We start from the raw sequence: 56,460 nt of genomic DNA, 5'->3' as shown, positions 1-56,460 counted from the left end.
CGCGGTCATCCTGGCGGTCATCTACCTGCCGCTCGCTGTCGTCTTCATCAACTCCTTCAGCACCAGCCAGAGCCTGAGCTGGCCCCCGCCCGGCTTCACCTTGGAGTGGTGGGGCAAGGCATTTCAGAGTGCCGGCGCCCTTGAGGCCGTGCTGACGAGCGTGCAGGTGGCGCTTGTGGCCACGGTCGTCTCCCTCGCGCTCGGAACACTGATCTCGATCGCACTGCAGCGCTTCGAGTTCTTCGGGCGCGAGGCGGTCAGCCTGCTCGTGATCCTCCCCATCGCGCTGCCGGGCATCATCACCGGTATCGCGCTGAACAACTTCTTCCGCACGATCATGGGTGTGCCGCTCTCGATCTGGACGGTCGTCATCGCCCACGCCACCTTCTGCATCGTCACCGTCTTCAACAACGTGATCGCGCGCCTCCGCCGCCTCGGCACGAACTTCGAGGACGCATCGGCCGACCTCGGTGCCGGTCTCTGGACGACCTTCCGCCTGATCACATTCCCGCAGCTGCGGTCGGCCCTGTTCGCGGGGGGCCTGCTCGCCTTCGCACTCAGTTTCGACGAGATCATCGTGACGACATTCACCGTGGGCTCCGGCGTGACCACGCTGCCGATCTTCATCCTCAACAACATGTTCCGGCCGAACCAGGCCCCGATCGTCAGCGTCATCGCCGTGGTTCTCGTGCTGATCTCGATCGTTCCCATCTACATCGCCCAGCGGGTGGCAGGAGCGGAGAAGACGCTGCGCTGAGCGGGCAGCGAAAATGGGCGCTGAAACTCAGGTGCCGACCCCGCTGTCAGCGGTCGGCGTTACGCTCGAGAGGTGAGCAAGCAAGACGGGTCGACGCGGCAGGTGAGTGCACCCGGCGCCGACGACTCGCGCACCCCATTCCTGCACGTCGACCTCGACGCATTCTTCGCGTCGGTCGAGCTCCTTGACAATCCGGAGCTCGCGGGCAAACCAGTCGTCGTCGGAGGCCGTGGACCCCGTTCCGTGGTCTCTGCCGCCAACTACGAGGCCCGTCGCTACGGCGTGAACTCGGCGATGCCGATGGCGCTGGCGCTCCGGCGCTGCCCCAACGCCGTGGTCGTGCCGGTGCGGATGCACCGCTATGCCGAACTCTCGGCGCAGGTGATGGCCATCTTCGACGACATGACGCCGCTGGTGGAGCGCCTCGGTATCGACGAGGCCTTCCTCGACGTCTCCGGCGCAGCAAAGCTGCTCGGTTCACCGCGCGTCGTCGCAGAACTGCTGCGTGCCCGCGTCCTCGCGGAGACCGGGCTGACCTGCTCGGTCGGCGTCGCGTCGACGAAGTTCGTGGCCAAGCTCGCCTCCGGGCGCTCCAAACCGAACGGCCTGCTCGTCGTCCCGGCCGAGCAGACGCTGGCGTTCCTGCATCCGCTCCCGGTCAGCGCACTCTGGGGGGTCGGAGCCGCGACCGAGGCGCAGCTGAAGAAGCTCGGTCTGAACCGGGTTGCCGATGTCGCGGAGACACCGCTCGGCGTCTTGCAATCCACGCTGGGCCCCGCGCTCGGTCTGAAACTGCACAGCCTCGCCAACGGCCTCGACCCACGCGCGATCAGCACGGAGCGCGAAGAGAAGAGCATCGGTCACGAGACCACCTTCAGCTACGACATCACCGACATCCGAGAGATCAGGCGTGCGCTGCTGCGGCAATCGGATGACGTCGCCGCCCGTCTGCGGCGCGCGGAGCTCGTGGCGAGGACCGTGGTGCTGAAGCTGCGCTACAGCGATTTCAGCACCGTGACGAAGTCGCGCACGCTGGCCGAGCCGACCAACGTCGGCCGGCGCATCTACGAGGAGGCACTCGCCGCATTCGACGCGCTGGGCGCCGCCGGAACACGCGTTCGCCTCATCGGCGTCCGCGCAGAGCAACTCGGCGTCGGTGGCGGGAGCCTCGGCCTGTGGGACCCGGACGAGGAATGGCGGGAGGCGGAACTGGCCGTCGACGAGGTCACGGCACGGTTCGGCAAGGGCATGCTGAAGCCGGCGGCACTGGTCAGGTCGCCGCCCGAGGGGTAGCGTGTCGGCATGAGCAATATTGCTGTGCAGCTGGCCGATTCCGTCCGCGGTGGCGGAGCGTCGATGGTCTACGGGGACAAGGTCGAGATCGACGGGCAGTCGATGGTGCCCGTGGCTCTCGCCTGGTACGGCTTCGGCGGTGGTGGGGCGCCGGAGAAGGGTTCGTCAGAATCCGCGCTGGGAGGTGGCGGCGGTGGCGGCGCGGCCGTGCCGATCGGCGCCTATGTCAAACGCGACGGCGTGCTCCGCTTCGAGCCGAATGTCGTCTCGTTGTTGGCGGTCGCGACGCCATTCGTGTGCGTCGCCGGCTGGGCGCTGTCCCGCGTCATCCGCGCACTCAAGAGCTGACGCCAGCGCCCGACGCAAGCGCGGCCGCCGCGAGTCAGCGCGTGCGGTAGCGCGCACGCAGCGCGGCAAGGCGGTCGGACAACGCCATGCGAACCGGCAGGCCGGCCGCGATTCGCCGACGGCGGCGCACGGAGAGCGCGAGCAGCGCGATCATCAGCGCCGCCAACGGCAGCAAGATCACAATGCCCATGCTGCGATGCTAGCCGCTGTGTTGCGCAGCGCATGCCGAGCCGCCGCAGCGGGGCTATACTCGATGACGAACACGGGAGTCCGGTGAGCCGGGCTGAGAGGAAGCTGATCAAGCTTCGACCGTCGAACCTGATCTGGATCATGCCAGCGCAGGGAGGCAGAAACAATCTCATACCCGTGCCCTCTTTTCATCGAACGAAAGGGCACGAACAGTGCATGCAACAATCGCACCACACGATCACACCTCCGCAGCCGCTCCGGCACGCATCGGCAGCTGGCGGGTCGTCGACATCGTCGTCGCCAGCGTCCTCGGCGTTGCAGCCGGCGTCATCTTCTGGGCATGGGGGCTCGCCTGGGAGACGGTCAGCTCGCCGCTGAAGGTGGCGCTGCCTGGCATGCAGGCGGCCCTCGCGGCCGTCTGGCTCTTCGCCGGCGTGCTCGGCGGCCTCGTCATCCGCAAGCCGGGTGCCGCCGTCTACACCTCCACCCTGGCCGCCGTCGTCTCGGCGCTCGTCGGAACCCAGTGGGGTGGGTTCCTCACGATCGAGGCCGGTCTCGTGCAGGGCCTCGGCGCCGAGCTGGTGTTCCTGCTCTTCCTGTACCGCCGCTGGACCCTGCCCGTCGCGATCCTCGCCGGCGCGGGCGCCGGGCTCGGCATGGCCGTGAACGATCTGCTGCTCTGGTACCCGGGCGCCGCCACCGAGTTCATCGTGATCTACACGATCTCGGCCGTCGTCGGCGGTGCCGTCATCGCCGGTGCGCTCTCGTGGTTCGCCGTGCGCGGTCTCGCCGCCACCGGTGCCCTCAGCCGGTTCGCCTCGGGCCGGCAGGCCCGGATCACGGCCTGAGCCTGTGATGGTGCAGCAGGGCGCGGCGCGCGTCGACGTGCAGGGCTGGGGTTGGCGTCATGCCGGCCGCAGCGCCTGGGCGGTGAATGGCGTCGACTTCTCGATTTCTGCCGGGGAGCGGGTGCTGCTTCTCGGCGCGTCCGGCGCCGGCAAGTCGACCCTGCTGCACGGCCTCGCCGGTGTGCTCGGCGGCGAGGAGGAGGGCGAGCACAGTGGTGCCATGCTCATCGACCGGATGCCGGCCGCCGCAGCCCGGGGTCGGAGCGGCCTCGTGCTGCAGGATCCGGACTCCCAGGTGATCCTCTCCAGGGTCGGCGATGACGTGGCATTCGGCTGCGAGAACCTCGGACTCGCGCGCGAGGAGATTTGGCGCCGGGTGCGTGAGTCCCTCGACGCCGTCGGACTCGACGTCAGCCTGGAACGGAGCACCTCGGCGCTCTCAGGCGGGCAGAAGCAACGCCTGGCCCTGGCCGGCGCGCTGGCGATGCGCCCCGGTCTCCTGCTCCTCGACGAGCCGACGGCGAATCTCGACCCGGCCGGGGTGATCGAGGTGCAACAGGCTGTCGGCCGCGTGCTCGAGAACCGTTCGACGACGCTCGTCGTCGTCGAGCACCGGGTCGAGGTGTGGCTGCCGCTCGTCGACCGCGTGATCGTGCTCGGCGCCGATGGCGGCGTGCTGGCCGACGGCGAGCCGGAGCGTGTGTTGCGAGAGCAAGGCCAGAGCCTCGCGGCAGCCGGCGTGTGGGTTCCGGGTTTCGCGCCGGCCGCCCCTGAGCGCCGACGCGCAGCCGAGGCGACGCCGTTGCTCCAGACACGCTCCCTCGCGGTGAGCCGGGTGCCGCGGCATCCGGTGGCCGAAGGCATCGAGCTCGGCGTGCAGGCCGGCCGTGCGCTCGCGGTCACGGGCCCGAACGGCGCGGGCAAATCGACGCTCGCGCTCACCCTGGCCGGGCTGCTTCCGCCGGCCGGCGGTGAACTCATCGCCACGGACGCCCTTGCGCAGGGGGCCGGCCCATCGCCGATCCGCTGGAAGTCCCGCCAGCTGCTCACCCGCGTCGGAACGGTGTTCCAGGACCCGGAGCACCAGTTCCTCACCGCCAAGGTACGCGACGAGCTCGCCGTCGGTCCGAAGGCAGTCGGCGCGAGCGCTGCGGAGATCAGCGCCGTCATCGACGAGCTGCTCACGCGCCTGCGGCTCAGCCACCTCGCCGAGGCGAACCCCTTCACTCTCTCGGGCGGCGAGAAGCGCCGCCTCTCCGTGGCCACCGTGCTCGCGACACGGCCGCGCATGCTCGTGCTCGACGAACCGACGTTCGGCCAGGACTCACGCACGTGGCGCGAGTTGCTCGCGCTCCTGGCCGGGCTCGTCGACGAGGGTCACGCGCTCGTCGCCGTGACGCACGACGCCGCATTCGTGCACGCACTGGCCGACGAGGAGTACGTGCTCGGCGCGCACGCCGAACAGGAGCTTCGCCGATGAGCGTCTTGGCCCCGGTCGGCACCACGAGCCCGCTCGGCCGGCTGAACCCCGTCGCGAAGATCGCCGCCACCATCCCGATCACCCTCGCACTGGTGCTCACACTCGACTGGGTGTCTGCGACGGTCGCCATGCTGCTCGAGATCGCAGTGCTCTGCGCCGGCGGGCTCGGGAGGGTGATCTTCAGCGCCCGCTGTCTGCCGGTGTGGATCGCCGCACCGCTCACCGGCTTCAGCATGGTGCTCTACGGGCAGGCATCCGGCGAGACATACTTCGAGTTCTGGCTGGTGCACGTGACAGAGGGCTCGCTCGCGATCGGCGTCGCCACCTGCATGCGCGTGCTGGCGATCGCACTGCCGGCCGTCGTGCTGTTCATCACGATCGACCCGACCGAACTCGCCGACGGGCTCGCCCAGGTCGCGAAGCTGCCGAGCCGCTTCGTGCTCGGCGCGCTGGCCGCGCTGCGCCTGGTCGGCCTCTTCATCGACGACTGGCGATCGCTGCAGCTGGCCAGGCGTGCCCGTGGCGTCGCCGATCGGGGCCTGCTCCGACGCCTGCTCGGGCAGGCGTTCGCGCTGCTCGTGCTCTCGATCCGCCGCGGCAGCAAGTTGGCCACCGCCATGGAGGCCCGTGGTTTCGGCGGCGCCACCCGGCGCAGTTGGGCCCGTGAATCGGTCTTCGCGGCTCCGGAATGGTTCGCCATCGCCGTCGGCTTCGCGATCGCCGCTGCCGCCGTCACGGTGGCAGTCGCAACGGGGAGCTGGAACTTTGTGCTGCGCTGACGATGATGTCGAGCGCGGCGCTGGGGCGAGCGCCGAGACCGCCGGCGGCGACATCCGCCCGCTGCTCGCGATGATCGTGGCCGCGCCGCGCACCGCGGTGATCCTGATCGACGGCCCGAGCGGCGCCGGCAAGAGCACGCTGGCCGACCGCCTCATTGCGGCGTGGCCGACGGACGCCGCCCCGCAGCTCGTCCGCCTCGATGACGTGTACCCCGGCTGGGGCGGCCTCGTCGCGGGCGCAGAACAGATGCGCTCCGGCGTGCTGGCTGCGCGTGCGGCCGGGCAGCCGGCGGGTTGGCGGCGCTGGGACTGGGCAAGTCGCGCTCCGGCGGAGTGGCACACCGTCGACGCCGAGCGCCCCGTGATCATCGAGGGTTGCGGAGCGTTCATCGGTGACGCCGCCCGGTTCGCCGACATCACGGTGTGGGTCGGCGCGGAGGACACCGTGCGCAAGGACAGGGCACTCGCCCGCGACGCAGGCGGCTTCGACGCCCACTGGGACGAGTGGCAGCGGCAGTGGGCGGAGTACGAGGCGCGCGAGCAGCCGCGCGAGCGCGCGCTCCTGGTGTGCGAGGCCGGTCGGCCCTGCTGCGTCACGCCCGCTGCGTTACTCCCGCATTGAGGCGAGCAGCGTGCCGATCACGGGCACCGGGTTCGTCAGGCGCCAGAGTGCACCGGGGTCGGTGATCGCGCGATCCAGCTGCAACCGCGAGCGATGCTCACCGCCCGGGGTCGCCACCGTGACGCTGCCGACGATCGCGCCGGCCGAACCGGTGCTGAAGTCATCGAGCTGCACGTCGATGCTGGCATCGCGCGCTGCCCAGGCCCTGCGCTCCTGCGGCGTGATGGCGACGGCGGATGCTGTCGCGCCCCACGGCGTGCTGATCGCCGCGTACGCTGCACCCTTCTCGATCAGCGGAACGGTGCCGGCGCCCGCTGCGGCGCTGGCCATGAGCGCGCGCACATCGGCCTCGAGGGTGTCGTAGTCGGGCGAGCCGAGGTAGACCGCCGAGAACGTCAGCGGCTCCGTCTCCGCTGACCCCTCCGGGGCGGCGACGCTTGCCGTGAGGAGCAGACAGACGCCGGCCTCATCGGTGTAGCTGCGTGAGATTCCGGTGACGCCTTCGTCTTCCAGATACGCCGTGGTGTTCGTCACACCGCGATTGTTCACGAGCGCCGACGGCGGATTCGCCAGGATCTCGGCGATCGCCGGCTCCGCCTGCACGAGTGCGGCCAGGCGGGCCACGTCGGCTGCGGTGCCGCGGCTGTCGGGGGAGAGCCCGTTCGTGTCGGCGACGCTGATGCCGTCCAGGCCCTGCTCCGCGAGCCAGGAGGATGCCGCGGCGAGGTAGTCATCGACGCTGCCGAACGCCCAGCGGGCGAGCGTGTCGGCGTGGTTGTTGCTGGAGCCGAGCACGAGAGCCTGCAGCATCTCGCGCTGCGTCCACTTCTCGTTCGGGAACACCACAACCGTGCGGGCGCCGTCGCGACTGTAATCGATGTAATCCTGGTAGTCGTCCGTGCCGATGACGCGGGTCTCGCCGGCCGCGCCCGGCTCGATCGGCTTCGCATCGAGCACGACGAGCGCCGTGACGAGCTTCGTGATCGAGGCCATCGGCAGGGCGTCGGTCGAGCCGCCGAGGGCGAAAGGCACGGTGTCGCCGCTCAGAATGACGGCGCTGGCGCCGTTCTCGCCGAGCACGGGCCCGGCGGCATCCGATGCGGGGAGCGAGTCGGCCGCCGTCGCCGACGCCGCGGGCAACGGGCCGAGCAGAGTCGCCGGTGCGTAGACGCCGACGGCGAGAATCACCACCGCTCCAGCCAGAACGCCGAAGAATCGCCCAACCCGGAATGTCGCCATGGTTACAGGCTACGTGGGCGCGATCGGATGCCGCGCAGCGCGCGCCGTCTGCTCGTCAGCCGATGCCGGGCTGCAGGGAATCGGCATCGATCATGTGAGTGCGCAGCGTCGCCGTGAACGCCACCCAATCGCCAGTGCGCAGCTCGGCGATGAGCGACCTGTGCTCGGCCATCACCGCGTCCGAGCGTGCGAAGAAAGCCTCCCGGCGTTGAATCATCATCATCGCGTGCCTGGCGTTCAGGCGGTCGTAGAGTTCGAGCAGCGTCTCATTGCCTGCGGCCTCGACGAAGCCGCGGTGGAAGGCCAACATGAGTTCGATCAGCTCGGGCAGCGCGCGAGCCGCGATCGCCTTCTCCTGGGCGTCGAGCAGCGCGCTGAGTCTGTCGGCGAGGAGTGCGCGATCCGCCGGACGCGTCCGCTGAACACAGCTGCTCTCCAGCAGGTGCCTGGCGTCGGCGAAGTCGTAGGCCTCCTGTGCGCTGAGTTCGCGCACGAGTACTCCGCGCTTGGGGTAGACGATCACCCACTCTTCCTCTTGGAGCCGCGACAGTGCGGCGCGCACCGGCGTGCGGCTCACGCCGTGGGCCGCGGCGAGTTCGGCCTCGCTGAGCATGCTTCCCGGCGCGTAGAAGCCGCTCATGATCCCGGCGCGAATGGCCGTGTGCACGCGCTCGGCGGCGCTGGGGGAGTCGACCATTTCTCGCTTTCCTGTGCACGCGTCGCCCTGCACACTTTTCTGGGCATGGCTCTTGGATACATGTTGTACTCTACGTGGACCAGTCGGTCAAGGTCTTGGAGACACAACAGTTTTGGCATCACAATCGGTTCACAATCGACAGCGCTCCACCCGACTCTGGATCACCGGCATCCTGGCTGGCGTCGTCATCGTCATTGTCGCGATCATCGGCGTCATCGCCCAGAACCAGTCGGCGCCCGGCGCGGCCCCCGCGCCCACCGCATCGGCGCCCGCCACTGGCCAGGCCAGCGATGCGCCGCAGCTCTCCCAGCTCGCCCGGCGTGACCCGGCAGACACCGCGGCCAAGGGGTCCGTCGATGCGCCGGTCGTGCTCATCGAATACGCCGACTTCCGCTGCGCCTACTGTTCCGTCTTCGCCAACGAGGTGCTGCCGACGCTGATGACGGAGTACGTCGATGCCGGCCTCGTGCGCATCGAATGGCGCGACGCCCCCGTGTTGGGGGAGACCTCGCCCGATGCTGCGATCGCCGCACACGCAGCCGGCGCGCAGGGCATGTTCTGGGAGTATGCCGAAGCGCTCTACGCGACATCGCCGACCGGCAAGACCGAGTGGAACCGCGACGCGCTGCTCGGCATCGCCGCCGCCGTTCCGGGGCTCGACGTCGACGCCTTCACCGTCGCGCTCGACGACCCGGCGCACGCGCAGCGCGTCGTCCGCGAGGCGCAGGAGTCAACGGCGATCGGCGTGAGCAGCACGCCGACCTTCATCGTCGGCGACACCCCCGTGCGCGGCGCGCAGCCGCTCAGCGCGTTCCGCGACGTGATCGACCAGGAGCTCGCAGCGGCGGGTCACTGATGGACATCGGCTACCTCGGCGCACTCCTCGGCGGAGTGCTCAGCCTGCTCAGCCCCTGTTCGGTGATGCTGCTCCCCGCATTCTTCGCGTACGCGTTCAGCGATCCGGCCACGCTGGTCGCGCGCACCGGGCTCTTCTACCTCGGCCTCGTGACCACCCTCGTGCCGCTCGGCGTTCTCGCCGGGGCGGTCGGCGCCTTCCTGCTGGCCAACCAAGGGCTGCTCGTGACCATCGCCGCGCTCGTCGTGATCGCGCTCGGCATCGTGCAGATCCTCGGCATCCAGTTGCCGACCATCGGGCGGCGGGAGTCGAAGGATGCGGGCAGCAGCATCGCCGTCTACCTCCTCGGCGCCGCCTACGGCGTGGCCGGGGTCTGCACCGGCCCCATCCTCGGCTCGGTTTTGACGATCGCCGCGGTCGGGGCGAATCCCGTCTATGGCGGCATCCTGTTGGCCATCTACGCACTCGGGATGACGCTGCCGCTACTCGTGCTGGCGCTGGCCTGGAAGCGCATTCAGCGCGGTCGCACGGCCTGGCTGCGCCCGCGCCTCGTGCACATCGGGCGCTGGACGAACAGCTGGCACGCCATCGTCTCCGGAGCGCTCTCGCTCGGGCTCGGCATCTTCCTGCTCGTCATCGGCTCCGACGGCGTCGGCGCCGGGCTGCCGACGAGCACGCTCTTCGCCCTGGAGTCCTGGGTCGCCGAGGCCGGTGCCAGCGTGCCGAACCTCGTCGTCATGATCGCCGTGCTGGTTCTTGCCTGCGTCGCGGGCGGTGTCGCCGTGATCCGGCGGCGGCGTCAGGCCGCGCGCACCGCGATCGCACCGGGGGCAGAGGCGTCGGTTCCGAACACCAGGTAGCGGTTCGCGACCTTCTCACTGAAGAAGCGGTCGTGGCTGACGGTGACGATGGCGCCGGGGAAGTGCAGCAACGCGCGCTCCATCACCTGCGTGCTCGACATGTCCAGGTGGTTCGTCGGTTCGTCCAACAGCAGCACGGATGCGCCGGAGAGCAGGCACTGCGCCATGGCGACGCGCGCCCGCTGGCCGCCGGAGAGGTTGCCGATCTTCTGCTTGAGGTCGGCCTCTGAGAACTGGAACATCGCGAGGAACCGGTTGACCGACTTGCGGGTCGCCGAGAAGGCGAGGCTGCCCGGGAGGGCGTTGACGGCGTGGGTGACCGTGTCGTCGTCATCCAGCTCGTCAAGCATGTGGTTGTAAGAGACGACGCCGACGCCGCCGGCCCAGTTCACCTTCCCCGTGTCCGGGCGCTCCTCGCCGGTGAGGACCTTGAGGAGCGTCGACTTGCCGCTGCCGTTCGCGCCGAGCACCACGAAGCGATTGCCGCGGCGGATCTCGAAGCTGAGGTCGTCGAAGAGCTGCTTCTCGCCGTAGGCCTTGCCGATCGATTCCACGCGGCAGAGCACGTCTTTCACGTGCAGCGAACGGTAGATCTCGGTGATGATCTCGTCGACGGGGCGCGGCGCGCGGGACTTCTTGATCGTGGCCAGCTGGGTGCCGAGCTTGCGGTTGGCGGCCTTTGCAGCCTCGCGACGGTCGGCGATGCCCTCCGACTCGAAGGCGAGTAGCTCCGACTCGTGCACGAACTGGGCCTGCAGCGTCTTCAACCGGAACTGCTTCTGCACGATGTACTCGCCGAAGTTGCCCGGGTACTCGTGCAGGTGGAAGTTCTCGAGTTCGATGATGCGGGTCACGACGGAGTCAAGGAAGCGGCGGTCGTGCGAGACGATGATCGCGGCACCGCGGAAGTCGCGGAACCAGGCCTCGAGCCACTCGACACCCGCGACGTCGAGGTAGTTGGTCGGCTCGTCGAGCAGCAGCACGTCTGGACGCTCGAGCAGGAGCTTGGCCAGCGCCGCGCGGTTGCGCCAACCGCCGGAGAGCTGGTCGATCGGGCTGTTGCGATGTGCCTCGGAGAAGCCGAGCGTGCTGAGTGCCGTGTCGATGTGGCGGCTGTAGTCCCAACCGTCGATGTGGTCCATCTGTTCGAACAGTTCGGCCTGGCGGTGGATCAGCCGGTCCAGCTCCTCGGCGGACGGTCCGGCGGCGATGTCGGCGTCGATGCCGGCGAGTTCCGCTTCGACAAGCTTGACGTGTGCGAACAGCTCGTCGAGCACCTCGAGGATCGTCGAGCTTCCGTCGAGCTCGGAGAACTGCGAGAAGTACCCGATTCTGGTGCCTTGCTCGAGTGTGACGGTGCCGGAATCCGGGGTCACCTGTTCGAGGATCAGCTTGAGGATCGTTGACTTGCCCGAGCCGTTCTTGCCGATCAGCCCGATGCGGTCGCCGGCCTCGAGGCGGAGGAAGGCCTCGCGCAGAATCTGCGTGTTCTCGAAGCGGACCTCGACGTCGTGCAACCTGATCAGGCTCATTGTTCTCCTTCGCCCCTGCGCTCGTGCGTTCACGGGCCAACGGTGAATTCTACGGGAGGCTCCGGGGCGCAGGCCCCGCACGAGCTCCCGGCGCGGACCGCCGCTGATTGAGCCTGTCGAAATCGGCGCAGCTCTGCTCGCGACGCTGCGCGTCGCGCTACACGGCCAGCAAACTCACACAGCTGGTTGAGTAAGCCGCCCGCCGCGGCCGTATCGAGATCCAGGCCGACAACCCCGCTGGTCGAGTAGGCCGCCAGCTGGGCCGTATCGAGACCGAGGCCCGCGAAAACTGCACCAGCATCGCTTGCGGTTCCGGAGATTGCCTGAGGTTTGGCGGCCGCCTTTCACGCTGCGCGTCGCGCTACACGGCCAGCAAACTCACACAGCTGGTTGAGTAGGCCGCCCGCGGCCGTATCGAAACCGGCGTCGAGACGTCCCAGCATCGGTGGCGGTTCCTCAGCTCAACCAACGGAGTTTTGGGGTTCGACAAGCTCAACCAACGGAGTGTTCGGGGGTGTCAGGGCTTCGGTCGCTGGCGCTCCCTCGAGCCAGCGTGGGGAGAGAGGCGTGTCCGATGGGTGGGTTTCGACAGGCTCAACCAGCGGAGGAGGCTTCGGTCGCTGGCGCTCCCTCGAGCCAACGTGGGGAGGGAGGCGCGTCCGGCGGGTGGGTTTCGACAGGCTCAACCAGCGGAGCTGTTTCGACAGGCTCAACCAGTGGAGCTGTTGGACAGGCTCAACCAGCGGGCGCTACGGGGCGGTCGCCAGTGAGTAGTCGCCCTCCGCGCAGCCCGTCACGCTCCAACCGCCCGGCACAGCGACCGTCTCGACATCCGTGATGCCCGCCGTCTCCAGCTCGGGCTCGACGGTGCCGGGAATCCAGACCTCAAGCCCACACACGCGCTCCGGCGTCGTGCCGGCGAACTCCACACGCGCCCCGTCGGCGTCGAGCGAGGTGAGCACGCCGGGGGAGAAACGCGGGTAGGCGCGGCTCAGGATCTCCAGCAGGTCTGCCTTGGGCGGTGCGTCGCCGCCCGTCGCGCAGTCCTGCATCATCAGAGCGTTGCCGACAGGGCCGATGCCGTTCTGCGGGTCGCCGCAGGCCTGCTTCCACACCCAGTAGGCGCTGCCGAGAATGTGCGCGTCCTCTGCATCCGCATAGCGGTTGAGACGCTGGAGCACGTCGTCGTCCTCGCCCCAGTATCCGTACTCGCCAGACCAGAGCGGTGCTCCGTACTCCGCCGCGACGCGTTCCGCGAGCGTGAACTGGCGTTCCAGGCTGACGATCGGGGGGATGCCGAGGTCGCGGTCCATCGTGATCGACTCCGCGTACAGGTGCGGCGAGAACACGATGTTGCTGTCGTCGGTGAACCCCGGCGTCGGACCGGAGTCGAAGCCCAACCCAGACCAGAGGATGCTCGGCTCGAAGAAGACGATCTGGGGCGCGCCGGCGGCGCGGATCTCCTGGATCGCCCGATCGTAGAACCGCCCGAGCTGGTGAGAGGTCGTCACCGGTGCCGTCTGCCCGAAACCGGGCTCGTTCAGCAGATCGAATCCGGCGACCATCGGTTCGTCTGCGAAGATTCCGGCGAGCTCGCCCCAGCTGCGCGCGAGTGCGCTCTGGACTCCGTCGGTGTCGAAGTAGAAATGCTGGAACGCGCGGTTGCCGGCGGGGGAGATGTCGCGTCCCATGAACTGGCAGCGCGGCGCTCCGTCGGTGATCGTCGCCCACGCCGGCGCCCCGTCGTAGCCCCACATCGGGTCTGTCCCAGGCCTACACGCTGTTCCCTCCTCCGTCGGGCCGTTCCACCAGGAGTCCTGGTGCATGTCGAGTACGGTGTAGATCCCGTGCTGCTTGGCCCAGTCGACGGCATCCGTGATCTGCTCCACGTACGCGGGATCGAGCGTGCCGCGCTCGGGCTCAAGCGCCGACCACGACAGATTCAGGCGCACGACGTTGAAGCCCTGTTCCGCCATGTCGGCGTAGTCGTCCTCGGTCAGTGGCCGCGTCGCGGGGACATCGGGCTGAGGCTGGTAGAAGTCGACGAGCTGGTTGACGTTGACCCCGCGGAGCAACACCTGATTGCCCTTACCATCCGTGATGATCTCGCCGTCGGCGCGGAGGAATCCCGCCGGGGCCGCTGAGGATGCCGAGGCGGCGGACCCTGCACCGAAAGCGGGAACGAGCAGTGCGGCACCCAGCGCGACCACGGCGACCGAGGCGGCGACGAGCAACGGCGTGCGGGCGGAACTGCTCGCCAGCACTCGATCCGTGGCAAGCGCGCCGAGCCCGACGACCCATCCGACGCAGGCGCCGAAGGCGAGCCCGTCTGCGACCGCGACGTAGGCGACCATCAGCGGCCAGACGTCACCGCTCGGTCCACCGTCGACGACGAAGCCGACCGCAGCCTGCACGAGTCCGACGATTCCGCCGGCGATGAGTGCGGCCAGCCAGCCGCCCAGCACGCCAGGAACCCGTGTGCGCATCCAGCGCAGGCAGAGTGCGGTGGCGCCGGCGAGCAGCGCGACAGCCACGATCATGACGAGGGCACCGTGGTCGGCGCGCGCAACAGGGATGCCGGGTGCGTAAGCGGCCCCCGTCCACCAGAGCCCGGCGACGAGGGGTGCAATACCGGCGAAGAGCACGGCCGGGGGCCAGACCGACCCCGCACTGAATGTCGACCGCGCGCGGGCGCCGCCGAACCAGCGGGTGAACCCGGCGACGATGAGCGCGGCCGGAACGGCCTTCGCCGCCACGAATCCGGCGGCCCAGACGGCGGTTGCGACATCCCATGTCATCGCAAGGCAGGCCGCGGCCTGGGCGAGGAGCACGGCGAGGGTGAGACCGGCCGTATGCGTCCAGAAACGGTCACCGGCCCGGAGCGTCGCCCACCAGGTGACCCCGAGCAGCACCGGGACGAACACCACATATGGGGCGAGCGGCCAGAGGCCGAGGTCGACGCGGAGGGCGGCGCCCGGCCAGCCGACGAGGGCGAGCAGGCCGGTGGGGTCTGCGACCGCCTGGATCGCGACGAGGATCGCCATGGTGGACAGCGCTACAACGGGACGGCGAACCGATTTCATGACACTCCATCGTGACAATTGCGTGGGCGATGCTGCCAGCACAGCATGCGGCATCGCGCACGGCGTGTCAAACCCGAGTTCGACTCGGTTTATGGGTGGTGGTGGCCGGGTCCGCGGGCACCCGCTCAGGCCCTGTTCAGGCCGACGCCGAGATAATGGAGCTTCCACCGTGACGGGCGCCGCCATCGTCACATCCTGCACGCACCGACTACTGTCCGAATCCCCACGAGTGGAGAACGCCTCAACCATGTCCCTAGCTCGCCTGATGACAGCAGCGACCGACTCCACCGCCGGATACGACGGGTTCATCGGTTGGGTCCTGAGCCTCATGGAGACGCTCGGCGAGATCGGCGTGGGGTTGGCCGTGCTCATCGAGACATTCGTGCCGCCGATCCCGTCAGAGGCCGTCTTGCCCGGTGCAGGATTCCTTGCATTCGAGGGGCGGATGAACTTCTGGCTCGCATGGGCCGCGGCGACCGCTGGAGCTCTCATCGGAGCATGGGCGTGGTACTGGATCGGCGCGGCACTCGGCCGGGATCGCACCCGCCGCCTGGTCGGGCGGGTTCCGCTCATGGAGCACGAGGACTTCGACCGTGCAGAGGCCTTCTTCACCCGCTGGGGCGGGATGGCGGTGTTCTTCGGCCGCTGCGTTCCCCTCGTGCGGTCGTTCATCTCGATCCCGGCCGGTGTCGAGCGGATGCCGTTCTGGACATTCTCGGCATACACCGCAGCGGGCTCCGGCCTCTGGAACGGAGTCTGGATCGGCCTCGGTTTCGCATTCGGGCCGGCGATCAAGCCCGTCCTCGAGCAGTGGAGCGGAGTGCTCTCCGACATCGTCGTCGTCGCCATCCTCGCGCTGATGTTCTGGTTTGTTGTCGCGCGCCTCGTCAAGCGCGCCAGAGCCCGGCGCGTGCAGCCCGTCGAGCAGTAGCGAGCGGATGCCGCTCGGCCCTGCCGCGGTAGAAACAGCGCTATCGCGCCCGACGTGCCGACCGCGAAGCCGCAGCTCCTGCCGCGTGAGGCGCTGAGAAGCGCCGGGAGAGCGTTGCGTTTCTGATGTCCACTGTCTGGCACAGCGGCCTGCCCCGGTGCCATGATGTGAAAACGTGCAGTCTCATGGTCGGAGGATACGTGTGAACACAGATCGCTCAAGGATGATGGGGATCCTTGCAACTGCCGTGGTGCCGATCGCCATTGTCGCGGGGCTCGCCGGATGCGCCGAGGGCGCCGATAGCGTAGACCGGGCGAAGACGCAGGTCGCTGCGAAGGAGAAGGCTGTGGCGAGCGCTCAGGCCGAGCTGGACGCCGCATCCAAGGAGTTCTGCGGCGCGAGCCGCTTGTACATCGACGCACTCGATCGGTACGGCGACGTACTGAACGACACTGCACCGACCGTCGGTGACGTTCAAGCGGCTGGCGCCGATCTCGCCGATCCCCGTGACGACGCGTTCGACGGCGCAGAAGCCGCGGTCGCTGCGCAGCAGACTCTCGTGGTCGCCCAGCAGGATCTCGTCCAGGCCCAGACGGCACTGGCCGCGGCCGAGGCTGGGCCGTCCGGCACGCCCTCGATCGGTGATCCGACCGCGACCACAACAAGCACGCCGCTCGCGCCCGCCTCCTCCGTCGACCGGGTGAAACGGGCCGAGGCCGACTTCGATGACGCGCAGACAGCCGTCACGGCGCAGACGCCACTCGCCGAAGCATCCGAGCAGTTCAACAGCGCGGTCGTCGCGCTCGAGTTGGCGTGGCTCAGGCTCTTCGCCGATGCAGGATGCCTCACCGACGATCAGCACGTGCAGGCCGAGGCGGCCGTCAGCGAATATACACTCGCCCTCCAGCAGGACCTCGCCACGGCCGGGTACTACTCCGGCACCGTTGACGGCGTGTCCGGGCCGTTGACCGTGCAGGCGGTCGAGGACCTCCAGGCGGCCAACGCGTTGCCTGTCACGGGCACGGTCGACAAGGCGACGGCCGCAGCGCTTCAGGCCGAACTCGTGGCGCTCGGAGGCGCAGCCGCTCAGGAGTCGCTGGCATCGACGGCTGCCGTGCAGCAGACGTTGAAGCTCGTCGGTTTCTGGGATGGACCGGTCGACGGGGTGTGGACCGATACGCTCACCACGGCGCTGCAGGCGTTCCAGACCGAGCTCGGCGTCGAGCCGACTGGTACGGTCGACGCCGCGACGCTCGCCGCCTTCGAACACGCGATCGCCGGGCTCACCGCGCCGGACGCGCCGCTGGCCCCGTCAGCGACGCCGACGATTTCGCCGGAGGGCTCTTGAACCCGCCCCGCGGGTGGTCGCCTGCGGTCGTGGAGGTCTGGTGCCCCCGGCAGGATTCGAAGCTGCGACCAAGAGGTGAGAAGCACCGGGAGATTGTTTGTTCTGGTGCCCCCGGCAGGATTCGAACCTGCGACCAAGAGATTAGAAGGCTCCTGCTCTATCCCCTGAGCTACGGAGGCGCACTTATCAACGATACCGCAGCCGTTCGGGGACGAACGCATGCGCGGGGGCACGTCTGCGCGCCTCGGTAGACTGGGGCCATGACGAATGCGAGCGACCGTCTGGTCTGGATCGACTGTGAAATGACGGGCCTCGATCTCGAGGTCGATGAACTTGTGGAGATAGCGGTGGTGATCACCGACTATGACCTCAAGGCCGTTGACGAGGGTTTCAGCATCGTGATCAAACCCGACGACTCCGCCTTGGAGTCAATGAACGATTTCGTGCGCAACATGCACACGACGTCGGGCCTCATCGAAGAGATTCCCGGTGGTGTCAGCGTCGCCGATGCCGAGTACCAGGTGCTCGAGTACGTGCTCAAGCACGTCCCGACCGAGCAGAAGGCCCCGTTGGCCGGCAACACGATCGGCACCGACCGGGCGTTCCTGGCGAAGTTCATGCCCCGCCTGGATGCGCACCTGCACTACCGCAACGTCGACGTTTCCTCGATCAAGGAACTTTCGCGTCGCTGGTTCCCGCGTGTTTACTTCAACGCGCCCAAAAAAGACGGCGGACACCGCGCTCTGGCAGATATTTTGGAATCAATTCGGGAGCTGGAATATTACCGACGCGCCGTATTTGTCGCGGATCCCGGCCCTACAACCGAGCAGGTTCAGGCCGTCTCGGCCGACGTGGTGAACAACTTCGCCTCTCGGATGTAATACACTCTTCTAGTTGCCTTCTTCGAGTTCGCGAGAAGCAGGTGCATGGTGGGTATAGCTCAGCTGGTAGAGCGCCTGGTTGTGGTCCAGGAGGTCGCGGGTTCAAGCCCCGTTACTCACCCCAATAGATTCAAGAGGCGCGGCATGCCGATCGAGATGAGCGAAGAGGACTTCGAAGCCCTCGTCGCCGATGAGCTCGACGCTCTGCCCGACGAGATGATGGACGGCCTCGAGAACGTCCAGTTCTCGGTGGAGGATCGCCCGGAAGACGGGTCGCTCTCGCTGTTCGGCCTGTACCACGGCATCGCCCTGACGCACCGAGAGCAGTACGGCTTCGGGGAGCTGCCCGACCTGATCACGATCTACCGTGACCCGCACCTCGCGCACTGCGACGACGTCGATGAGCTGCGCGATCAGATCCATGTGACGCTGGTCCATGAGATCGGTCACTTCTACGGCATGGACGACGCCCAGCTCCACGAGCTCGGCTGGGGCTAGCCAGCGGATGCCGGACCTCACTCTGCGTGGCGGTGTCGGTGCCCGCATCGACACCGAGATCGAGATCAAACGGTCTCGATTCCTCTGCCGTCTCGTGCGGGTCGATGGCGAGGCAGAGGCACGATCCGTCGTCGACGCCGCGAGGCGTGAGGAGTGGAGCGCGCGGCACCACTGCTCCGCCTTCGTGATCGGCGCGGCATCCGCCCCCGACCAGCTCCGGCGCTCCAACGACGACGGCGAGCCGTCGGGAACCGCTGGCCGACCCATGCTCGAGGCCCTGTCTGGTCGTGAATTCATCGACAGCGTCGCGGTGGTCAGTCGCTACTTCGGAGGCGTTCTGCTGGGCGCAGGCGGCCTCGTGCGGGCGTATTCGGACTCCGTCCTCGCCACCATTGACGAGGCGCACGCCCGCGGCCGGGTCGTCGCGCGCGAGCGGCGCGATCTCTACACGCTGGCGCTTCCCCACGCCGACGCCGGGCGTATCGAGGCGGAGTTGCGGCACCGTGGCGTGAATATTCTCGGCACGGCATACGGCAGCCGTGCCGTCATCACGCTGAGCGGCCCCGAGCGCTCGGAGCTGCACGAGCTCATCGCCGCGGTCACGGCGGGCGGCGGTGTGCTCGAGGCGGCCGGCCACGAGCTGATCGATGTGGAGCCCTAGGCCTCGTCGACGGTGACGTCCTGGTCCGGCGGGCGGACCGCGTACTGCGGTGAGCGCTTGTGCAGCGCAAGGCCGAGCAGCGGGAACAGCAGCACGGAGAACATGCCCGCGGCAACGAGGGCCGCAGCGGTACCCGTGTCGAGAACGCCCTGGTCGACACCGATGGCCGTGACGGCGACGATGATCGGCAGCCCCGTCGCTCCGAACAGCAGCAGCGCGCCGCGATCGGCGAGGGCTGCCCCCGGGGGCGCAGCGAGCGTGCTCGGCAGTCCGCGGACCACGAGGAGCGCGACCACGAACAGCGGGAGCAGAAGCATCGCCTGCGGGTCGCTGACGAGGCCGTCGAGGTCGAAGGTGACGCCGGTGTTGATGAAGAAGATCGGCACGAGGAAGCCGAAGCCGATCGCCTCGATCTTGGCCTCGACGAGAACCGCGTCGGGCTCAGGCGCCCCGGCGAGAAGCACCCGGTACAGCACACCGGCGGCGAAGGCACCGAGCAGCATGTCGATGCCGAGTGCGACGCTCAGCCCGACCAGCGATACGAGAACCAGGATCACCAGGCGCACCGCGAATTGCCCGCTCGTGTGAATCGTCGAGGTGATCAGCGTGTGCAGCCTCTTGCCCGCGCCATTCGCCGCCAACCAGATGGCGCCGCCGGTGATGACCGCGAAGCCGATGAGCACGAGAGTCGCGTGCAGCGGCGTCGTGCCGGAGAGGAAGAGGGAGATCGCCAGCAGCGGGCCGAATTCGCCGACCGCGCCGACGGCCGTCGCCGAGACGCCGAACGGCGTGCGCAGCTCTCCGGCATCGCGCAGCACCGGCATGATCGTGCCGAGCGCCGTGGACGTGAGAGCGACGCCGATGAACACGCCGGCGCCCACGGTGGGGGAGAAGAGGATGCCGGCACCGACGCCGAGTGCCAGCGACACCAGCCAGCCCAGGCTGGCGCGCTGCATCGGTCGACCCTTGATCCTGGCGAAGTCGATCTCGTTGCCGGCGAGGAAGAACAGCATGGCGAGGCCGAAATCCGCCAGCATCTCGGTGAACTCGTTCGGCTGCACCCAACCGAGCAACGATGGCCCGAGGAGGATGCCGAGGATGATCTCGAAGACGACGAGTGGGATCTTGACGACACGTCCGACGGCGCGCCCGAGCAGCGGGGCGGCGGCGGCGATCGCGGCGATGACCACGAGTGAGGTGATCGGGCTGCTATCCACGGGGCTCCTTGCCTGCGCCGCTGTGCGGGCACGTTCTGTTCGTGATGATAGCGAAGGCTCGGCCCGTGAGGCGGTAGCGGCGGCATCCGCGCGATAGATTCGACTCATGCGCACGCTTCAGTCCCAGATCATGGCCGACCTCAACGTGACCCCGACGATCGACCCCGCCGTCGAGATTCGACGGCGCGTCGACTTCCTCATCGACTACCTCGGACGCACCGGGGCGAAGGGTCTAGTGCTCGGCATCAGCGGCGGTCAGGATTCCACCCTGGCCGGTCGACTGTGCCAGCTGGCCGTTGATGAGATCGCCGCGGTGCGCGCGGCTGAGGGCGGCGCCGCGCCAGTGTTCGTCGCCGTGCGCCTGCCATACGCCGTGCAGCGCGACGAAGACGATGCGCAGCTCGCCCTCGATTTCATCCGGCCGTCACAGACCGTGACGTTCAACATCGCGGCCGGGGTCGACGGCATCGCCGACGAGTTCCTGAACGCGACGGGTGAGGCCGTCACCGACTTCAACAAGGGCAACGTCAAGGCACGCGCCCGCATGATCGCCCAGTACGCGATCGCCGGTCAGTTCGGCTATCTGGTGGTCGGCACCGACCACGCCGCGGAGGCCGTGACCGGATTCTTCACGAAGTACGGCGACGGCGGCACCGATCTCCTGCCGCTCGGCGGTCTCACCAAGCGGCAGGGTCGTGCGATGCTCCAGCACCTGGGTGCGGCGGAGCGGCTCTACCTCAAGCCGCCGACGGCCGACCTCCTCGATGAGAACCCCGGTCAGACCGATGAAGCGAATCTGGGGCTCAGCTACACCGACATCGACGACTACCTCGAGGGCAAGGATGTGCCGGATGCCGTCGCCGCAGCCATCGAGAGCCGCTACCGCTCAACCGAGCACAAGCGCCGCACCCCGGCCTCGCCGTTCGACGCCTGGTGGCGCTGAAGATCAAGCGCTGAGGATCAGGCCGTTCGACGCCTGGTGGCGCTGAGGATCAAGCGCTGAGGATCAGGCGCTGAGGATCAAGCGCTGAGGATCGGGCCCTAGGACTCGCTGGAAGCAGGCGCGGCGCTCGGCTGGCGGAGCGCGTCCACATCGTCCAGGAGCTTCTGCGTGTCAACGGGCGCGGTGGGCGCTGCCACCGCCTGCGGCAGCAGCGGAGTCGTGTACTGCGCCTGGTGCTGCTGGGCGACCCACGCATCCTGTTCGGCGAGCAGGGTGCGCTCGTTCTCGCTCGAGGCGAGCTTCCAACGCTCGAGGTCGCTGGCGAACACCTTGCGGGTGCGCCCCGGCTTGTTCTGCCACTCGACCAGTCGGTCGCGGAACTCGGCGACGGCCGGGTCGAGCTGATAGCCGAACGTCGCGGATGCGCGCTTCAGCTCGTGCAGCTGGTGCGCGGCCCAATCGGCGGCGACAGCGGACCCGCGGATCGGGAGCATGCGGATCTGGATGTCGGCCTGGCCGACGGCGCGGTCCGAGAGAACCTGTTCCTGCGGCGTGAGCGAGTTCCACACCGACGCCTCCGTTGACGCGTCGACGAGCGCGATGATCGCGGCGGCCTTGATCTCGGCGTCACGCTGCGCGATCAGGCGATTGGTGGCGCCGCGGGCGATCCACGCGGCAAGCAGGCCGGAGACGATCATGGCGATTGCAATGACCGCGGCGGCGAAGACCACCGGCTGCGCACTCGAAGAAAAGAACCAGTCTGAGAAATCGTTCAACCACTGCATGAGGCGCACTCTACCCGCGGAGCAGGGCGGTGCCTGTGCCTGTGCCCGGCGCGCCTCAACTCGCGTCGCAACTCGCGCGGCCGGAGCCGTGACGCACTCCCTGAATCAGCGAAAGCACTCGGCCGCGGTCTGTGCATCGCCGAACTCACCGAGCTCGCTGTAGTGCACCCCGTCGGAGAGCAGCGCACGCGCGGTGAAGCGCTGGCCGCGTTCCGCACCCGACTCGCCCCGTTCGATGTGGCCGAGAATCGCTCCGGTGACGGTCGTGACCCGCCACAACCCGTCGCGGACGGGGAGAAAGCTCAGGCCGGGCGCGGTGATCCCCAGCGGGGTGGCCCGTGAGCGGATGAGGGTGCTTCCGTACGCCATGGTGCTCCTTCGTCGGGGACTTCTCTGTCACCGTAGAAGAGACCACCGACACGACTAATCGGCGGCACGGTCGGCGGGCAGCAGCGCGATGGCGGCCGGCTCCGGATCGGTGATCTTGCTGACCCTCGCTGTCTGGGCCAGCACGATACCTGCCGTCACGATGGCGACGCCGAGCAGCTGGGCGAGATCGAGCGCCTCGCCGAGCCAGAGCCAGGCCACGGCGAACGCGAAGAGCACCTCGGCGGATGACGTGATGCCGGCGGCCGTTGCCGTGAGGTGCTTGAGCGCGAGGAATGAGAACAGGAAGGGCGCGAATGTTCCCGCGATCGCGGTGACGGCGAGCGGGATCCACACGGGGAGCACGACGGCATCCAAGGCGCCGCCCAGCGAAACCTGCGATTGGAGCAGGGCGGGGTCAAGCTGCCACCAGCCGCTGAACAGCGCCCAGAACAGTGCGGCGAAGCCCATCGCCCAGAACGCGACGACGAGCGGCGAGCTGGCGCTGACCTGCCGTTCGCCGACGATGAAGTACACGGTGAGGCTCGCCGCGGCGCCGAGGGCGAAGAGCACCCCGATGAGCGACACGTCGCCGCGACCGATCTGGGCGACCAGGGCGAGCCCGACGAGCACCAGTGCGATGGCGAGCCACAGCCTGGGCTTCACCTGCTCCCTGAAGACGACCCTGGCGATCACGGCGACCGCAACCACTGCGAGATACTCCAGCAGCAGTGTCAGGCCGACCGGCAGCATCGTCAGCGCGACCGCATAGCTCCATTGCAGAAGGGCGATGCCGACGACACCGAGCACGGCCATGATGCCGAGCTGCCGCCATCCGATGCGGAACGCGGCCCGATCGGTGGCGAGCAGCCAGACGCCCGCGATCAGCGCCACGGTGAGTACGCGCACGAAGGTGAGCTGGGCCGGGGTGATCCCGGCCTCCAGCACGACCTTTGCGAGAGATCCGTTTGCTCCGAAGAGGATCGCCGCGATCAGCGCGTAAACGTATCCCAACTGATCAACGCAGGCCGGTGCCGTCCACCGCGAACGGTTCGATTGCGGCGATCTCCTCGTCGGTGAGCGGCGGGGCCTCCAGTGCAGCGACGTTCTGCTCGAGCTGGGTGACGCTGCTCGCACCGATGAGCGCGCTCGTGACGGTCGACTGGCGCAGCACCCAGCTGAGGGCGAGCTGGGCGAGCGACTGCCCGCGGTCGGCGGCGATCGCGTCGAGCGCGCGGGCGCGCTCGAGGTAAACGGGGCTGATCTGCTCCGGGTTCAGGAATCGGCTGGTGGCCGCGCGCGAACCGGCAGGGATGTCGCCGCCGAGGTAGCGGTTGGTGGCCAGCCCCTGTGCGAGCGGCGAGAACACGATGCAGCCGGCACCGAGCTCGTCGAGAACCGGAAGGAGCCCGGCCTCGACGTGGCGGTTGAACAGCGAGTAGCTCGGCTGGTGGATCAGCAGCGGGACCTTGTGCTCAGCCAGCACGGCGGCCGCTGCACGGGTCTGTTCCGGGCTGTAGTTGGAGAGGCCGACGTAGAGTGCCTTGCCCTGCTGCACGGCAGTCACGAGAGCGCCCATGGTCTCTTCAATGGGCGTGTTCGGGTCTGGCCGGTGCGAGTAGAAGATGTCGACGTAGTCGAGGCCGAGCCGGCCGAGGCTCGCATCTAGCGACGACAGCATGTACTTGCGGGATCCCCATTCGCCGTACGGTCCCGGCCACATGTCGTATCCGGCCTTGCTGGAGATGATCATCTCGTCGCGGTAGCCGCGGAAGTCCTCGGCGAAGATACGTCCGAAGTTCGTCTCGGCGGAGCCGGCGGGCGGGCCGTAGTTGTTGGCGAGGTCGAAATGCGTGACGCCGAGGTCGAATGCCCGGCGGAGCACGGCGCGCTGCGTGTCCATGGGGCGTTCGTGGCCGAAGTTGTGCCAGAGCCCGAGCGAGATCGCGGGCAGCTTCAACCCGCTCCGTCCCGTGCGGTTGTACGTCATCGTGTCATAGCGGTCTGCGGCAGCAACATAGCTCATTGCTCCACTCTAGGGGCGGCAACGGCCGGGCTTCGTACTGTGACACCGCGGCCACCTGTTGTGCACAGCGGGGTTGATGGTGCGAGAACTGCACAGCCAAAGCGTCGACCGGTGCGGATGCGGTACCGCGGCGCACACTCGGTACACGTGGTCGCGGCAGCGTCGGATGGGCACGAGCCGCGGTGCCGCGACCACGGACCGGCGCACGGGCGCCGGCCAGAGACGCGAGCCCCACGGGCACAGCAGCGACGAGAGGACGAAGCCATGCGTGATTCCAACGACATCATCACGGTGCTGGGTGTGATCGGCACCGATCCGGAGGCGAAGACGACACCGAGCGGCGTACCGCTCATCAAGTTCCGGATGGCATCGACCCAGCGCAAGTTCGACAAGAACAGCAACAGCTGGGTCGACGGCAGCACCAACTGGTACACGGTCACTGCGTTCAGGGGCCTCGCCGCGAATGCGATCCAGACGTTGCACAAGGGCGACCCGGTGATTGTGACCGGGCGCCTGCACCTGCGGGCATGGGACACGGGGGAGCGCCAGGGCACCTCCGTCGACCTCGAGGCCGATGTGATCGGCCTCGACCTGCAATGGGGCACGGCCAGCTACACGCGGGCGACGCGCAGCGCACCGCTCGAAGCCGCGCAGCCCGTCGCCGCTGGGTCGGGCGAACCGTCGCCAGCAGACACCGGCGACGCGGTGCCTCACGAGCACTGGGCGACACCGGGGCAGCCCGCCGCACTCGAGCCGACACCGTTCTAGTTGGGCGCCCCCATAGACTCGTCAGATGTCGATTCACAGCCATGCAGACGCCCGTCGGATGCCGCGGCTGATGCTCGCGCTCGCCGCGACGGCGGCGATGCTCGCACTCACGGCGTGCACCTCCCCAGCACCCCAGCCGACGGAGCTGCCGACGGTGACGACCGCGCCCACGGAAACACCGGCGCCGGTCGAGCCGGCCGCCTTGAAGCCGGACGGCACGGCGGCAGACAACCTGCCCTTCTTCGACTCCATCGCCCAGTCGGTGGTGGTTGCCACGCCCGATGCCGGCGGCGAGGCCTTCATCAACGCGCTCGTGGCCGCTGGTTTCGCCAAGGCGGACATGGAGGTCGGCTTCGACCGCACCTCGGTCGATCTCGCCGCGGACTCTGTGCAGTGGTCCGTGCGGTTCAACGGTGAATGCCTGATCGGCCAGTTCGGACCGGCCAGCGGCGGCTACCACAGCATCGTCACCCCCCTCCTCGCAACGGGAAGCTGCCTCATCGGCACCACCCGGCCGATAGACTGGTAGCAATATGGCTGAATACATCTACTCCATGGTTCGCGCCCGCAAGGCGGTGGGCGACAAGCTCATTCTCGACGACGTCACAATGTCGTTCCTTCCCGGCGCCAAGATCGGCGTCGTCGGCCCCAACGGTGCCGGAAAGTCCACGATTCTCAAGATCATGGCCGGCCTGGACACGCCGAGCAACGGAGAGGCCAAGCTCACGCCCGGCTTCACCGTCGGCATCCTGATGCAGGAGCCCGTTCTCGATGAGACCAAGACGGTTCTCGAGAACGTGCAGGAGGGCGTCGGCCCGATCAAGGCCAAGCTCGACCGCTTCAATGAGATCTCCCTCGCGATGGCGGAGCCGGATGCCGACTTCGACAGCCTGCTCGCCGAGATGGGCGTGCTGCAGGAAGAGATCGACCACGCCGACGCCTGGGACCTCGACTCCCAGCTGGAGCAGGCCATGGACGCGCTGCGCTGCCCGCCGGCCGATGAGCTCGTCACCCACCTCTCCGGTGGTGAGAAGCGCCGTGTCGCGCTCTGCAAGCTGTTGCTGCAGAAGCCGGACCTGTTGCTGCTCGACGAGCCGACCAACCACCTCGACGCCGAGAGTGTCCTCTGGCTCGAGCAGCACCTCAGCCAGTACCACGGTGCCGTCCTCGCCGTCACCCACGACCGGTACTTCCTCGACCACGTCGCCGAGTGGATCGCCGAGGTCGACCGCGGCCGCCTCTACCCCTACGAGGGAAACTACTCGACCTACCTCGAGAAGAAGCAGGCTCGCCTGGAGGTGCAGGGCAAGAAGGACGCCAAGCTCTCCAAGCGCCTCGCCGAGGAGCTCGACTGGGTGCGCTCGAACGCCAAGGGCCGCCAGACCAAGTCGAAGGCCCGTCTCGCTCGCTACGAAGAGATGATGAACGAGGCCGAGCGCACCAGGAAGCTCGACTTCGAGGAGATCGTGATCCCCGTCGGCCCGCGCCTCGGCTCGCAGGTCATCGACGCCAAGAACCTGAAGAAGGGCTTCGGCGAGCGGATCCTCATCGACAACCTCACCTTCACACTGCCGCGCAACGGCATCGTCGGAATCATCGGCCCGAACGGCGTCGGCAAGACCACGCTGTTCAAGACGATCGTCGGACTGGAGCCGCTGGACAGCGGAGACCTGAAGATCGGCGAGACGGTCGACATCTCCTACGTCGACCAGAGCCGTGGCGGCATCGACCCGAACAAGAACCTGTGGGAGGTCGTCTCCGACGGGCTCGACTACATCGTCGTCGGCAAGACCGAGATCCCCTCGCGCGCCTACGTCTCGCAGTTCGGCTTCAAGGGCCCTGACCAGCAGAAGAAGGCCGGGGTGCTCTCCGGTGGTGAGCGCAACCGCCTGAACCTCGCCCTCACCCTCAAGCAGGGCGGCAACCTTCTCCTGCTCGATGAGCCGACAAACGACCTCGATGTCGAAACCCTCGGCAGCCTCGAGAACGCACTGCTCGAGTTCCCGGGCTGCGCCGTGGTCATCACCCACGACCGGTGGTTCCTCGACCGCACCGCCACGCACATCCTGGCCTACGAGGGCAGCGAGGAAGACCCGTCGAACTGGTACTGGTTCGAGGGCAACTTCGAGTCCTACGAGGCGAACAAGATCGAGCGCCTCGGCGCGGATGCCGCCAAGCCGCACCGTTCCACGTACCGCAAGCTGACGCGCGACTGACCCGCCAGACGTCGAGGTTCCGATGAGACTGCACGTTCCGACGCGGCTGCGCTGGTCGGACCTCGACGCCTACGGGCACGTCAACAACGCCGAGATGCTGCGCCTCCTGGAGGAGGCCCGCATCGAGGCGTTCTGGTCGAACGACGACGGGCACGCCAGCGCGGTCGGGGCCAGCACCGCCGTGCTCGACGGCCGGCCGGGAGCCTCGACGCTCACCCTGATCGCCAGGCAGGAGATCGAGTACCTCGTTGCCATCCCGTACCTCCGCCAGCCGCTCGACATACAGCTCTGGATCGGCCACATCGGTGGGGCGAGCCTTGAGGTCTGCTACGAGGTCTGGTCACCGGCCGGCTCCGTCGATGCGACGCTCTTCACCCGAGCGGCGACGACGATCGTGCTCGTGGATGCCGTGACTGAGCGTCCACGCCGCATCAATGCCGCCGAGCGCGCCGCGTGGACCCCGTACCTCGATCAGCCCGTGGAGTTCAGCAAACGCCGCTGATCCACTGCTCGGCGCTGCATCCGATTCTCAGTCGCGCAGCGGCTCATCGCTGAACGAGCCGTCCCAGACGGCGCGCGCCCCCGATTCGCCGATCTGCACGACCGTCACAATCGACCCGGCCGCGACGATGAGCGCCGCCACGATGAATACCGCAGCGACCGCGCGGCGGAGCACCCGCGCCGTCGGCGCCGTGCGCGGTGCCAACAGCCGGAACCACACCCACTGCGCCACCGCCACGACGGCCAGCGCGATCACCCAGGGGTACAGGGTCAGGCCGAGCGCGGCGTGGGTCTGAATCAGCGGGGCCTCACCGACGCGCAGCTGCAGCCACTCCCCGGCGGCGGTCGTGAGCGGCACGAGCCCGAGCAGTGCGAGCGCCCCGAGTGGTGGGATGATCCCGAGCCAGCGCCGTGCTGCCGGCCAGCACGCGGCGAGGAGCACGGTGACGGCGACGACGGGTACGAGCACCACGACGACGTGCACGATGAGCACGTGCAGCGGCAGCCCATTGACCACGTAGTCGAAGAACGCGGCATCCACGATGCGGCCGTTCAGCTCGTCACGATCGAGTCACCGTCGACGCTGACGGGCACCGGCGTCAAGGGATTGATGGCAGGTCCCTCGAGCACATCGCCCGTCGCCGCGTCATAACGGGAACCGTGGCAGGGGCAGTGGAACTCGGTCTGGGCCGGGGCGACAATGCACTGCTGATGTGAGCAGATGGCGCTGAACGCCACAACGTCGCCGGCGGTCGGCTGCGCGATGAGCAGGCTCGCTCCGCCCACGACGACGCCGATGCTCTCGCCAACCGCGACGGCGCTGAGCTTCGCGATCTCCGTGCCGCTCGGTGGAGCCGTGCCGCTCGGCGTCGGTGATCCGGGGTCGGAGCCGGACTCGGCTCCCGACCCGCCAGAACCGCCGTCGGCCGGAGAGCATCCGGCGAGGGCGATCGTTGCGGCGGCAACTCCCGCGCCGCCGAGCCGCACGAGTGTGCGCCTGCTGATGTCATTCGCCTCGTTCATGCGCACCCTCTTCGCTGAGTGATGGATCACGTGAGGACGAGACTAGCCCCAGACTTGAGTGACCCGCTAGGCGCTCTCCGGCACCCGGATCATGCCCTCTTGAGCCACGGAGGCCAGCAACACGCCACTGCGCGAGAAGATGCTGCCTCGGGACAGGCCGCGACCGCCTGCGGCACTCGGCGAGTCCTGTACGTAGAGCATCCACTCGTCGACCCGTCCGAAACGGTGCCACCACATCGCGTGGTCGAGGCTGGCGATCTTCAGGCCGGGCTTGGCCCAGGCGACGCCGTGCGCGCGCATCACGGGCTCGAGAATCGAGTAGTCGCTGGCGTATGCCAGCGCTGCGCGGTGCAGATTGGGGTCGTCCGGCAGCGGACCGACGGCCTTCATCCACACGGCCTGGTGCGCCGTGCGCTCCCCGTCGACGGTGAGATAGATCGAGGAGGGCACGTGGCGCATGTCGAATGCGCGCTCGGCCGACCAGTAGCGTGCCGCGTCGTGGTCGACGTGGGCGAGCACCTCGGCGGTCGTCGGCAGGCTTTCGGGTTCCGGCATGTCATCCGGCATCTCGATCTGGTGGCTGAGGCCGGAGTCGCCGTCCTGGAAGGAGGCGATCATCGACAGGATCGGCACGCCGTCCTGGTAGGCCTGCGTGCGCCTGGTCGAGAATGAGCGTCCGTCGTGGATGCGATCGACCGAGAAGGTGATCGGGAGGTTCACATCGCCGGGCCGCAGGAAGTAGCCGTGCATCGAGTGCACGATTCGCTCATCGGGCACCGTGCGCATCGCGGCGGTGACGGACTGCGCGAGCACCTGACCGCCGAAAACGCGGCCGAGCGGCATCCATTGCGAGGGACCGGTGAAGATGTCTTCGCTCGTGCGTGCACCGGTGTCGGTGAGGTCGAGAGTGCTGAGAAGACCTTCGATTGGTCCGATCATGCGTCCTCCATCGTGATGCGCCCGGAGTGGGGGTCGGTGCGGGAGGAATACCTCGCGTCTGTTATGTAGTTTAGACAGGAGATGTCTGACTCCTTTTCGCTCGTTGACCGCTATGCCGTCGGCGACATGCAAACGTATCTGTCCCGTGCCGGGCGCGTCGAAGACGGATCGGTCCGGCTGATCGCCGCCGGGGGTGTCCTCGCCGCTTACACCGCGATCTTCTACCCGCGCGGGATCCTCGACGAGAGCCCGACGGTTCTGGGGCTGCGCACCTTCGCCCTGGCCGAGAGCTCCGGCTTCGACGCCGTCGTGCCGGCGCGTTCCCTGCTGGAGCGACTGGCGCGTGCCGAGGCCGTCGCGGCGGCACAGGGGGGCGCAGACACGGGCCCGGTCACGCTCTCACTGCCGCACCAGGTGAGCACGGTAACCTGGGCGGGGATCTCGCCGCCCAAGGGAGGCTGGGTCCGTCAGGAGCCGGCGGATGCCGCCGCGCTCGAGGGCGTCGCCAGAGCCGGTATCGACGAGGTCGCCGCCGCGGTCCCCTCCGGCGTCGGAGAACAGATCGTGCAGCGCGTGCGCACCGAGGTGTGGGGGCGCCCGATCGAATCGCTGGAGCACGTTCCGGCCGGAGCCGCGTTCGCCGCATTCACTCTCGGCTTCCTCTCCGCGGATGAGCCGGTGCAGATCTTTGAGACGGGGCCGTGGACACGGTTGTCGACGAGCCGCGGTCACGTGCTCGTGCGGCGCAAGCCGTGGAGCCTGCGCTCGTAATCCGCCACCCCCACCGCCTCCGTCAACTCCGCCGCCCCGCTCGATAGTGTGTGCTGGGTACTGAGTGCTGGGCAGTGAGTGCGTCGTCAGACGCCGAGGCTTTGGGGGACATCATGTGGTGGACGCGTAAGAAGACGCCGAAGGTCGTCGAATCCTATGCGCCTGAGCGCGAGGCCGAGTTGGCAGAACCGCCGCACCGCAACGCCTTCCTGATGGTGGCGCTCGGTGGCGCGGCCGTCGCGGCCTTCGGCATCGCCGGTATGCGGTCGATCTTCGCTCCCGTGTTCTTCGCGCTCGTGCTCACCATCTGTGTGCACCCACTGCGCACGACCCTCGAACAGCGTGGGGTTCCGCGCGGGATCGCGACGGGCTCCGTGATCACCGCGGTCGTCGTGCTGCTCGGCGGCTTCGGCTGGGCCTTCTTCCTCGCCCTGGGGCAGTTCGCCGCCCTGCTGCCGCAATACGGTCCGCAGTTGACCGCCTTCGTCACCTCCCTCGCTTCCTCGCTCAGCACGCTGGGCTTCGGACCGGAACAGATCAACGACTTCATCAGCGGCTTCGACCCGACGCGGCTGGTGAGCTTCTTCACGGACATCCTGGGAAGCGTCGCCGGACTCACCACCTCCGTTGTCATTGTGCTGACGATGCTGATTCTGATGGCCATGGATGCCGCCTTCATCCCGACGCTGTTCAAGCAACTCGGAGCGAGCAAGCCGCTCGTGGTCAAGTCGATGAACACCTATGCGAGCGGCGTGCGCCGATACATGGTCGTCACGACCGTGCTCGGCGCGGCCCAGGGCCTCGTCAATTGGGCAGCGCTGGCCATCCTCGGGATTCCGGGCGCTGCGCTCTGGGGCATGCTCTCGTTCCTCTGCAGCTTCATCCCCAACATCGGCTATTTCATCGCGATCATCCCTCCGCTGATCTTCGGCCTGCTCACCGGGGGCTGGCCGATGGTCATCGCCGTTGTCATCGTCTACGGGGTGATCAACGGAATCATCCAGTCCGTCATCCAGCCCCGCGTCGTGGGTGGCGCCGTGTCCCTCAGCCAGTCGATCACCTTCTTCTCGGTGCTGTTCTGGGCGCTGCTGATCGGCCCGATCGGTGCGATCCTGGCGATTCCGCTCTCGTTGCTCGTGCGGGCCATGCTGATCGACTCGAACCCGGCCGCCTGGTGGTGGCGGCCCGTGATCGGCGACCTCGATGAGACCAAGCAGCTCATGAAGGAGGAAGACAGCGAGATCAAGGCCGCCAGGGTGCGCCGGAAGGCCGACAAACGGCTGAACGGGACGCCGTCGACCTCTGCCGGATAGCCGCCTGGCGGCGACGCCTCAGAGTGCGGCGACCGCCCGGCCGGCCTGGCGCCCGCTGAACAGGCATCCGCCGAGGAAGGTGCCCTCGAGCGAGCGGTAACCGTGCACGCCGCCTCCGCCGAAACCGCTGGCCTCGCCGACCGCGTACAGCCCGGTGATGGGCGTGCCCGCGGCGTCGAGCGCCTGCGAATCGAGGTTCGTCTCGATTCCGCCGAGGCTCTTGCGGGTGAGGATGTGCAGCTTCACGGCGATCAGCGGCCCCGCCTTGGGGTCGAGGATCTTGTGCGGGCCGGCCACGCGGATCAGCTTGTCTCCGCGGTATTTCCGCGCCCCGCGGAGGGCGACCACCTGCATGTCCTTGCTGAAGTCGTTGTCGATCTCGCGGTCGCGGGCCTCGACCTCTGCCCGCACACGCACCGTGTCGATCGGCACGTCGGGGGAGAGTGCCTGCATGCCCGCGAGCAACTCGTCGAGGGTGTCCGCGACGACGAAGTCCGCGCCGTTGCGCTTGAACGCCTCCACCGGTCCCGGCGCGCCTGGGGCGACGCGCGTGGCGAGCAGCTTCACGTCCTTCCCCGTCAGATCGGGGTTCTGCTCGCTGCCGGAGAGAGCGAACTCCTTCTCGATGATCTTCTGCGTGAGCACGAACCAGCTGTGGTCGTGGCCGGTCGTCCTGAGATGCTCGAGGGTTCCGAGGGTGTCGAAGCCGGGGAACAGCGGAACCGGCAGACGTGTGCCCGTCGCGTCGAACCAGAGCGATGACGGCCCGGGGAGAATGCGGATGCCGTGAAGGTTCCACACCGGGTCCCAGTTCTGAATGCCCTCGACGTAGTGCCACATCCTGTCGCCGTTGATCAGTCGTGCACCGGCCGATTCGGCGATGCCGAGCATCCGTCCGTCGACGTGGGCGGGAACACCGCTCAGCATCTCGGTCGGCGGGGTGCCGAGGCGCGCGGGCCACTGCTTGCGCACGAGATCGTGGTTGCCGCCGATCCCGCCGGATGCCACGATCACCGCGGGGGCGCGGAACTCGAAGGCGCCGATCACGTCGCGGCTGCTGGCCTCTCCGCGTGCGGCGCTGCTGGGCGCGAGAACGCTGCCCGTGACGCCGACGACGGCTCCATCCTCGACGATCAGTTCATCGACCTGGTGGCGGTGCTTGGCGGTGACGAGGCCCGCCTGCACACCATCGCGCACCCTGGCGATGAATGGCTCAAGGACGCCGGGGCCGGTGCCCCAGGTGATGTGGAAGCGCGGAACCGAGTTGCCGTGCCCTGTTGCCATGCCGCTGCCACGCTCCGCCCAGCCGACGACGGGGAAGAAGCGCACGCCCTTGGCGTGCAGCCAGTCCCGCTTCTCGCGCGCAGCGAAGTCCAGGTAGGCCTCGGCCCAACGCCGCGGCCACATGTCCTCATCGCGGTCGAAGCCCGCACTGCCGAACCAGTCCTGGCGAGCGAGTTCCTTGGTGTCCTTGACACCCATCCGCCGCTGCTCGGGGGAGTCGATCAGGAACAGCCCCCCGAAACTCCACCATGCCTGCCCACCGAGACTGGCCTCCGGCTCCTGCTCGACGATCAGCACGCGTTTGCCTGCCTCCACGAGCTCTGCGGCGGCGACGAGGCCGGAGAGCCCGGCTCCGATGATGATGGCGTCGATGGTCTCTGGCATCGCTGTGGCTCCTTCGTCACGGTGTGTGTTCCCACCGTAGTGCTGAGAGCGCCGGGTGCGTGACGGCTCGCGCAGCAATCGTGGCGGAGGGAGGGCTACTCCTCGAAGGTGTTCACGAGGGAGTGCGCGGCGCGCTGCAGGTAGTCCCAGAGCGTCGCCTCGTGCAACGGCGACAGATCCAGCGTGTCGACGGCGGTGCGCATGTGCGCCAACCAGCGATCACGGGCGTCCGGGTTCACCTTGAATGCACCGTGGCGCATGCGCAGCCGCGGGTGCCCGCGCTGTTCGCCGTACGTTCCCGGACCGCCCCAGTACTGCTCGAGGAACATCGTCAGTCGTTCGGCGGCCGGGCCGAGGTCGTCCTCCGGGTACATCGGCTTCAACACGGGGTCGTCGGCGACGCCGCGGTAGAACTCGGTCACGAGTTTCTCGAACGTCGCGCGTCCGCCGACCTGCTCATAGAAGCTCACGGTCGCCGCTTCGCCGTGCTCGCTCTTGCGCAGTTGGACGGGGAGGGCTGGGGTGTTCTGCTGCTCGGTCATCAGGCTTCCGGATTCTGCGTGGGTGGCTTCGGCGTGCTCTTGCGGGCGCGCGGAGCCTTCGGGGCGTGCGGCGCCAGGTTCTCGACCACGTTCACGGGGCGCGTGCGGGGCGGGCGGGCACCCTTGACGCTGGCTGCGCTGTCGAAACCGGTGAGCACGATCGCGTTGAGCGCCGGCAGCTTGATGCCTTCGGCATCCAGCGCCTTCTTCAGGCGGATGCGCAGCTCGCGGGAGACGTCGTCCCGTGCGACCGTGCGGGTCTTCACGACGATTCGAAGTACGAGTGCCTCGTCGGAGATGGACTCGAGACCCCACACCTCTGGCTTCTCCAGCACACGCGAGCGCCACTTGCTGCTCGCTGCCATCTCGACGGCGGTCTTCAGCATGAGGGCCTCGACCGCCTCGACGTCGGAGTCGTAGGGAATCGCGAGGTCGATGATCACACGGGCCCAGCCCTGCGACATGTTGCCGACGCGCAGGATCTCGCCGTTGCGCACGAACCACAGCGTGCCGTTGACGTCGCGGATCTGGGTGATGCGGATGCCGACGGACTCCACGACTCCGGTGGCCGGGCCGACGTCGACGACGTCACCGACACCGAGCTGGTCCTCCATCACCATGAACAGGCCGTTGAGGGCGTCCTTGACGATGTTCTGCGCGCCGAAACCGAGGCCGGCACCGACGGCGGCGGTCAGCAGCGCGAAGGAGCCCAGCACGGTCTGATCGATGGTGTTGATCACGAGCAGCAGCGTCACCGTGAAGATCGTCACGTTCACGGCGTTGCTGAGCACCGAGCCGAGCGTGCGCGTGCGCTGCACCAGCCGCACGGCGGCCAGCGGCGATGCGGCGGCGATCGCCTGGGTGTCGTCGATGTTCTGCGTCTTCTTGACGCCGGAGACGATCTGACGCACGACCCGCTGGATCACGAAGTGCAACACCCAGCGGATGACGAGAGCCAACAGGATGATGATGATCACGTTGACGAGCGTGCCGAAGAACGTCTTCGGTTCGTTGTTCAGAAACGAGCCGATCGCCGAGAAAAAGCCGTTGACGGCGCTCCAGAATTCATCCATAGGTGTCCACTCTATCGAGGCGTTCTCGCCGGAAGCTGGGTGCCACGGGCCTCCCGGCTAGTCGGCCCCAGCGGTCAGCCCGTTCTCGTAGGCGAAGATCACGGCGTGCACGCGGTCGCGCAGTCCGAGCTTGGCGAACACCCGACTGACGTGGGTCTTCACCGTCGACTCGGAGAGGAAGAACTCCGTGGCGATCTCGGAGTTGCTCCGCCCGGCGGCGATGGCCGTGAGCACCTCCTGCTCACGTGGTGTGAGCGAGTCCAGCGCTCCCGGGGCGGTCTCGACCGACCCTCCGGCGCCGCCGCCGCCGCTCGCGACGGGGAGCCCCGCCCCGACGAGCTCGATCAGGCGGCGGGTGACCCGCGGCGCGAGCGCAGCGTCGCCGGCGTGAACAGCCCGGATGGCCTGCAGCAACTCTTCCGGCCTGGCGTCCTTCACCAGGAAGCCGCTCGCTCCCGCCCTTAACGCCTCGAAGGCGTACTCGTCGAGATCGAATGTGGTGAGCACGATGATGCGGGGAGCGGTGGGGGAGGCGAGGATGGCGCGGGTCGCCGCGATCCCGTCGAGGCCCGGCATTCGCACATCCATCAGTACAACATCGACCGCGGTCTGCTCGAGCAGGGCGATGGCGCCGTGACCATCGGATGCCTCACCGACGACATCGATGTCGCTCTCGGCCTCGAGCACCATGCGGAAGCCGACGCGCACGAGGGCCTGGTCGTCGATGAGTGCCACGCGGATCGTGCCGGTCATGTGATCACTTTCGTCGTTGAGGTCGTTGGGGTCGTTGTGGCGGTGAGGCGCGCCTCCACCTGCCAGCCGAAACCGGCCCGCGGGCCGACGTCCAGGCTCCCGCCGTAGAGCGCGATGCGCTCGCGCATGCCGATCAACCCACGACCGGTGCCGGGTGTCGCGGTCGTGGAAGGCCGTGGCGCGTCGTCGCGCACCGTCACAGTGACCTCGTCTCCCAGTCGACTGAGCTCGACCGTGACGGTGTGTGCCGTCGCGGCGTAGCGCAGGGCATTCGTGAGGGCCTCCTGCACGATGCGGTACACGGTCAGCTCGATCGTGCTGTCCGTGATCGGCGGCCCGCTGGTGCGGAGGGTGACCGGCATCCCGAGCGCCCGGAAGTCGCTGACGAGCTCGGGCAGCGCGCGCAGGTCGGGCTGGGGTGCCAGCTCGCCGGAGGCCCGGCCGGCCTCGCCGGGTTCGCTGAGCAGGCCCAGCATGCGTCTCATGTCGCCGAGGGCCTCGCGGCCGGTCTCTGCGACCCGACGCATCGCGTCCGCCGCGCGGTCCGGGTTGCGTGCGCTCGTTGCCGCGGAGCCGTCGGCGAGGGTGACCATCACGGTGAGACTGTGCGCGACGATGTCGTGCATCTCGCGGGCGATGCGCGCCCGTTCACGGGCGGTGGCCAGCTCCGATTGCTGATCGCGTTCCCTGGCGAGGTCGCGGGCGCGGTCGATGAGGGCGACGAGATAGCGGCGGCGGTTGCCCATCGTCACACCGATCAAGGTGGCGATGAGCATCAACACCCCGAACTGCGAGGCGGATGCCGGGGCACCCGCGCCGAAGGGGGAGAGCTCGCCGGTGCCGAGCACGCCGACCGCGATGTACGCGGACGCCGTCGCCACCACCAGCGAGACCCCGAACGCGATCCAGGCGGCCCTGACCGAACGGTAGACGGCTAGCGCGTAGAGCGAGAGCAGGATCGGGAGCACGTCGGTCGTGCCGAGCGGGTAGACCAGCAGACAGAGCAGCCACGCCGTTGTCGTCAACAGCCACGGGTGCCGTCGACGCCAGAACACCATCGCGACAGCGACGAGCGCGATCGCGAGCAGGTGGAGCACGCTCACCCAGAGCGGGAAGAGCGGTTCCCCGCCCCCGAAGATCGTGGCGACCGTTCCGAAGAACGTCGGCACGGCGTACACGGCGGCGATCAGCGAGTCGGTGAGCACGGGGTGCCGTGCCCAGAAGCGCCGGAACACGCCGGGAGGTTTCGGCAGACGAAGTTCTCCCCCGACTACCGAAGCCGGGTAGTCGGGGGAGAAGTGGTGTTGCGTCATGGACGAGACTCTACGCGTCGCGTCGCTTCAGCAGGATTCCGGCGCCGACGAGGGACGCAGCGACCCAGGCCAGGACGATGAGCAGGTTCTCGATGACCGAGTCGATCTCACCGGTGAACGAGGTCTGGCCGAACATGCCCATTCCCGCGGTCGAGAACAGGTACGGGATCAGGTCCTGCACCCACTCGGCCGGGATCATCTGCAAGACGGTCGGCAGCAGCAGCATGAACCCCAGAACCGCGGCAATACCGCCCGCACTGCTGCGGATCGCGGTGCCGACGCCGAGTGCGAAGAGCGCCGTCAGCGCGAGATAGGCGGCCCCGCCGATCAGCGGCAGGAACACATCGGCGTCGGTGACCGGGGCGACAGCACCGTGTTCGCCGAAGGTGAGCGATGTCACCGCGAACGCGCCGAAGGTGCTGAGCAGGCCGATGACGAAGGTCGACGCGGCCAACACGATCGCCTTGCCGGCAAGCGCCGGCAGGCGACGGGGCACGGCCGTCAGCGTCGAGCGGATCATCCCAGTGCTGTACTCGCCGCTGATGATCAGCACGCCGAGCACACCGACGACCAGCTGGCCGAAGAACACGCCGACGGTGGAGGAGGTCAGCATGAGGCTGCGCACCTGCTCGACGGGTGCGTTGGCGGCCTCGCCGCTGTCGACGAGACCGTCGACCATGCTGCTGCCCATCAGCCAGGCCATGCCGAGCGACATCGCGACGAGAATCAGGAACGCCCAGACGGTCGAGCGGAGGCTGCGCAGCTTGATCCATTCCGAGCGGATGACGCCGCCGAAGCTGAGGCTGCTCGCACTGCGGGTGAGCGGTGCGATTGTTGTCGTGGCGCTCATCGGCTGGCCTCCGTGCGGTATTCGACGGCATCCTGTGTGAGGGCCATGTAGGCCTCCTCGAGGGATGCGGTCTGCGGGGTGAGTTCGTGCAGGATCAGGCCGTTCGCGGCGGCGAGGTCGCCGATCTGGGCGGCGGCGAGGCCGGTGACCTGCATGACGCCGTGTTCGGCGCGCAGCACGGCGATGTCGGGTCCTGCGAGCAGCTCGGCGAGCTGGCTGGCGTGCGGGGAGCGCACGGTGACGGTGGCGAGTGACGCCCCTGCGACGATATCGGCGACGGGGGCGTCGGCGATGATCTGACCGCGGCCGAGCACGATGATGTGGTCGGCGGTCTGGGCCATCTCACTCATCAGGTGCGAGGAGAGGAACACGGTGCGCCCCTCTGCGGCCAGGCTGCGCACCAGCTGGCGCACCCAGAGCACGCCCTCTGGGTCGAGCCCGTTGACCGGCTCGTCGAGGATGAGCGTGGCCGGGTCGCCGAGCAGGGCGGCGGCGATGCCGAGGCGCTGGCCCATGCCGAGAGAGAAGCCGCCAACGCGCTTCCGTGCCACGGACTGCAGGCCAGTGAGCTCGATGACCTCCTGCACCCGCTTGGCGCCGATCCCGTGGGTGGCTGCCATCGCGAGCAGGTGGTTCTGCGCGGTCCGTCCCGTGTGAACGGCCTTCGCATCGAGCAGAGCGCCGACCTCGCGAAGAGGCGCCTTGTGCTCGGCGTAGCGCTTGCCATTGACGGTCACGCTGCCGGCGCTCGGCCGGTCAAGCCCGACGATCATGCGCATCGTTGTGGACTTGCCTGCACCGTTGGGCCCGAGGAATCCGGTGACCTGACCGGGACGCACGGTGAATGAGATGTCGTTGACGGCCGTCTTCGCGCCGTAGCGCTTGCTGAGGCCTTCTGCTGTGATCATGCTTCAACGCTACGAGCACAGCGGGTGCCGCCACATCGGCCGTGCGGATGGCCCATGTAGTACTGCGGTATGACATCGCGGCCCCGCCCTGGGTGGGCGCAGGCCGCTGGTTGAGCGAGCCCCGCTGGTTGAGCGAGCCCCGCTGGTTGAGCGAGCCCCGCTGGTTGAGCTTGTCGAAACCTCACGACGAGGATTTCGACAAGCTCAATCAGCGGGAGCATCCCGTCTCCATCGGCGGCAATTCTCGAGATTTCCTTGGTGCTGGCTGCCGCCTTTCGCGGCGCTAGGCGCGGTCGCGCTCCTGAGCGGCGATCGCACGCTCCACCCGGGAGAGCTCCTCGACGATGATCCGACGGAGCGCCGGCGGACCGTCGTTGGCTGCGAGCCACGCCCGCGATGCATCGACAAGCGCGGCATCGGCCAGCGGCGCCGGGTAGAGCCCGCGAATGATCGCCGCCGCCATGTTGTAGCTGCGCGTCGACCACACCTCCTGCAGCATCGCGAAGTACGGCTCCAGCTGCGGCGCGAGCAGCGCGCTCGGCCGCGAGCGGCGCCAGCCGAGAGCGTAGGCACGCACGTAGTCGTTGGAGAGCGTCGTGTCGTGGGCCGCGGCGGACCACGCGGCGAGCTTGCCCGCCGCATCCGGAATCGCCGCCTTCGCCGTGATCGCCGACTGCCGACCCTTGGCCGTGTCGTCGCCTTCGAGCACCTCGTCGATGCTCTCCACGGACGCCCGCCCGCCGGCGGCGAGGGCGATCACAAGCTCCCAGCGCAGATCGGTGTCGATCGTGACTCCGGCCAGCAGCGCCTCACCGGCCAACAGCTCGACGAGCACGTCGAGCTGGCCCTCCGTCACCGCCAACGCGATGAAGCTCTTCAGCAGCTGCAGTTGGGCGTCGGAGCCCGCCGCGGCCGACTGGGTGAGCGCCCAGAGTGCGTCGCCGGCCTCGGCAGCCGCGGACTCGCGGTGCTCCGGAGCGATGTACTGGCCGAGCACCAGTTCGAGCAGGCGCAACGAGAGCGCGCGCTGCGCCGACTGGCTCTCGGCGGCGATGTTGCCGAGCACGAGCCGCACGAAGTCGCGCGGGCTCGCCTCTGCGTCGCGGGTGGCATCCCACACCGCGCCCCAGATCACGGCCCGCGCGAGCGGGTCGGAGATCTGCGCGAGATGCTCGAGCGCGACGGCATGCGACGCCGGGTCCAGCCGGATCTTCGCGTAGCTGAGGTCGTCGTCGTTGAGCAGCACGAGAGCAGGGCGGGCGCGGCCGACCAGCTCTGCCACCTCCGTGCGTTCCCCATCCACATCCAACTCGACGCGGTGGGTGCGGCTGAGAGCGCCGTTGACGAGATCGTAGAAGCCGATCGCCAGCCGGTGCGGGCGAATCGTCGGCTGCGAGGATGCCGCCGACTGCAGCACAGCGAAGGCGGTGATGGTGCCGTCATCCGCCGTCACGATCTCCGGCCGCAGCGTGTTCACGCCGGCCGTCTCCAACCACAGTCTCGACCACTCGGTGAGTTCGCGCCCGCTCGTCAGCTCCAGCTCGTCGAGCAGGTCACGCAGCGTGGCATTGCCGTTCGCGTGCTTCCGCAGGTAGACGGAGATTCCGGCGTAGAAGGCGTCGAGGCCGACCCAGGCGACGAGCTGCTTGATCACGGAGGCGCCCTTCGAGTAGGTGATGCCGTCGAAGTTCACCTCCACGTCTTCGAGGTCGTTGATGGTCGCGACGATCGGGTGGGTCGACGGCAGCTGGTCCTGCTCGTACGCATGCGTCTTCTCTGTCGAGGCGAACGTCGCCCAGGAATCGGCGTACTCGGTGGCGCTGGCCGCCGCGATGGTCGATGTCCAGGTGGCGAAGGACTCGTTCAGCCAGAGGTCGTTCCACCACTTCATGGTGACCGAGTTGCCGAACCACATGTGCGAGAGCTCGTGCAGCACGACGAGGGCGCGCTGCTCCTTGCGGGCATCGGCAACCTTGGAGCGGAACAGGTAGGCCTCGTTGAAGGTGACGGCCCCGACGTTCTCCATCGCGCCCCAGTTGTACTCGGGAACGAAGATCTGGTCGTACTTCTCGTAGGGGAAGGCGACGCCGTAGTTGGACTCGTAGTAGGCCAGGCCCTGCCTGGTCTTCTCGAACATGACATCGGGCTCCGCATACTCGGCCAGCGAGGCGCGCGTGAAGAGCCCGAGCGGGATCGTGCGGCCGTCGGCCGTCGTCGCCTCGCTCTGCCACGAGCTGTATGGCCCGGCGATGAGCGCGGCGATGTACGTCGAGATGTGCGGGCTGGGCGGGAAGGCCCAGCGCGCCGCGTCGCCCTGCGGGGTCGGCACCGGCGAGACCGAGTTGCTGATCACATGCCAATCGGCCGGAGCCGTGACGGTGAACTGGTAGCTCGCTTTGAGATCGGGCTGGTCGAAGCAGGCGAACACCCGGTTCGCCTCCGCGACGGCGAGCTCCGTGTAGAGGTACGGCTTGCCGTCGACCGGGTCGACGAAGCGGTGCAGGCCCTCTCCGGTGTTCGTATATGCGGAGTCGGCGACAATGTGAAGCTCATTCACGGCTTTCAGTGCGTCGAGCCGGATCCGCAGGCCGTCGCTGACGGCATCCGGATCCAGCGCGACACCGTTCAGCGTGACGCTGTGCAGTGCGCGGGTGTTCGCCTCGATGAAGGTCGAGGCGCCGGGCGTCGCCTCGAAGGTGACGGTGCTCTCGCTGCCGAAGACCTCCTCGCCGCGGGTGAGGTCAATGGCGACGACGTAGTTCGGATTCCGGATGACGGACGCGCGCTGTTCGGCCTCCGTGCGGGTCAGATTCGATTCGGCCACGCTCAGGCCCCCGCGGCCGCATCGACGGCCTGTGCGGCGAGCGCGCGCTCGACGCCGGCGAGGTTCTCGCCGACGAGGCGTCGGAGCGCGGGAACCTCGGGGTTCGCGTCGAGCCAGGCCCTCGTGGCATCCGCCAGCTCGACACTGGCCAGCGGTGCCGGGTACATGTCGACGACGATCGTCTCGGCGATGGCGTATGCCCGGTTCTGCCAGAGATCGGCGATGGCCGCGAAGTACGGGGCGACGAGCGCGTCGAGCGGGGCCGGGTCGTTCGTGTGAACGACGCCGAGCGCCGTGTGACGCACGATCATGTTCGGGGCGGTGTCGCTCTCGACCAGGGAGTTGAACGCGGCGAGCTTCGCGGCGCTCGTCGGGAAGGTCGCTCGGGCGCGGGCGGCGGACTGCTGGCCGTTCGCGGTGTTGTCCGCGGCGAGGGCGGCGTCGATGTCGGCATCGCTCGCCGCGTTGTTGAGCACGAGGCCCTCGAGCAGCTCCCAGCGCAGATCGGTGTCGATCTCGAGGCCGACGAGGGTGATCTCGCCGTCGCGGAGTGCGCGCACCGCCTCGACGTGCTCCGGCGTGCTGGCGAGGCTCGCGAAGGCCTTGACGAGCTGGAACTGCACATCGCTGCCGGCCTCAGCCGACTGGGCGAGTGTCCACAGCGTGTCGCCGACGGTGCGGAGCGTCTCGGCGCGGCGGGCGGGGGCGACGTACTGCTTTGTCGCGAGCGCCAGCTGGCCGAGCACGGTGCGGATCGTTGTCGACTCGGTCTCGGCGGCGATGTTGCCGAGCACCAGGCGCACGAAGTCGCTCGCCGGGCTCTCGCCGTCGCGCGTGGCATCCCACACGGAGCCCCACACCAGCGAGCGGGCCAGGCCACTCTCGAAGGCGGAGAGGTGCTGCAGGGCGATCGCGTGCGATGCCTCGTCGAGGCGGATCTTCGCGTATGCCAGGTCGTCGTCGTTCAGCAGCACGAGGTCGGGGCGGGCGAGGCCGAGCAGCTCGGCGACCTCCGTACGCTCACCGGCCACGTCGAGCTCGACGCGGTGGGTGCGGCGCAGCACACCGTCGACGAGGGTGTAGAACCCGATGGCCAGGCGGTGCGGGCGGATCGTCGGGTAGTCGGATGCCGCGGACTGCAGCACGGCGAATCCGGTGATCACGCCGGCGTCGTCCGTGGCGATCTCGGGGCGCAGGGTGTTGACGCCTGCCGTCTCGAGCCAGAGCTTGGACCACTCGGAGAGGTCGCGGCCGCTGGCCGTCTCCAGCTCGCTGAGCAGGTCGACGAGCTCGGTGTTGCCCCATGCGTTCTTCTTGAAGTAGGCGGCGACGCCGGTGAAGAAGGCGTCGATGCCGACCCAGGCCACGAGCTGCTTCAGCACGGAACCACCCTTGGCGTAGGTGATGCCGTCGAAGTTGACGAGCACGTCTTCGAGGTCGTTGATCGTCGCCACGATGGGGTGGGTGGACGGCAGCTGGTCCTGGCGGTATGCCCAGCTCTTCTCCATGGCGGCGAAGGTGGTCCACGCCTCGGTCCACTCCGTGGCCTCCGCGGTCGCCATCGTCGACGCCCACTCGGCGAAGGATTCGTTCAGCCAGAGGTCGTTCCACCACTTCATGGTGACGAGGTCGCCGAACCACATGTGAGCAAGCTCGTGCAGGATCGTGACGACCCGGCGCTCGCGCATCGCGTCGGTCACCTTCGAGCGGAAGACGTAGGCCTCCGTGAAGGTCACGGCGCCGGCGTTCTCCATGGCGCCGGCATTGAACTCCGGCACGAACATCTGGTCGTACTTCTCGAAGGGGTAGGCGAAGTCGAACTTCTCCTCGAAGTACGCGAAGCCCTGGCGGGTCTTCTCGAAGATGTAGTCGGAGTCGAGGAACTCGGCCAGCGAGGCGCGGCTGAAGACGCCGAGCGGGATGGTGCGGCCGTCACGGCTGGTCAGCTCCGAGCGCACGACGCTGTACGGGCCGGCGACGAGCGCGGTGATGTAGCTCGAGATGCGCGGGGTCGGCGCGAAGCTCCACGTTGCGGCGTCCGTGCCGTCGACGGCCACGGGCTCCGGCGTTGCCGAGTTGCTGATCATCTGCCACCTCGCCGGGGCGGTCACGGTGAAGCGGAAGCTCGCCTTGAGGTCAGGCTGTTCGAACACGGCGAACATACGGCGGGAGTCGGGCACCTCGAACTGGCTGTACAGGTACACCTCATCGTCGACGGGGTCGACGAAGCGGTGCAGGCCCTCTCCGGTGTTCGTGTAGATCGCGTCGGCGACGACGGTCAGCACGTTCTCTGCTGCGAGGTTGTCGAGCTGGATGCGGACGCCGTCGCTGACGGTCGCGGGGTCGAGCTCTGCACCGTTCAGGGTCACCGAGTGCACGGTGCGCGTGATCGCGTCGATGAAGGTGGACGCGCCGGGGGTGGCGGTGAAGGTGACGGTCGTCTCACTGCGGAACAGCTCGGGCCCGCAGGTCAGGTCGAGGGTGACGTCGTAGCTGTCGACTCCGATGAGCGCTGCACGCTCCTGAGCTTCGACGCGGGTCAGGTTTTCTCCGGGCAACGGTGCCTCCTGGGGCAGTTCATGAGACGTTCTTTGTCTCGGGTGTCGTGGATTGTGTCCAGCAAACAACCCTAGTAGCGCCCACCCTGCGTGCCCTAGTCCCTGTGCTGCGTTTCCTTCGCGGTGCGCTCTGCGGAGGCGAGGATCGACTCTGCACCCATGCTGAAGAGATCCCGGCTGTCGAGTGCGCGCAGTTGCGGGCTGAGCGCGGCGATGTGCGGGTGCCGTTCGGGGTCGACGAGCAATGGCGAGTCGATCCACGGAACCGAGTCATCGTCGCTGTCGGTGCGCTGTGTGCGGTCGCGGGCGATTCCCGCGGCGCTCGAGAGCAGGTGCTCAGACAGGAGGGCGTAGTGACGCACCACCTCGTCGTCGGAGAGCCCGGCGCGCGAGAAGGCGTCGAGCATCAGCTCGACGACCTCGAGCTCCGCAGGTCCATTCGTCGAGATCACGATGGCCTCGACTCCGATGGCGGGGTAGCGGCAGAACAACTCGAGGGTGGATGCCGCCAGCTGCCGCAGCCGGCCCTTCCAGTCCTCGGGCGGCGCGGTGATCTCGGCGATCGACATCGCGAGCAGTCGATCCAGCAGCGACTGCATCAGGCTTTCCTTGCTGCGGAAGTGCCGGTAGATCGACGTGGGATCGGCTCCGAGGTCCGCGCCCAGTTCTCGAACGGAGATCGAAATCGACCCCGGTCGGGAGGCGAGCCGAAGTCCGGCCTCCACGATGGAATCCCGGTCGAGGCGCGTCTTCGCGTCGCCCGGTCGATCCGCGCGTTGTTCGGCTTTTCCGTTCACTGCTTTCATCATCCCCATCGGTGGACTCGCTGACGTCTCGGCCAGGGTTGCCGCCCGCTCCTGCCCGAATTCGTGCAGTCGTACGTGCGCCGAGCTTAGGTGCCCGATCGTGATCAGGCAATTCGCTTTCCCCCGGCACCGAGCTCGTGTGTAACGGCAACGAAACAGGATTGTTTCAAGCTTGTCAACAGCGTTGACATCACTGTTGGCAATCGCTACTGTCAACTCACCACTGAGATTTCACTGACGAAACGAGGGCTCCATTGCCAGCTGCTGACGTACTCTTCACCGGGGGCCCCGTGTTCCTGGGATCCGGCGAGCCGCTGCTCGGCCACGCCGTTGCCGTGATCGACGGCCGAGTGGCCGCGATCGTGCCAGAGGCCGAGGCGTCCGCGCACATCGGTGAGGCGACGACCGTCGTCCAGCTGGACGGCGCGCTGCTCAGCCCCGGCTTCCAGGATGCCCACGTGCACCCCGTCGGAGCCGGCGTCGAACTGCTGCAGTGCAACCTGACCGAGGGCGAGAACGCCGAGGACGCCGTGCGACTGGTCGCCGAGTACGCGACAGCAACTCCCGACGCCCCGTGGATCCTCGGAGGCGGCTGGTCGATGGACCACTATCCCGGTGGGGCCCCGCGCCGCCAGCTTCTCGACGCGGTCGTCCCCGATCGCCCTGTCGTCGTCTCCAGCCGCGACCACCACAGCGTCTGGGCGAATACCGCCGCCATCCGCCTGGCAGGTCTTGACGCCTCGACGCCGGACCCCGAAGACGGCCGCATCGAGCGCGAAGCCGACGGCTTCCCCTCCGGGACCTTCCACGAAGGGGCGATGGGTCTCTTCGACGATGTGCTTCCGGCCACCGATGATGAGCTCGCCTACCAGGGCCTGCTCCGTGCTCAGGAGGAGCTGCTCCAGCTCGGCATCACCGGCTGGCAGGACGCGATGATCGGCTCGATGAACGGCATCTCCAACATCGCCGATGTCTACCGCAGGGCACTCGCAGAGGGAACGCTCACCGTGCACGTCGTCGGTGCCCAATGGTGGGTGCGTTCCAACGGTGCGGAGCAGGTGGCCGAGATGGTCGCCCGGCGCGAGTCCGTCAGCGCTCTCGGCGCCGAGGACCGCTTCTCCCTCGGCACGGTGAAGATCATGGTCGACGGCGTCGCCGAGAACGCGACCGCGGCGATGGTCGCGCCCTACCGCGACGCCCACGGCCACGACACCGACAACCGCGGCCTCTCCTTCGTTGACCCAGAGCTGCTGAAGGGCTACGTGACGCAGCTCGACGCCGCCGGATTCCAGGTGCACTTCCACGCACTCGGCGACCGTGCGGTGCGCGAGGCGCTTGATGCGATCGAGACCGCTCGCGAGGCCAATGGTCCCTCAGACAACCGCCACCACCTGGCCCACCTCCAGGTCGTCGCGGAGGAGGACAGCCGCCGGTTCAGCGGACTCGACGCGATCGCGAACATCCAGGCGCTCTGGGCGACGCACGAGGACCAGCTTGACCAGCTCACTCTGCCGTTCCTGCAGCCGGGGGCCGAGGCACGCCAGTACCCGTTCGGCGAGCTCGCCGGCCACGGTGCACGACTGGCGGCCGGCAGCGACTGGCCCGTATCCAGCGCCGACCCGATGGACGCCGTGCACATCGCCGTCAACCGGATCGCCCCCGGCGAAGACTTCGAACCGCTCGGCGGCGCACAGCAGCGTCTTGACCTCGCCACGGCGCTCGCCGCATACACCTCCGGCACGGCTTACGTGAATCACCGCGATCACGACACCGGTCGTATCGCCGAGGGATACCTCGCGAACCTCGTCGTGCTCGACCCCAACCCGTTCGCGGTTCCGACAGAGGAGATCTACACCTCGACGGTGACGTCGACCTGGGTCGAGGGCCGCTCCGTCTACTCCCGCACCACCTGAACCGCCGACAGCACCAGAAAGAGAGAATGATGACTGCACAGCACCCACCCGCACGGCGCGCGCGCCGTCGAGCGCGCATCGCCGTGGCCACTGGAGTCTCAGCGCTCCTCGCGCTCACCGCGTGCACGGCGGCCGAGCCCGAGAAGCCGAGCGACGTCAGCTTTGAGCTGACGGATGCCACGCCCGCTCCGTCCGGCGACCTCGACTCCTTCACGTGGTCCAGCTACTCCGAGCCCTACTCGCTCGACTACGCGTACGCGTTCGACTACTCCGACAACCAGGTGCTCGCCAACATCTGTGAGCCGCTGCTTCGCCTGAATCCCGACTACTCGCTGACGCCGGCACTCGCGGAGTCCTTCGCGCACCCGACGCCGGAGACCTGGGTGTACACGATCCGTGACGGGGTCAAATTCCACGACGGCACCATCCTCACACCGGCCGACGTCGTCGCGTCATTCAACCGCCACCTGGACCCGGCCGTTGGATCGTCCTGGTACTCCGTGTTCCAGAACGTCGCCTCGGTCGAGCAGACCGGCGACCACGAGGTCACCGTCACCATGACGGGGCCCGATTCGCAGTTCAACCTCGCGATGGGCGGCTCGGCCGGCGTCGTCGAGTCTGCGGCGAGCCTCGAGTCCATCGGAGCCGACTACGGCAACTCGAGCGGCGGCGTGAACTGCACCGGTCCGTTCAGCCTCGCCGAGTGGAAGTCGGGCGAGTCCATCACGCTGACCCGCTTCGATGACTACTGGGACAAGGACCTGGCGGCCAAGTCGGCCGAGGTCGAGTTCATCTTCATGACCGACCCGAACGCCCGCGTGAACTCGTGGAAGTCCGGCGAGGTCGACGGCGGCTGGATGGTGCCGCTGGACGCGATCGCGCAGCTGCGCGACTCGAGCGTCGGCGACGTCTACTTCGGCATGAACACGGCGGTCAACAACCTGATCGTCAGCGACACCGACGGCCCGCTCGCGGACCCGAACGTGCGCAAGGCGCTGCTGATGGCGATCGACCGAGAGGGCCTGATCTCCGCCGCCTACCAGGGCATCGGCACCACCACCGACGCGCTCACCACCGAATCGGTGTGGGGCGGCGCGTCCAAGGCGGCGCTCGACACGGCGTTCGGCGACCTCGAGGAGTACCCCTACGACCTCGACGCCGCGAAGAAGCTCATCGACGAGGCCGGCGTCGCCGGAGAGGAGATCGTCTTCGCGACCGCTCCGCTCGGCACTGACTTCTCCGTGATCGCCCAGACGACCGTCGCGGCCGCTCAGTCGATCGGTCTCGATGCCCGCATCGAGACCATGACGCCGAGCTCGTACACCACGCTGTTCTCAGACCCGAGCGCACGCGAGGGAATCGACCTGTTCTACACGGTGTGGTACCTCTCCGCTCCCGACCCCCTCGAGATGTACAGCGTTCTGCGCACGGGGGAGTTCAGCAACTACGGAAACTGGTCTGACCCCGAGTTCGACGCCATCGTCACCGAGGCGGCCACGATCGAGGATCCCGCTGAGCGCTCGGAAATGACCGCCCAGGCGCAGCTCATCGCGAACGACCAGCTCCCGTGGCTCCCGCTCGCCGAGAGCCCCGTCACGATGTACATGAGCGACGAGATCACCGGTGTCGCACCGTCGATCAACTTCCTCTACTACCCGTGGGCAGCCACCATTGGCGCTCGCTAACCCGAGCGAGGCCCCTCTGCAGAGCCCCTGGCGGAGCGGTGGTCGATACATGACCACCCTCCGCCGGGTGCTCGGCAAGCTGGGCGCGCTGCTCCTCACCCTCTTCCTTGCTTCCCTGCTCGTCTTCTTCTCCCGCTTCCTCGTTCCGGGCGACCCGCTGCGATTCCTGCTGCGCGGCCGTAAGCCGAGCGCCGAGGCCATCGCCGAGATCTCGGCCCAGTACGGCCTCGACCTGCCGCCATGGCAGCAGTACATCAACTGGATCACCGGCGTCCTGCACGGCGACTTCGGCCGTTCGCTGCAGTACCGCCAAGACGTGAGCACGGTCATCGGTGAACGGATCCCGGTGACCTTGGGACTCGTCATCATCGCCGGAACGATCATCGCTGTCGTCGGGCTCATCTCCGGCACGATCGCCGCGCTGAACAAGGGCCGCGTTCTCGACCGCGGCATCCTGATCGGCCTGACGGTGCTCGGCGCGATCCCGTCCTTCGTCGGAGCGATCGTGCTGATCGCCGTGTTCGCCGTCCAGCTCGGCTGGTTCCCCTCCTTCGGTTCCGGAGAAGGCTTCATCGACGGGATCTATCACCTGATCCTGCCCTCGCTCGCCCTCGCCCTCGTCTTCGTCGTGCTCGTCGGCAAGGTCACGCGCTCCTCGATGGTCGATCAGCTCGGCCGCGAGCACGTCGAGGTCGCCACCAGCCGCGGCCTGAAGCGGGGCACCGTCATCCGACGCCACGTCTTCCGCAACGCCATAGGCCCGATCCTCACCGTCAGCGGTCTGCTTGTCGCCGGTCTGCTCGTCGCCAGCTCGATCGTCGAGTCGGCGTTCGGCCTCGCCGGAATGGGCTCACTGCTCGTGCAGTCCGTCGACCGGCTCGACTTCCCTGTCGTGCAGGCGATCGTGCTGCTGATCGTGACGGCCTTCGTGAGTGTGAACGCCGTCATCGACATCTGCGAACCCCTGATCGACCCCAGAGCCGCAGCAGGAGCTGATGCCCGATGACCACCCCAACCATGGCCGTCAAGGTGCTGAAAGCACCGAGGATGCGCCGCGGCAATCTGACGTTCAACCTGAGCGTTGCCGTCGTCGCCGTCATGACATTCGCGGCGATCTTCGCCCCGTTCGTTGCTCCGTACGACCCCGATCTCGTCAACCTCGCCGTCGTGTACTCCGGGCCGACCCCGGCGCACTGGCTCGGCACGGATGCGCTCGGCCGCGACCTTCTCAGCCGGACCATCTTCGGTGCGCGCACGGCGCTGCTCGGGCCGTTGCTGGTCGTCATCAGCTCGACGATCATCGGGATCCTGCTCGGCTTGCTCGCCGGCTGGCGGGGTGGCTGGCTCGACAGCGTGCTCGCCCGGATCTTCGACCTGGTCTTCGCGTTCCCGTCGCTCCTGCTGGCCATCATGGCCGTCGCACTGTTCGGCAAGGGACTGGTCGCGCCGGTGATCGCCATGAGCATCGCCTACGCGCCGTTCGTCGCACGGCTCACCCGTTCCCTCGTCATGGCCGAGCGCTCGAGGCCCTACGTCTCCGCGTACCGCGTGCAGGGATTCTCCGGGCCGTGGATCGCCCTCCGCCGCGTTCTGCCGAATGTGACCCCCATCGTCGGCGCCCAGTCGACGCTCAACTTCGGCTACGTGCTGGCCGAGCTCGCCGCGCTGTCCTTCCTCGGACTCGGCGTGCAGGCTCCGACAGCCGACTGGGGCGCAATGATCAACGAGGCCCAAGCCGGAATCATCGGCGGGCACTTCCTGCCGGCGATGGTGCCAGCCGTCGCCGTCGTCCTCGTCGTCGTCGTCGTCAACGTGATCGGTGAAGAACTCTCAGACCGGATCGGAGGCGGGGTTCCCGCATGAGCCTGCTCACCATCACTGACTACACACTTGTTCTGCCCAACGGAACGACGCTGCTTGACAAGGTGTCGCTCACGATCGCCGCCGGCGAGACCGTCGGCCTCGTCGGCGAATCCGGATCGGGCAAGTCGCTCACCGCGCGCAGCGTCCTCGGGCTCCTCCCTGACCGGGCGGTGACCTCCGGCAGCGTGCTGCTGGACGGCCAGGAGGTGCTCGGAGCCGCCCAGCGCGACATCCTGAAGCTGCGTCGATCGACCGCGTCGATGGTGTTCCAGGACCCGCGCGCCGGCATCAACCCGGCCCGCACCATCGGAGACCACCTGACCGAGACCCTGCGTCTCTGCGAGGGGTGGCCCAAGGAACGCGCCACGAAGCGCGCCGTCGAGTTGATGGAGGCGGTACGGCTGCCGCGGCCGGAGGACCACCTGCGCCAGTACCCGCACGAGCTCTCCGGCGGCATGTTGCAGCGGGCGATGATCGCCGGCGCCCTGACGAGTTCGCCGCAGTTGCTCATCTGCGATGAGCCGACGGCCTCGCTTGACGTGACGACGCAGGCCGGCATCATCTCCGTGCTCGCCGAGCAGCGCAGAACCCGCAACATGGGCATGCTCTTCATCACCCACGACCTCAATCTGGCCGCCGCGATCTGTGACCGCGTGTACGTGTTGAGCTCTGGACGGGTCGAGGAACAGGGCGACGCCCGAGAGGTGCTGAGCAACCCGCAGGCGGCGTACACCAAGCGCCTCGTCGCGGCAACGCCCAGCATCGCGAATGCGGTGAACCCGGTTGTGCCCGGCGCGGCGGTTGGGGCCGGTGGGCAGAGCGGAGCCCCCGCCCGGCTCGAGATGCGGGAGGTCTCGAAGAGCTACGAGCGCCGGGGCAAGGGGCCCATCACCGCCGTCGACACCGTGTCGTTCACCTTGCCGCGAGGAGGCGCACTCGGCGTCGTGGGCGAGTCCGGCTCAGGCAAGTCGACGCTCGCCCGCATGCTGGTCGGCCTCGAGCCCGCCGACAGCGGAGAGATCCTGCTTGACGGCAGCCCGCGCGGTGCGATTCCCAACACGCGCAGCGAGCGGCTGGCCCACGCGCGTGCTGTGCAGATGGTCTTCCAAGACCCGTACCTCTCGCTCGACCCGCGCATCATCGTGAAGCAGGCCATCGGCGATGCCATCCGGCTGCACACTCAGCTCAGCCAGAGCGAGGCCGAGCAGAGGGTGTTCGAGCTGCTCGACCAGGTCGGGCTCGACGAACGCCACGCGAACGCGCGGCCCAGAACACTCTCGGGTGGACAGCGCCAGCGCGTGGCCATCGCACGCGCGCTCGCCATCGAGCCGGAACTCCTCGTGCTCGACGAGGCGACCAGCGCGCTGGACGTCTCCGTCCAGGCACAGGTGCTGGATGTCGTCGCGAAGATCCGTGCCGAGCGCGGGCTCACCGTGCTGTTCATCAGCCACGACCTCGCCGTGGTCCGGCGGGTCTGTGAGAACGCGGTCGTCATGCACCGCGGGCAGATCGTTGAGCGTGGTGCAACCGCCGAGATCCTCGAGAACCCGCAGCACGCGTACACCAGGCGACTGGTGGATTCCGTGCCCCGCGCAGACTGGCACCTCGACGAGTTCACGATGCCGGTGCCGGAGGAGGTGCGGTGACCGAGCGCACCTTCCAGCTGCGCCACTACACGACGGTTCCCGAGCACTTCGACGGATTCCTCGAGTGGTGGGCGCGGACCCTCCCGCAGCTCCGGGCCAGACACGGCTTCACCATCGAGAGCGCATACGGCATCCGCGAGCGGCACGAATTCATCTGGGTGGTCAGTCATCCGGGTGACAGGGCGGCGTTCGAGGCGGCCGAGCGCCGTTATGCGGACTCGGCCGAGCGTGAGACGGCATTCACCGGGATCCCGGAGTGGATGGAGTCGATGGACATCGCCTTCGTCGATGCCGTGGCCGCAGCAGAACAGATTGACGCACAGGAAACAGGAGAAGCACTGCAATGAAGGTCATCATCGTCGGAGCGGGAATCGGCGGGCTCACCACGGCACTGTCGTTGGAGGCAGCCGGCATCACCGACGTCACCCTGTACGAGGCGGTGTCGGAGCTGCGCCCGCTCGGCGTCGGCATCAACCTGCTGCCACACGCCGTGCGCGAACTGACCGAGCTCGGCCTCGGCGAACAGCTCAAGGGTTTCGGCGTCGCGACCAGCACGCTCAGCTACACCAACCGCCTCGGCCAGACGATCTGGTCGGAGCCGCGGGGCCTGAGCGCCGGCTACCAGTGGCCGCAGTACTCGGTGCACCGCGGGCAGCTGCAGATGCTGCTCAGGGACACCGTGCTCGAGCGTCTGGGCGCAGACAGCATCCACCTCGGTGCCAGCGGCGACGACGTGCAGCAACACGGCGCCCGGGAGGACGGCGGCTGCAGCAGCCTGCGGATCACGGTGGCAGACGGCAGCTCGTACCGGGTGAGCGCCGACGTGATCATCGCGGCAGACGGCATCCACAGCGCCGTACGCCGTCAGCGCTACCCGGACGAAGGTGCACCGGTGTGGAACGGCCTCATCCTGTGGCGCGGAACCGCGCGGGTGGCACCGTTCCTCGACGGCCGCACCATGATCATGGCGGGGGACGCGTTCCAGAAGTTCGTCGCCTACCCGCTCTCGCTCCCGGGCGACGACGGGCTCGCAACGATCAACTTCATCGCCGAGTATCGCTCGGATGACGCCGATCCAGGCGTCAGCAGCTGGAACCGCTCGGCAGACCCGGCGACCGTTCTCGATCGTTTCGCCGACTGGGACTTCGACTGGTTGGACGTGCGCTCGATCATCGGCGCGGCCGAGGAGATCCTCGAGTACCCGATGGTCGATCGGGACCCGATCCCGCGCTGGACGTTCGGGGCCCAGACCCTGCTCGGTGACTCGGCGCACGCGATGTATCCGATCGGCTCCAACGGTGCATCCCAGGCCATCATCGACGCCCGCACCCTCGCGAACGCACTGGCGACCGCCGGCAGCATCTCCGAGGCACTGCAGCGCTACGAGGACGCACGCAGACCCCGCACAACAGCAATCACACTCAGCAACAGATCGATGGGACCAGAACAAGTCATGCAACTCGCCTACGAACGAGCACCACAGGGATTCGACGACATCGACACCGTGATCCCCTACGCGGAGCGCGCGGAGATCGCGGAACGCTACAAGAAGGCGGCAGGCTTCATCCCGGATGAGCTGAATGCGCGTCCGAGTCTCTCCGTGGAGCGCGCAGTGACGAGCGAGGTCTCCCGATGAGTCGGCACGACACCGTCTTCGAACGCGTCACCCCGAGCCGTTCGACCATCGCCAACGCACTCGCAGAGACACGCGCGAGCGCGTTCTGGATCGACGATGCGCGGGATCAGCACGAGGCGCATCCCTCGCTGCAGGAATCAATCGTCGCCGACCTCGTCGTCGTCGGCGGCGGCTACACCGGCCTCTGGACCGCGCTTCTCGCCAAGGAGCGCAACCCTGCACTCCGCGTCGTGCTGCTCGAGGGTGAGAGCGTCGGGTGGGCGGCATCTGGTCGCAACGGCGGGTTCTGCGAAGCGAGCCTCACCCACGGCGAGGAGAACGGCCGCACGCGCTGGCCGGAGGAGATGGAGACGCTGAACCGCCTGGGCCTCGAGAACCTGCAGGACATCGAAGATGCGGTCGCCCGCTACGGAATCGACTGCGACTTCGAGCGCACCGGCATCCTCTCCGTGGCCGTCGAACCGCACGAACTGGAGTGGCTGAGCGAGTGGGACGAGGAATCCGACTCGCACATCCACCTCGATGAGGCTGCCGTGCAGGCGGAGGTCGCGTCACCGACGTATCTCGGCGCCGTGTGGGAGAAGGAGTCGACTGCGCTCGTTCACCCGGCCAAGCTCGCCTTCGGTCTGGCGCGCGTCATCACCGAGCTCGGCGTGACGATCTACGAGCACTCCGCCGTCCGCTCGATCGAGGATGCTCCCGGCGGCGTCGAGATCCGCACCGCCCACGGCCGCGTGCACACGAAGCAGGCCGTGCTGGCGACGAACGTGTTCCCCTCGCTGCTGAAGCGCAACGCCCTCATGACCATTCCGATCTATGACTACGTGCTCATGACGGAGCCGCTGAGCGCGGAACAGCTCGAGTCGATCGGGTGGACGAACCGCCAGGGCATCAGCGACATGGCGAACCAATTCCACTACTACCGGATGAGCAAGGACAACCGGATCCTGTTCGGCGGCTACGACGCGATCTACAACGCCGGCGGCAAGGTGAAGCCGGAGTACGAGGAGCGGCCGGAGTCGTTCGAGAAGCTCGCCAGCCACTTCTTCACGACCTTCCCGCAGCTTGAGGGTCTGCGCTTCAGCCACAAGTGGGCCGGCGCGATCGACGCGAGCACGCGGTTCTGCGCCTTCTACGGTCTGGCGCGGAAGGGCCATGTCGCGTACGCCAGCGGCTTCACCGGGCTCGGTGTGGGATCGGCACGCTTCGCCGCCAACGTCATGCTCGACCTGCTGAACGGCGAGGTGACCGAGCGGACGTCGCTGAAGATGGTGAAGGATCGCCCGCTCCCGTTCCCGCCAGAGCCCGTCGCGACGATCGGCATCAACATGACCCGGTGGTCGCTTGACCGCTCCGACCACAACGAGGGCAAGCGCAACCTGCTGCTGAAGACCATGGACGCCATGGGCGTCGGCTTCGCGTCCTAGCGGTATCGGCGCGGCCCTCCGTCGAGCCATCGTGCATTCTCACGATGGCTTGAGGGAGCGCCAGCGACCGAAGCCCTGAGCGTCTGACCAGCTCGGGTGGTTGTGGATGCCGCAGCTGCGGTGGCGGCGGATCCGCTCGGGGCTTCGCGTGCGTCGCTGCTCCTTCGTCGCGGCGCCGCTCGCTCAAGCCAACGTGCATTCGCACGCCGCGCCTATGCACGCTGGCTTGAGGGAGCAGCCGAGGAACGAGGCCGCCCCCGAAGCCCTGAGCGCCTGGCCGGATCGAGTCGCCCGGGTCTCGATACGGCCGCGGGCGGCCTACTCGACCAGCGTGGAGGTCAGGGCGGTGGTGTCGGGCATCCGCTCGGGGCTTCGCGGGCGTCGCTGCTCCTTCGTCGCGGCGCAGCGTGCTCGAGCCCACGTCCCCGCTGGCTCGAGGGAGCAGCCGAGGAACGAGGCCGCCCCCGAAGCCCTGAGCGTCTGACCGGATCGAGTCGCTCGGGGCGTCGCGGCTGTGTGTCGGGCATATGTTGCCGCACCAGCAGCGGTGGCGGTTCCTGAGATTGCCTGAGGAGGGGCTGCCGCCTTCCGCGAGGCTTCGCCTCGCGCTACTCGACCAACGTGGGCTGTTGATGCTGGAGCAGGTCGGCTTGTTGGGTGCGGGACTTTGTGGATCGTCGCCACGGGGTGTCGGTGTCGGAGCGTCCGCCACGCAGCCAGGGTGGCGGTTTCACGTACGGGGCCCCGTTGACCATCATGATCTGCCACCCGCTGGTGTCGATGGTGTGGTGGTGGAACCAGCACAGCAGCACCCCGTTGCAGGTTTCCGTTTCGCCACCGTCGTGGTGCTCCTTGACGTGGTGGATCTCGCTCCAGGCGGCGGGGATGGAGCAGCCCGGGATGATGCAGCCGCGTCGTGGTGCTCCTTGACGTGGTGGATCTCGCTCCAGGCGGCGGGGATGGAGCAGCCCGGGATGATGCAGCCGCCATCGCGGAGGCTGATCGCCCGCCGCTGGGTGACGTTGAAGAGGCGGTCGTGGGAGCCGATGGCGTTGATGGTGCCATCCGGGCCGATCAGCACGTGTTGTTGCCCGCCGGCGCAGATGAACTGCTCCACGGATGCCATTGAGATCGGGGCCTCGCAGCCCTCAATGAACCCGGACCCGGTGCCATTGGCGAGGTCGGTTTGTCGGACCGAGACGAGCACGGTCGGGGCCGCCCCGCC

General features: G+C 68.0%; 52 protein-coding genes, 2 tRNA genes, 1 pseudogene and 1 riboswitch (1 of these 56 only partly in view). Of the genes and pseudogenes, 30 read left to right on the top strand and 25 right to left on the bottom strand.

Features of this window, described 5'->3' with window-relative positions:
- The 3 genes from ASC66_RS17645 to ASC66_RS17635 form a co-directional block, all read left to right on the top strand.
- Positions 1–757 carry the 3' portion of an ABC transporter permease gene (locus ASC66_RS17645; RefSeq protein ID WP_055842869.1) on the top strand. It extends 44 nt beyond the left edge of the window, so 757 of the gene's 801 nt are visible here — the last part of the coding sequence; the start codon falls outside the window, past its left edge; its stop codon occupies positions 755–757.
- Between the two features lie 72 nt (positions 758–829).
- Positions 830–2,050, top strand: a complete 1,221-nt coding sequence (dinB, locus tag ASC66_RS17640; RefSeq protein WP_055842866.1) for a DNA polymerase IV — start codon at positions 830–832, stop codon at positions 2,048–2,050.
- 9 nt (positions 2,051–2,059) lie between these two features.
- Entirely contained in the window at positions 2,060–2,398 is a 339-nt protein-coding gene (locus ASC66_RS17635; RefSeq protein ID WP_055842864.1) for a hypothetical protein, read from the top strand.
- A gap of 34 nt (positions 2,399–2,432) precedes the next feature.
- On the opposite strand, the gene ASC66_RS18245 is transcribed toward ASC66_RS17635, so the two are convergent.
- Entirely contained in the window at positions 2,433–2,588 is a 156-nt protein-coding gene (locus ASC66_RS18245; protein ID WP_157509852.1) for a hypothetical protein, read from the bottom strand.
- Between the two features lie 62 nt (positions 2,589–2,650).
- Positions 2,651–2,760, top strand: a riboswitch (TPP riboswitch).
- A 39-nt stretch (positions 2,761–2,799) separates the two neighbouring features.
- On the opposite strand from ASC66_RS18245, the gene ASC66_RS17630 reads away from it, so the two are divergent.
- Genes ASC66_RS17630 through ASC66_RS17615 form a run of 4 tightly spaced genes read left to right on the top strand, consistent with a single transcriptional unit; the run spans position 2,800 to position 6,316 of the window.
- Positions 2,800–3,435 (top strand): ECF transporter S component, encoded by a 636-nt coding sequence (locus ASC66_RS17630; RefSeq protein ID WP_055842860.1) that lies wholly within the window; start codon positions 2,800–2,802, stop codon positions 3,433–3,435.
- Positions 3,436–3,442: 7 nt separating this feature from the next.
- On the top strand, positions 3,443–4,915 hold the full coding sequence (locus ASC66_RS17625; protein ID WP_082492493.1) for an ABC transporter ATP-binding protein: 1,473 nt from the start codon (positions 3,443–3,445) through the stop codon (positions 4,913–4,915).
- Positions 4,912–5,694 (top strand): energy-coupling factor transporter transmembrane component T family protein, encoded by a 783-nt coding sequence (locus tag ASC66_RS17620; protein ID WP_055842857.1) that lies wholly within the window; start codon positions 4,912–4,914, stop codon positions 5,692–5,694. The genes ASC66_RS17625 and ASC66_RS17620 overlap by 4 nt, the downstream gene beginning before the upstream one ends.
- On the top strand, positions 5,681–6,316 hold the full coding sequence (locus ASC66_RS17615) for a nucleoside/nucleotide kinase family protein (RefSeq protein ID WP_055842854.1): 636 nt from the start codon (positions 5,681–5,683) through the stop codon (positions 6,314–6,316). Before ASC66_RS17620 ends, ASC66_RS17615 begins: the two co-directional genes overlap by 14 nt.
- On the opposite strand, the gene ASC66_RS17610 is transcribed toward ASC66_RS17615, so the two are convergent.
- Together ASC66_RS17610 and ASC66_RS17605 are read right to left on the bottom strand one after the other, a co-directional pair.
- Positions 6,302–7,555, bottom strand: coding sequence for a D-alanyl-D-alanine carboxypeptidase family protein (locus tag ASC66_RS17610; RefSeq protein ID WP_157509851.1), 1,254 nt, complete (start codon positions 7,553–7,555; stop codon positions 6,302–6,304). The two genes, ASC66_RS17615 and ASC66_RS17610, sit on opposite strands and share 15 nt — an antisense overlap.
- Positions 7,556–7,610: 55 nt before the next feature.
- Positions 7,611–8,252, bottom strand: a complete 642-nt coding sequence (locus ASC66_RS17605) for a GntR family transcriptional regulator (protein WP_055842848.1) — start codon at positions 8,250–8,252, stop codon at positions 7,611–7,613.
- 112 nt (positions 8,253–8,364) lie between these two features.
- Here ASC66_RS17605 and ASC66_RS17600 point away from each other — a divergent pair, with 112 nt between their 5' ends.
- Together ASC66_RS17600 and ASC66_RS17595 are read left to right on the top strand one after the other, a co-directional pair.
- Positions 8,365–9,108, top strand: a complete 744-nt coding sequence (locus tag ASC66_RS17600; RefSeq protein WP_055842845.1) for a DsbA family protein — start codon at positions 8,365–8,367, stop codon at positions 9,106–9,108.
- The gene (locus tag ASC66_RS17595; protein ID WP_055842842.1) at positions 9,108–9,968 is read left to right on the top strand and encodes a cytochrome c biogenesis CcdA family protein; all 861 of its coding nucleotides are present in this window, start codon (positions 9,108–9,110) and stop codon (positions 9,966–9,968) included. Before ASC66_RS17600 ends, ASC66_RS17595 begins: the two co-directional genes overlap by 1 nt.
- On the opposite strand, the gene ASC66_RS17590 is transcribed toward ASC66_RS17595, so the two are convergent.
- Both ASC66_RS17590 and ASC66_RS17585 read right to left on the bottom strand, forming a co-directional pair.
- Positions 9,908–11,500, bottom strand: coding sequence for an ABC-F family ATP-binding cassette domain-containing protein (locus ASC66_RS17590; RefSeq protein ID WP_055842839.1), 1,593 nt, complete (start codon positions 11,498–11,500; stop codon positions 9,908–9,910). The genes ASC66_RS17595 and ASC66_RS17590 overlap by 61 nt on opposite strands.
- A 749-nt stretch (positions 11,501–12,249) precedes the next feature.
- Positions 12,250–14,583, bottom strand: coding sequence for a cellulase family glycosylhydrolase (locus ASC66_RS17585; protein ID WP_162243524.1), 2,334 nt, complete (start codon positions 14,581–14,583; stop codon positions 12,250–12,252).
- 265 nt (positions 14,584–14,848) lie between these two features.
- Between ASC66_RS17585 and ASC66_RS18240 the strand changes: the two genes are divergently transcribed.
- Together ASC66_RS18240 and ASC66_RS17575 are read left to right on the top strand one after the other, a co-directional pair.
- Positions 14,849–15,514: a DedA family protein gene (locus ASC66_RS18240; RefSeq protein ID WP_235497011.1), complete on the top strand. Its 666-nt coding sequence runs from the start codon at positions 14,849–14,851 to the stop codon at positions 15,512–15,514.
- A gap of 202 nt (positions 15,515–15,716) precedes the next feature.
- The gene (locus tag ASC66_RS17575; protein ID WP_235497010.1) at positions 15,717–16,862 is read left to right on the top strand and encodes a peptidoglycan-binding domain-containing protein; all 1,146 of its coding nucleotides are present in this window, start codon (positions 15,717–15,719) and stop codon (positions 16,860–16,862) included.
- A gap of 103 nt (positions 16,863–16,965) precedes the next feature.
- Here ASC66_RS17575 and ASC66_RS17570 read toward each other — a convergent pair.
- A tRNA-Arg gene (locus ASC66_RS17570) sits at positions 16,966–17,041 on the bottom strand.
- 81 nt (positions 17,042–17,122) lie between these two features.
- Between ASC66_RS17570 and orn the strand changes: the two genes are divergently transcribed.
- From orn to ASC66_RS17550, 4 genes are all read left to right on the top strand, one after another.
- A complete protein-coding gene (gene orn, locus ASC66_RS17565; protein ID WP_055842823.1) occupies positions 17,123–17,743 on the top strand; it encodes an oligoribonuclease in 621 nt (206 codons plus the stop codon).
- A 48-nt stretch (positions 17,744–17,791) separates the two neighbouring features.
- Positions 17,792–17,867, top strand: a tRNA-His gene (locus ASC66_RS17560).
- 20 nt (positions 17,868–17,887) lie between these two features.
- The gene (locus tag ASC66_RS17555; RefSeq protein ID WP_055842820.1) at positions 17,888–18,241 is read left to right on the top strand and encodes a metallopeptidase family protein; all 354 of its coding nucleotides are present in this window, start codon (positions 17,888–17,890) and stop codon (positions 18,239–18,241) included.
- Between the two features lie 7 nt (positions 18,242–18,248).
- A complete protein-coding gene (locus ASC66_RS17550; RefSeq protein ID WP_055842817.1) occupies positions 18,249–18,902 on the top strand; it encodes an IMPACT family protein in 654 nt (217 codons plus the stop codon).
- Here ASC66_RS17550 and ASC66_RS17545 read toward each other — a convergent pair.
- Complete coding sequence (locus tag ASC66_RS17545) at positions 18,899–20,119, bottom strand: cation:proton antiporter (protein WP_235497009.1); 1,221 nt, start codon at positions 20,117–20,119, stop codon at positions 18,899–18,901. The two genes, ASC66_RS17550 and ASC66_RS17545, sit on opposite strands and share 4 nt — an antisense overlap.
- A 106-nt stretch (positions 20,120–20,225) precedes the next feature.
- Between ASC66_RS17545 and nadE the strand changes: the two genes are divergently transcribed.
- Positions 20,226–21,062 carry an NAD(+) synthase gene (gene nadE / locus ASC66_RS17540; protein WP_055842814.1) on the top strand — a complete coding sequence of 279 codons (837 nt, stop codon included), beginning with the start codon at positions 20,226–20,228 and terminating at the stop codon, positions 21,060–21,062.
- A gap of 98 nt (positions 21,063–21,160) precedes the next feature.
- Here nadE and ASC66_RS17535 read toward each other — a convergent pair whose 3' ends face one another.
- The 4 genes from ASC66_RS17535 to mgrA form a co-directional block, all read right to left on the bottom strand.
- A complete protein-coding gene (locus tag ASC66_RS17535; RefSeq protein ID WP_055842811.1) occupies positions 21,161–21,847 on the bottom strand; it encodes a hypothetical protein in 687 nt (228 codons plus the stop codon).
- Positions 21,848–21,952: 105 nt separating this feature from the next.
- Complete coding sequence (locus ASC66_RS17530; RefSeq protein ID WP_055842809.1) at positions 21,953–22,216, bottom strand: hypothetical protein; 264 nt, start codon at positions 22,214–22,216, stop codon at positions 21,953–21,955.
- Between the two features lie 54 nt (positions 22,217–22,270).
- Positions 22,271–23,227 (bottom strand): EamA family transporter, encoded by a 957-nt coding sequence (locus ASC66_RS17525; protein WP_055842806.1) that lies wholly within the window; start codon positions 23,225–23,227, stop codon positions 22,271–22,273.
- Positions 23,228–23,231: 4 nt separating this feature from the next.
- Positions 23,232–24,239, bottom strand: coding sequence for an L-glyceraldehyde 3-phosphate reductase (mgrA, locus tag ASC66_RS17520; RefSeq protein WP_055842802.1), 1,008 nt, complete (start codon positions 24,237–24,239; stop codon positions 23,232–23,234).
- A gap of 264 nt (positions 24,240–24,503) precedes the next feature.
- On the opposite strand from mgrA, the gene ssb reads away from it, so the two are divergent.
- The 4 genes from ssb to ASC66_RS17500 are packed head-to-tail and all read left to right on the top strand — an operon-like array spanning position 24,504 to position 27,725.
- Entirely contained in the window at positions 24,504–25,007 is a 504-nt protein-coding gene (gene ssb / locus ASC66_RS17515; RefSeq protein WP_055842799.1) for a single-stranded DNA-binding protein, read from the top strand.
- A gap of 25 nt (positions 25,008–25,032) precedes the next feature.
- Entirely contained in the window at positions 25,033–25,536 is a 504-nt protein-coding gene (locus ASC66_RS17510) for a DUF6993 domain-containing protein (protein WP_235497008.1), read from the top strand.
- 4 nt (positions 25,537–25,540) lie between these two features.
- On the top strand, positions 25,541–27,223 hold the full coding sequence (ettA, locus tag ASC66_RS17505; RefSeq protein WP_055842794.1) for an energy-dependent translational throttle protein EttA: 1,683 nt from the start codon (positions 25,541–25,543) through the stop codon (positions 27,221–27,223).
- 22 nt (positions 27,224–27,245) lie between these two features.
- Positions 27,246–27,725, top strand: a complete 480-nt coding sequence (locus ASC66_RS17500) for an acyl-CoA thioesterase (protein WP_055842791.1) — start codon at positions 27,246–27,248, stop codon at positions 27,723–27,725.
- A gap of 27 nt (positions 27,726–27,752) precedes the next feature.
- On the opposite strand, the gene ASC66_RS17495 is transcribed toward ASC66_RS17500, so the two are convergent.
- The 3 genes from ASC66_RS17495 to ASC66_RS17485 all read right to left on the bottom strand — a co-directional run bounded on the left by ASC66_RS17495 (position 27,753) and on the right by ASC66_RS17485 (position 29,686).
- Positions 27,753–28,265 (bottom strand): hypothetical protein, encoded by a 513-nt coding sequence (locus ASC66_RS17495; protein ID WP_235497007.1) that lies wholly within the window; start codon positions 28,263–28,265, stop codon positions 27,753–27,755.
- A gap of 11 nt (positions 28,266–28,276) precedes the next feature.
- Positions 28,277–28,747 carry a Rieske (2Fe-2S) protein gene (locus ASC66_RS17490; RefSeq protein ID WP_055842788.1) on the bottom strand — a complete coding sequence of 157 codons (471 nt, stop codon included), beginning with the start codon at positions 28,745–28,747 and terminating at the stop codon, positions 28,277–28,279.
- 66 nt (positions 28,748–28,813) lie between these two features.
- A complete protein-coding gene (locus ASC66_RS17485) occupies positions 28,814–29,686 on the bottom strand; it encodes an acyl-CoA thioesterase (RefSeq protein WP_055842785.1) in 873 nt (290 codons plus the stop codon).
- Between the two features lie 81 nt (positions 29,687–29,767).
- Between ASC66_RS17485 and ASC66_RS17480 the strand changes: the two genes are divergently transcribed.
- Complete coding sequence (locus ASC66_RS17480) at positions 29,768–30,457, top strand: DUF8185 domain-containing protein (RefSeq protein ID WP_055842781.1); 690 nt, start codon at positions 29,768–29,770, stop codon at positions 30,455–30,457.
- A gap of 113 nt (positions 30,458–30,570) precedes the next feature.
- A complete protein-coding gene (locus ASC66_RS17475) occupies positions 30,571–31,770 on the top strand; it encodes an AI-2E family transporter (protein ID WP_082492488.1) in 1,200 nt (399 codons plus the stop codon).
- 18 nt (positions 31,771–31,788) lie between these two features.
- Here the strand turns inward: ASC66_RS17475 and ASC66_RS17470 are convergent, their stop codons facing one another.
- The 10 genes from ASC66_RS17470 to ASC66_RS17425 all read right to left on the bottom strand — a co-directional run bounded on the left by ASC66_RS17470 (position 31,789) and on the right by ASC66_RS17425 (position 45,056).
- Positions 31,789–33,438 carry an FAD-binding dehydrogenase gene (locus ASC66_RS17470; protein ID WP_055842777.1) on the bottom strand — a complete coding sequence of 550 codons (1,650 nt, stop codon included), beginning with the start codon at positions 33,436–33,438 and terminating at the stop codon, positions 31,789–31,791.
- A gap of 95 nt (positions 33,439–33,533) precedes the next feature.
- Positions 33,534–33,980, bottom strand: a complete 447-nt coding sequence (locus tag ASC66_RS17465) for a globin (RefSeq protein WP_082492487.1) — start codon at positions 33,978–33,980, stop codon at positions 33,534–33,536.
- The gene (locus ASC66_RS17460; RefSeq protein WP_082492486.1) at positions 33,980–35,053 is read right to left on the bottom strand and encodes a mechanosensitive ion channel family protein; all 1,074 of its coding nucleotides are present in this window, start codon (positions 35,051–35,053) and stop codon (positions 33,980–33,982) included. The genes ASC66_RS17465 and ASC66_RS17460 overlap by 1 nt, the downstream gene beginning before the upstream one ends.
- A 57-nt stretch (positions 35,054–35,110) precedes the next feature.
- Positions 35,111–35,806, bottom strand: a complete 696-nt coding sequence (locus ASC66_RS17455) for a response regulator (RefSeq protein WP_055842773.1) — start codon at positions 35,804–35,806, stop codon at positions 35,111–35,113.
- Positions 35,803–37,119 (bottom strand): sensor histidine kinase, encoded by a 1,317-nt coding sequence (locus ASC66_RS17450; RefSeq protein ID WP_157509848.1) that lies wholly within the window; start codon positions 37,117–37,119, stop codon positions 35,803–35,805. The genes ASC66_RS17455 and ASC66_RS17450 overlap by 4 nt, the downstream gene beginning before the upstream one ends.
- 10 nt (positions 37,120–37,129) lie before the next feature.
- The gene (locus ASC66_RS17445) at positions 37,130–37,969 is read right to left on the bottom strand and encodes an ABC transporter permease (protein WP_055842769.1); all 840 of its coding nucleotides are present in this window, start codon (positions 37,967–37,969) and stop codon (positions 37,130–37,132) included.
- Positions 37,966–38,877: an ABC transporter ATP-binding protein gene (locus tag ASC66_RS17440; protein ID WP_055842766.1), complete on the bottom strand. Its 912-nt coding sequence runs from the start codon at positions 38,875–38,877 to the stop codon at positions 37,966–37,968. Before ASC66_RS17440 ends, ASC66_RS17445 begins: the two co-directional genes overlap by 4 nt.
- 283 nt (positions 38,878–39,160) lie before the next feature.
- Positions 39,161–41,701 (bottom strand): aminopeptidase N, encoded by a 2,541-nt coding sequence (pepN, locus tag ASC66_RS17435; RefSeq protein WP_055842762.1) that lies wholly within the window; start codon positions 41,699–41,701, stop codon positions 39,161–39,163.
- A 2-nt stretch (positions 41,702–41,703) separates the two neighbouring features.
- Positions 41,704–44,259: an aminopeptidase N gene (gene pepN / locus ASC66_RS17430; RefSeq protein WP_055842760.1), complete on the bottom strand. Its 2,556-nt coding sequence runs from the start codon at positions 44,257–44,259 to the stop codon at positions 41,704–41,706.
- Positions 44,260–44,354: 95 nt separating this feature from the next.
- The gene (locus ASC66_RS17425; protein ID WP_235497006.1) at positions 44,355–45,056 is read right to left on the bottom strand and encodes a TetR/AcrR family transcriptional regulator; all 702 of its coding nucleotides are present in this window, start codon (positions 45,054–45,056) and stop codon (positions 44,355–44,357) included.
- 263 nt (positions 45,057–45,319) lie between these two features.
- Here ASC66_RS17425 and ASC66_RS17420 point away from each other — a divergent pair, with 263 nt between their 5' ends.
- The 8 genes from ASC66_RS17420 to ASC66_RS17385 are packed head-to-tail and all read left to right on the top strand — an operon-like array spanning position 45,320 to position 55,235.
- Entirely contained in the window at positions 45,320–46,978 is a 1,659-nt protein-coding gene (locus ASC66_RS17420; protein WP_055842757.1) for an amidohydrolase, read from the top strand.
- A gap of 29 nt (positions 46,979–47,007) precedes the next feature.
- Entirely contained in the window at positions 47,008–48,663 is a 1,656-nt protein-coding gene (locus ASC66_RS17415) for an ABC transporter substrate-binding protein (RefSeq protein WP_235497004.1), read from the top strand.
- 49 nt (positions 48,664–48,712) lie between these two features.
- On the top strand, positions 48,713–49,669 hold the full coding sequence (locus tag ASC66_RS17410; protein WP_157509847.1) for an ABC transporter permease: 957 nt from the start codon (positions 48,713–48,715) through the stop codon (positions 49,667–49,669).
- Positions 49,666–50,526: an ABC transporter permease gene (locus tag ASC66_RS17405; RefSeq protein ID WP_055842748.1), complete on the top strand. Its 861-nt coding sequence runs from the start codon at positions 49,666–49,668 to the stop codon at positions 50,524–50,526. Before ASC66_RS17410 ends, ASC66_RS17405 begins: the two co-directional genes overlap by 4 nt.
- Positions 50,523–52,172, top strand: coding sequence for a dipeptide ABC transporter ATP-binding protein (locus ASC66_RS17400; RefSeq protein WP_055842745.1), 1,650 nt, complete (start codon positions 50,523–50,525; stop codon positions 52,170–52,172). Before ASC66_RS17405 ends, ASC66_RS17400 begins: the two co-directional genes overlap by 4 nt.
- A complete protein-coding gene (locus ASC66_RS17395) occupies positions 52,169–52,519 on the top strand; it encodes a hypothetical protein (protein ID WP_055842742.1) in 351 nt (116 codons plus the stop codon). Before ASC66_RS17400 ends, ASC66_RS17395 begins: the two co-directional genes overlap by 4 nt.
- Positions 52,516–53,808 (top strand): flavin-dependent oxidoreductase, encoded by a 1,293-nt coding sequence (locus ASC66_RS17390; RefSeq protein WP_055842741.1) that lies wholly within the window; start codon positions 52,516–52,518, stop codon positions 53,806–53,808. The genes ASC66_RS17395 and ASC66_RS17390 overlap by 4 nt, the downstream gene beginning before the upstream one ends.
- Entirely contained in the window at positions 53,805–55,235 is a 1,431-nt protein-coding gene (locus ASC66_RS17385) for an NAD(P)/FAD-dependent oxidoreductase (protein WP_055842738.1), read from the top strand. The genes ASC66_RS17390 and ASC66_RS17385 overlap by 4 nt, the downstream gene beginning before the upstream one ends.
- A 754-nt stretch (positions 55,236–55,989) precedes the next feature.
- On the opposite strand, the pseudogene ASC66_RS18515 reads toward ASC66_RS17385, so the two are convergent.
- Positions 55,990–56,460 (bottom strand): annotated as a pseudogene (locus ASC66_RS18515) (HNH endonuclease); the annotation flags it as partial.

The sequence above is a fragment of the Leifsonia sp. Root4 genome (genome assembly GCF_001425085.1).
GTDB lineage: Bacteria > Actinomycetota > Actinomycetes > Actinomycetales > Microbacteriaceae > Microterricola.
Note: the sequence above shows the minus strand (reverse complement) of the source record. Positions and strands in the feature narration are given on the sequence as shown.

Excerpts from the sequence above, each read along its gene's own strand:
- ASC66_RS17635 (WP_055842864.1), top strand. The coding sequence starts at position 2,060 with ATGAGCAATATTGCTGTGCAGCTGGCCGATTCCGTCCGCGGTGGCGGA.
- ASC66_RS18245 (WP_157509852.1), bottom strand. The coding sequence starts at position 2,588 with ATGGGCATTGTGATCTTGCTGCCGTTGGCGGCGCTGATGATCGCGCTG.
- ASC66_RS17625 (WP_082492493.1), top strand. The coding sequence starts at position 3,443 with ATGGTGCAGCAGGGCGCGGCGCGCGTCGACGTGCAGGGCTGGGGTTGG.
- ASC66_RS17620 (WP_055842857.1), top strand. The coding sequence starts at position 4,912 with ATGAGCGTCTTGGCCCCGGTCGGCACCACGAGCCCGCTCGGCCGGCTG.
- ASC66_RS17610 (WP_157509851.1), bottom strand. The coding sequence starts at position 7,555 with ATGGCGACATTCCGGGTTGGGCGATTCTTCGGCGTTCTGGCTGGAGCG.
- ASC66_RS17605 (WP_055842848.1), bottom strand. The coding sequence starts at position 8,252 with ATGGTCGACTCCCCCAGCGCCGCCGAGCGCGTGCACACGGCCATTCGC.
- ASC66_RS17595 (WP_055842842.1), top strand. The coding sequence starts at position 9,108 with ATGGACATCGGCTACCTCGGCGCACTCCTCGGCGGAGTGCTCAGCCTG.
- ASC66_RS17590 (WP_055842839.1), bottom strand. The coding sequence starts at position 11,500 with ATGAGCCTGATCAGGTTGCACGACGTCGAGGTCCGCTTCGAGAACACG.
- ASC66_RS17585 (WP_162243524.1), bottom strand. The coding sequence starts at position 14,583 with ATGAAATCGGTTCGCCGTCCCGTTGTAGCGCTGTCCACCATGGCGATC.
- ASC66_RS18240 (WP_235497011.1), top strand. The coding sequence starts at position 14,849 with ATGACAGCAGCGACCGACTCCACCGCCGGATACGACGGGTTCATCGGT.
- orn (WP_055842823.1), top strand. The coding sequence starts at position 17,123 with ATGACGAATGCGAGCGACCGTCTGGTCTGGATCGACTGTGAAATGACG.
- ASC66_RS17555 (WP_055842820.1), top strand. The coding sequence starts at position 17,888 with ATGCCGATCGAGATGAGCGAAGAGGACTTCGAAGCCCTCGTCGCCGAT.
- ASC66_RS17550 (WP_055842817.1), top strand. The coding sequence starts at position 18,249 with ATGCCGGACCTCACTCTGCGTGGCGGTGTCGGTGCCCGCATCGACACC.
- nadE (WP_055842814.1), top strand. The coding sequence starts at position 20,226 with ATGCGCACGCTTCAGTCCCAGATCATGGCCGACCTCAACGTGACCCCG.
- ASC66_RS17535 (WP_055842811.1), bottom strand. The coding sequence starts at position 21,847 with ATGCAGTGGTTGAACGATTTCTCAGACTGGTTCTTTTCTTCGAGTGCG.
- ASC66_RS17530 (WP_055842809.1), bottom strand. The coding sequence starts at position 22,216 with ATGGCGTACGGAAGCACCCTCATCCGCTCACGGGCCACCCCGCTGGGG.
- mgrA (WP_055842802.1), bottom strand. The coding sequence starts at position 24,239 with ATGAGCTATGTTGCTGCCGCAGACCGCTATGACACGATGACGTACAAC.
- ssb (WP_055842799.1), top strand. The coding sequence starts at position 24,504 with ATGCGTGATTCCAACGACATCATCACGGTGCTGGGTGTGATCGGCACC.
- ASC66_RS17510 (WP_235497008.1), top strand. The coding sequence starts at position 25,033 with ATGTCGATTCACAGCCATGCAGACGCCCGTCGGATGCCGCGGCTGATG.
- ettA (WP_055842794.1), top strand. The coding sequence starts at position 25,541 with ATGGCTGAATACATCTACTCCATGGTTCGCGCCCGCAAGGCGGTGGGC.
- ASC66_RS17500 (WP_055842791.1), top strand. The coding sequence starts at position 27,246 with ATGAGACTGCACGTTCCGACGCGGCTGCGCTGGTCGGACCTCGACGCC.
- ASC66_RS17490 (WP_055842788.1), bottom strand. The coding sequence starts at position 28,747 with ATGAACGAGGCGAATGACATCAGCAGGCGCACACTCGTGCGGCTCGGC.
- ASC66_RS17485 (WP_055842785.1), bottom strand. The coding sequence starts at position 29,686 with ATGATCGGACCAATCGAAGGTCTTCTCAGCACTCTCGACCTCACCGAC.
- ASC66_RS17480 (WP_055842781.1), top strand. The coding sequence starts at position 29,768 with ATGTCTGACTCCTTTTCGCTCGTTGACCGCTATGCCGTCGGCGACATG.
- ASC66_RS17475 (WP_082492488.1), top strand. The coding sequence starts at position 30,571 with ATGTGGTGGACGCGTAAGAAGACGCCGAAGGTCGTCGAATCCTATGCG.
- ASC66_RS17470 (WP_055842777.1), bottom strand. The coding sequence starts at position 33,438 with ATGCCAGAGACCATCGACGCCATCATCATCGGAGCCGGGCTCTCCGGC.
- ASC66_RS17465 (WP_082492487.1), bottom strand. The coding sequence starts at position 33,980 with ATGACCGAGCAGCAGAACACCCCAGCCCTCCCCGTCCAACTGCGCAAG.
- ASC66_RS17460 (WP_082492486.1), bottom strand. The coding sequence starts at position 35,053 with ATGGATGAATTCTGGAGCGCCGTCAACGGCTTTTTCTCGGCGATCGGC.
- ASC66_RS17455 (WP_055842773.1), bottom strand. The coding sequence starts at position 35,806 with ATGACCGGCACGATCCGCGTGGCACTCATCGACGACCAGGCCCTCGTG.
- ASC66_RS17450 (WP_157509848.1), bottom strand. The coding sequence starts at position 37,119 with ATGACGCAACACCACTTCTCCCCCGACTACCCGGCTTCGGTAGTCGGG.
- ASC66_RS17445 (WP_055842769.1), bottom strand. The coding sequence starts at position 37,969 with ATGAGCGCCACGACAACAATCGCACCGCTCACCCGCAGTGCGAGCAGC.
- ASC66_RS17440 (WP_055842766.1), bottom strand. The coding sequence starts at position 38,877 with ATGATCACAGCAGAAGGCCTCAGCAAGCGCTACGGCGCGAAGACGGCC.
- ASC66_RS17415 (WP_235497004.1), top strand. The coding sequence starts at position 47,008 with ATGACTGCACAGCACCCACCCGCACGGCGCGCGCGCCGTCGAGCGCGC.
- ASC66_RS17410 (WP_157509847.1), top strand. The coding sequence starts at position 48,713 with ATGACCACCCTCCGCCGGGTGCTCGGCAAGCTGGGCGCGCTGCTCCTC.
- ASC66_RS17405 (WP_055842748.1), top strand. The coding sequence starts at position 49,666 with ATGACCACCCCAACCATGGCCGTCAAGGTGCTGAAAGCACCGAGGATG.
- ASC66_RS17400 (WP_055842745.1), top strand. The coding sequence starts at position 50,523 with ATGAGCCTGCTCACCATCACTGACTACACACTTGTTCTGCCCAACGGA.
- ASC66_RS17390 (WP_055842741.1), top strand. The coding sequence starts at position 52,516 with ATGAAGGTCATCATCGTCGGAGCGGGAATCGGCGGGCTCACCACGGCA.
- ASC66_RS17385 (WP_055842738.1), top strand. The coding sequence starts at position 53,805 with ATGAGTCGGCACGACACCGTCTTCGAACGCGTCACCCCGAGCCGTTCG.